This is a genomic window from Methylobacterium sp. JK268 (assembly GCF_054052225.1).
In genome coordinates this window covers 1-53,870 of record NZ_JBSVZN010000046.1, presented here as the reverse complement: position 1 = coordinate 53,870, position 53,870 = coordinate 1, and the positions used below count along the sequence as shown (strand labels likewise).

Sequence of the window (53,870 nt, the reverse complement as noted above, 5' to 3'; positions counted from 1 at the left end):
CTCGCCCTTCGGGCTCGCTGCGGACCCGACAAGGGGTCCGCAGCCCTCTCCCCGCACGCGGGGAGAGGGGAAACCCGCGCCTCATCCGGCGAAGTGTGAATGAGCAAGCTCGTGCGGGGGAGGCTTGCGCCGCTTCGCCCTTCCATCCCACCCCACGGATCCCACTTCCTGCGCGAAAGCGACGCTTGCGCCGAGGTGCCCGCCCCATGGCTCCCGTGATCCCCGCCGCGCGCCCGGATCGCCGATCGGCCCCGCCCGCGGGATTGTGGCGCGGCTCGCTCGCCCAGCGCCTGCGCCTCGCCTCGGGGCTGATCCTCCTCGCCTTCGCGGCGACGCACTTCCTCAACCACGCCCTCGGCCTCATCGGACTCGACGCGATGCTCGCCTTCGAGCGCGGGCGCGTCGCCGTCACCCGCTCGCTGCCGGGCACCGCACTCCTCGCGGGCGCGCTCCTGGTCCATGCCGGGCTCGCCCTCGCCAAGCTCGCGAGCCGGCGCAGCCTGCGGCTGCCGGCCTGGGAGGCGGCGCAGGTGGCGCTCGGCCTCGCCATCCCGATCCTGCTGCTGCCGCACGTCCTCGGCACGCGGGTCGCCAACCTGCGCGACGGCCTGCCGACGAGCTACGCGGAGGTCATCACCCATCTCTGGCCCGACGCCATCCCGCGGCAGACGCTGCTCCTCGTCCTGGTCTGGGTCCACGGCTGCATCGGCCTGCACCACTGGCTGCGCCTCTCGCCCGCCTATCGCCGGGCCGCGCCGGCCCTGGCCTTCGCGGCGCTGCTCCTCCCGCTCGCCGCCACGGCCGGGATCGTCCAGCAGGGGGAACTGATGGCGCGCGACCGGGCCGCCGCCGCGCGGTTCGCGGCGCCGGACCTCGCCGCCCGCTGGCCGCTGCGGCGGCCGCCCGACGACCTCGTGGCGCTGAGCTCGCCCCTCCTGCTCGGGTTCTACGCCGCCACCGGCCTGGCGCTGGCGGCGGGCGCAGTGAGGGCCGCCGCTGCCTGGCGGGCGCGCCGGATCACCGTGACCTATGTGGGCGGCCCCAGCGTGCGCGTCGCCGAGGGCGCCACCCTCCTCGACATCAGCCGGGCGAACCGGATCCCGCACGTCGCCGTCTGCGGCGGGCGCGGGCGCTGCTCCACCTGCCGCGTGCTCGTCACCAAGGGCGGCCACTCCCTCGACCCGCCGGGCCGGCAGGAGGCCGCCACCCTGGCGGCGATCGGAGCGCCGGACGGCGTGCGCCTCGCCTGCCAGGCCCGACCGACCGGCGACCTCACGGTGATGCGCATCCTGCGGCCCCGGGGGTCGGACGCCGACACCGCGCTGCTCGGCGATCCCGACCTCGCCGGGGTCGAGCGCGACGTGGCGATCCTGTTCGTGGACGTGCGCGGCTTCACGCCACTCGCGGAGCGGAAATTCGCCTTCGACGTGGTCTACATCCTCAACCGCTTCTTCGAGGCGGCGGGCGGACCGGTGGCCGCGGAGGGCGGCTGGATCGGCGGCTACGCGGGCGACGGGCTGTTGGCCCTGTTCACCCACCCGGAGGGGATCGACGCCGCCTGCCGGGCCGCATTCCGGGCGGCGGCGCAGATCGACCGCGCCGTCCAGGTGCTCAACCGGCAGATCGCCGCGGAGCTGCCCGCTCCGCTGCGCGTCGCCATGGGCCTGCATGCCGGGCCGCTGGTGCTCGGGCGCCTCGGGCATGGCAACGACCGCCCGATGTCGGCGATCGGGCCGGCCGTCAACATCGCCAGCCGGCTCGAAGCCCTGGCGAAGGGGGCCGAGGTGCAGCTCGCCGCCTCCGCGGAGGCCGCCCGGCGCGCCGGGCTCTCCCTCGACGGGCTCCGGACCGAGGTCACCGACATCCGGGGCAGCGGGCGCCCCCTCGACGTGCTCTACGCGGCGCGGGCCTCGGACCTGACCGTGCCGGCACCGGCCGGCTGATCCTTACGAAAAATCGTCGGTGGGACGCGGAACCGCCCGCCGCGCCGCGCATTCTCCAAGCGATGCCGCGTGCCTCATCGCCTCGCGGCACCCGGTCCCGTGAGGAAGCTTCGTCAGGGCCTCACGGCACCAGCATCACCTCCGGCGGGAGGGCGTCACCCGGACGGCGGGCGTCGATCCGGCTCGCCAGCGACGCCGCCGACTGGAACCGGTCGATGCGCTTGTCGATCATCAGGTCGAGCCGGCCGTAGACCTCGGCCACCGTGAGGCTGCGCGTCCGCTTGCCGCGACGCTCGTAGAAAAGGTTGCGGTTGGCGCGCGCCGCCGCGCGGAACGCGCGCTGGGCCGGCTGGTTCGGCTTCTCGGCCGTGAGCTTCATGAAGCGGCTGGCGCTCGACGCCCCGAGCAGGTGGGCGAAGTAGCATTCCGTGTGGTTGAGGTCGCGCCCGAGCCGCTGCTCGATGCGGGCGCGGTCGCGCTTCATCATCTCGCCGGCCATCAGGCTCGCCGCGTAGGGATCCCGCCGCAGGGCCAGGATCCGCCGCCGCGCCGCGGCATCCGCCACCGACAGCCCGCCGCCGCGCCGCTCGATCAGCGCCGCCTCCTCGGCGTAGCCGTGCTGCGCCCCGAAACTGCGCAGCAATTCGAGCCACGTCCCGTTCAGGAACTGGAACAGCCCCGCAGCCGACGACGTGGCCGCCTCCGCGTCGGGGCGGAAGCTCGATTCCTTGTCGGCCAGCGCCATCAGGTAGACCGGGTCCACGCCGGTCTCGCGGGCGGCGCGCACGATCGTCGCCACGAGGCTGCGGGAGACCTGCAGGTCGCCGAACGCCACGGTCTCCGCCTCGCCCGCGCCGGCGGCGAGCCGTTCCAGGTCGATCCGGATCAGTTCGGCCGTGCTCGGGAATTCCTGCGGCAGGGGGGCGCCGCGCCACTCGCCCGGCGCCGGGGCCACCGCCATCGCGGGCAGGACGGAGCGGCGCGGGGCCACCACGTCGACGCGGTCATGCGCCGAGGCGGCCGGCGCCACCGCGTCCGGGGGCAGCATTCCGGCGAGCGCCAGCCCGACGCCGAGCGCCTTGACGGCCCGGGCGGTGAACGAGCGCCCCGGGGCCCGCGCCGCGCGGCGCTTCTCGCTCAGGGGGACCAGCCACCGCACCCCCTCGTCGTCCAGCCCCTCGTTGACCAGGTCCTCGTCGACCCAGTCGACCGCGGGCACGAGTCGGTGCGCGTCGTCGGCGCAGAGCGCCGGCTCCGGGAAAACCCCCATGTCCTTGCCTTCATCACCGCCCGGCCGATTCGTCCCGGCCGCGCCTTGCTTCGTCAGGGCGCGAAGCTCTGGCGGCCCGAAGTGTTCAGAATGGGACAGCGTGGCGTTAACGGCCGGGGTCTTTTTGCGGCGCGGTAAGTCCCTGTCCGGCCACAGCTCCGGCGAAAATGCGGCGGCCGGCCCGACCGGCGGCCCGACGGGCGCGAGCAAAAATTGTCCTAATCTGTCGGGAACCAGCGATCGTCTGGTGCATTTCCCCCGGCCACGCAGAGCGGCGCGCGCCCCGTCTGGTCCTTCCTCCACCGCGCGGTCGTCTCAATTGAAGGAATTCCCTATCCGATGAGCATGCAGACCGGTCGCCGCGTCGGCGTCGCTTTCGTTGGCATGGGTGGGGCCGTCGCCACCACCGCCATCGCCGGCATCGAGATGATCAAGTCCGGGTCGAACCGTCTCGATGGGCTGCCCCTTGCGGGCAAAGCGGTCGCCGGGATGGCCGGCTACAAGGATCTGGTGTTCGGCGGCTGGGACCTGAACGGCGACGACCTCGGCGCCGCCGCGAGCAACCACGGGGTGCTCACGCGCCAGGACCTGGAGAACGGCGCCCAGGTGCTCAACACGATGCGGCCCTGGCCCGCCGTCGGCAGCGCCAAGTTCTGCAAGAACATCGACGGCCAGAACCGGATCGTCGCGAAGGACCACCGCGAGGCGGTCTCGGCCATCAGCGACGACCTCGCGCGGTTCCGCGCCGAGGCGGGCGTCGACGAGGTGGTGGTGGTCAACCTCGCCTCGACGGAGCGCTGGCCCGACCTCGACGACCCGACCCTGAACTCGCGCGAGGCGTTCGAGAAGGGCCTCGACGCGAGCGACGAATCGATCAGCCCGGCGATGCTCTACGCCTACGCGGCGATCACGAGCGGCATGCCCTACGCCAACTTCACGCCGAGCGTGGCGGCGGACGTGCCGGCCCTCATCGACCTCGCCCGCGAGAGGAACGTCCCGGTGGCCGGCAAGGACGGCAAGACCGGCCAGACGATGATGAAAACCGTGCTCGCCCCGGCGCTGAAGTCGCGGGCGCTGCACGTGGACGGATGGTTCTCCACCAACATCCTGGGCAACCGCGACGGCCTCGCCCTCAACGACCCGTCCTCGCTGCAGTCGAAGCTCAACACCAAGGGCACGGTGCTCGACTCGATCCTCGGCTACCCGGTCGAGGACCACCTGGTGCACATCCACTATTACCGGCCGCGCGGCGACGATAAGGAAGCCTGGGACAACATCGACATCACCGGCTTCCTCGGCCAGAAGATGCAGATCAAGGTCAATTTCCTCTGCAAGGATTCGATCCTGGCGGCGCCGCTCGTGATCGAGATCGCGCGCGTCCTCGACCTCGCCAAGAAGCGCGGCGACGGCGGGGTGCAGGAGCAGCTCTCGCTGTTCTTCAAGGCGCCGATGGTCAAGAACGGCCACGGGCCGGAGCATGCCTTCGGGGCGCAGGAGCGCATGCTGTTCGACTGGCTCGGCGTCCACTGAGCATGGCCGACCGCCCGATCCGCGACGCGGCGGCTCCGGCGCCGCTGCGCGCCCTGCTCGTGGAACTCAACGACCTCAAGCGGGTGCGCTCGGCCGGGCGGCGCGGCTCGATCGCCGAGCGGCTCTTCGCGCAGGCGTGGAGCGCGCTCTGCGGCGGCGCGGATCCCGAGCGGGTGGCCCTGCGGGTGACGGCGACCGCGCTGGCCGCCGCCCGCCTGGGCGACCTCGACGCGGCCTTCCTGGCGGCGGCGGGCGTGGGCGACGGGGAGGCGGCCGGGATCCTCGGCCGCGCCTTCGACGAGGTCGCGACCGAGCTGGACCCCTCCCTGCGCGACGCGCTGCGCCGCGCGCTGGTCGATCCGGAGGCGCTTCCGGCCGGGCCGGTGCCGGGCTTCGTGAGCCTGCTCGCGGCCCAGCCGCGGGCGGGGGCGACCTGTCCGGGCCGGCCCCGCATCGTGCTGGAGCCACCCGAGAACCACGCCGAGCACTGCCTGATGGTGGCCGTGTACGGGGTGGTGATGAGCCCGTTCTACCGGGCCGATCCGGCGACCGTCTTCCTGGCGGCGCTGGCCCACCACCTGCACAACGCCCTCATGCCGGATGCCGGCTTCACCGGGGAGGTGCTGCTCGGCGGGCATCTCGACGCGGTGATCGCCCGGACGACCGACATGGCCCTCGCCGAGCTGGAGCCGGCGCTGCATCGCGTCGTGGCGTCGGCGCGCCGCATCCTGCCGGACGACGCCAGTGCGGAGGGCCGCGCCTTCCACGCGGCGGACGTCGTGGACCGCGTCCTGCAGATCGCCCAGCACCTGCGGGCGGCGACGCTCACGATGGACACGGTGCTCGGCGAGATGGCGCTGGTGCACGAGGGGCCGGTCAAGGGCTTCCACGACCGCGTTCTCGCGGAGATGCGGCTGCCGTGACGGAGGGAACGGGCGGGTTGGCGCACCGGGTGAAGCATTGCGCCTCCGCGCGCCTCGACAGTCGCACATCGCCGGATGAGGTGCGGGTTTCTCCTCTCCCCGCGTGCGGGGAGAGGGCTGCGTCCCCCTGGTCGGGGACGCAGCGAGCCCGAAGGGCGAGGGTGAGGGGGCGGTTCCGAAGGAGCCTCATCCTGCGCCGCCCCCTCACCGTCGGGCCGATCGCTTCGCGATCGGTGCGCCGCCTCGTCTCACCCCCGACAAGGGGGGTTCGACCCTCTCCCCGCACGCGGGGAGAGGAGATGCGCACGCGCCGTCGTTCGAACCAGCGAGCAGGTGCGGTCAAGGGTTGCTGCCGCAGCCCCTCGCCCCCGCGCGCCGGAGCCGCCCCGTGATCCCCTTCGGCCTCCTGTCGCCCGAGACCGGCGAACCGCTCCATCCCGACACCCCGCACTCCTTGCGCGAGGGCCGCACCGGCCCGCGCTGGCCGGTGATCGACGGCATCCCCTACCTGCGGGTCGGCCGCCAGGACCTCGTCCGCGAGAGCCTCGGCCACCTCGACAAGGGCGCGCCGGGCCACGCCCTCGAACTCCTCCTCGCCGACCAGGACGCGTGGTGGACCGGACCGCGCCCCGACCCGGCGCAGCTGCGCGACCTCGTGCGCGACCTGAAATACATCTCGTTGCGCGAGGCGGTGGCCCGGCTCGGCTGGGGCCGGGTCGGCGACTACTTCGTGCACCGCTGGACGGATCCCACCTTCCTAGCCGGCCTCGCCCTGCTGGAGGCGCACTGGAACGCGCCCACCTGCGCGTTCGAGCTGGCCTGCGGGATCGGCCACTACCTGCGCGAGCTCCAGGGCCGCGGCGTGAAGGTCGCCGGCGGCGACGTCGTCTTCGCCAAGCTCTGGGTGGCGCGTCACTGGGTGGTCGGGCAGCGGGCGCAGCTCGTCTGCTTCGACGCCGGCTCCCCGCACTGGCCGATCCCGGGGGCGCCGGTCGATCTCGTCCTCTGCAACGACGCCTTCTACTTCCTGGCCGACAAGGGCGGCCTCCTCGGCGCCCTGCGCCGGACCGCCGGCGAGGAGGGCTGGCTCGCCCTCAGCCACATCCACAACAGCGCCCGCGCCGGCTTCTCGGCCGGGCACGCGGTCTCCGCGGCCGAGATCGAGGACCTGTTTCCCGACGGCCTCGTCTACGACGATGCGGAACTCGCCCGCGCCCTCGTCGCGGCGCGCGCGCCCGTGCCAGCGGCGCCTGCGGACCTCACCCACGTGGAGGCCTTCTCGGTGGTGTGCGGACCGGGGATGCGCCCTGCTCCCCGCGCCCTCGTGGACGGCCTGACGCTCCCGCCGGACGGGACGGTGCTGCGCCTCAACCCGCTCTACCGGCCCGCGCCCGAGGGCGACTACGCCATCGCCTGGCCCTCCGAGCGCTACGCGGCGGAGTACGGCCCGCTCGTCACCTACCCGCCCCGCTCCCCCGGGCCCGAGACGGTCACGGCAGGCCCCGAGATCGCCGAGCGGGTGCGGCGGCGCGAATTCGTGTCCCTGCCGGAGCGCTGGTGATGGCCGAACCCGCGCCCGTCGGCTGGGGCATCGTCGGCTACGGCTGGGTCGCCCGGGACTTCATGGCCCCGGCCATCGCGCGGGCGGGCCACCGGCTCGTCGCGGTCTGCGACCCGGGCGCCGAGGCGCGCAACGCCGCGGAATCGGTGGGGGCCCGGGCGCACGCGGATCTCGCCGGTCTCCTCGCCGAGCCGGCCGTCGAGGCGGTCTACGTGGCGACGCCCAACCACCTGCATCGCGGCGCCGTCGAGGCGCTCGCCGCCGCCGGCAAGGCCGTCCTGTGCGAGAAGCCGATGGCCGCGACGCTCGCCGACGCCGAGGCCATGGCGGCAGCGGTCGCCCGGGCCGGCATCCTCTACGGCACCGCCTTCGACCAGCGCCACCATCCCGGCCACCGGGCCATGCGCGCGGCGATCCGCGCCGGCCGCGTCGGCACCGTGACGGCTTTGCGGATCGTCTACGCCTGCTGGCTCGACCGGGACTGGGCCTCGCTGCCGGGCCTCGCGAACTGGCGGATCGATCCCGCCCAGGCCGGCGGCGGCGCGCTGATGGACCTCGCGCCCCACGGCCTCGACCTCGCGGAGTTCCTGCTCGGCGAGCCGATCGCGGCGATCGCCGCGCTGACCCAGGCGCGGGCCCAGGTCTACGCGGTGGATGACGGCGCGCTGCTGATCGGCCGCACGGCATCCGGGATCCTCGCGAGCCTGCACGTCGCCTACAATTACCCCGAGGCGCTGCCGCGGCGCCGGCTTGAGATCTCCGGCACCGCCGGCCTGCTCACGGCCGAGAACACGATGGGTCAGGATCCCGGGGGGCGGGTGACGCTCACGGACGGAGCCACCGGCCGCACCGAGCCCCTTGCCTTCGACGCGGAGGCCTCGCCCTTCCTGGAACAGGTCCGGGCCTTCGGCCGGGCGCTGCGCGACCCCGCCGGGCGGGACGCGTGGTCGGCCGCCCGCGACCTCGACACCATGCGCCTCATCGCGCGCGCCTACGCCTCCGCCGAGGCGGCGGCCTGACGACCGGAGCGACCGACACGTGACGAGCGACACGATCCGCCCGCGCCGCCCGCGCCCGTACCGCTTCGGGGGCCGACGCGTCATCGAGGGCCTGCCCGCCGATCTGCCGGACGCGGCGCGCGCCTATCTCGACGTGCTGCCGGAGGGCCGCATCGTCGGCTTTCCCCTCGCGCCCCTCGACCGCACCGGGGTGCCGACCTGGTTCGTGTCGCTCTTTCTCGACGACCCCACCTTCGTCGGCGCGATGCCGAGCGGCATCGGCTACGGCGCCACCGACGACGAGGCGATCATCGGCTCCATCGCGGAGATCGCCGAGAACCTGATGCCGAGCGTCGCGCTCATTCCCCGCAAGAAGGAGCGCGGCAGCTACCATGACCTCGTGCGGGTGTTCGGCGAGGGCTCCGTCGCCGACCCGCTCACCCTCGGCCTCCCGGCGGGCAGCCCCGTCGACCGCGACACGGTGCTGGAATGGACGCAGGTCGTGCGCGCCCGCACCGGCGAGCCGGTGCTGATGCCCCTCGACATCGCGGCGACGGACTATTTCGAACTCTCCGACGACTACGTCCCCTTCACGAACCTGATCACCAACGGGCTCGGCGCCGGGCCCGACCTGGACTTCGCCCTCGGGCACGGCCTGCTCGAATGCCTGCAGCGGGACGGCAACGGCCTGCTGTTCCGCGCCCTCGACCAGGGCGTGATGCTCAACCTCGACGGGATCGGGCCGGAGACCCGCGCCATGCTCGACCGGCTGGAGGCGCAGGGCATCCGGGCAATGCCGAAATTCGCCACCGACCAGTTCGGCTTCGCCAACCTCTACTGCGTCGGCTACGACCGCGACCCGGCCCGCGCGCCGGCGCCGATCGCGCTCTCGGCCTGCGGCGAGGCCTGCGATCCCGACCGCGAGCGGGCTTTGCGCAAGGCGCTCCTCGAATTCCAGGCCGCGCGGGTGCGCAAGGCCTTCGGACACGGGCCGCTCGACCTCGCCCGGCGCATCACCCCGCCCGGCTACGTCGACGCCTTCATCGAGACCGCCCTGCCGAGCCTCGACAAGGAGGAGGGCCGGGCGCTCTCCGCGATGCTGCACTGGATCGACAAGCCGGCCGAGACCCTGCGCGGCTTCCTGGCCGACAGCGTCTTCTCGGAGCGGAGCACCAAGCCCTTCGCGGAGCTGCCCTCGACGCCCGCGCCCGACGGGCAGGCCCGCGGCCGCCTCGCGCGCGAGCGCCTGGAGGCGGCGGGTTTCGACGTCCTCTACCTCGACGCCTCGCCGCCGGGCGGCGGCGTCGGAATCGTCAAGGCGATCGTGCCGGGGCTCGAGGTCGAGACCATGAGCTACTACCGGATCGGCGAGCGCAACACCGCAAAGCTCATCGCGCGCGACCACCCGCTGATCCGGTTCGGGCAGGAGAGCGAGACCCTGCGTCCCGTGCGCCTGACGCCCGAGGCCCTCGAGCGCTTCGGCGGCCAGCCGCTCTTCGACACCGCCCTGGCCGACCGGATCGTCGGCCCTCTCTATCCCCTCTACCGGGAGCCGGAATCGCATCACGCGCCGTTCCGGCTGGAGCATCGCGGGAGGGCCGCGTGAGCCTGCGCTTCGCCTACAACACCAACGGCGCGGCCAACCACCGCCTCGACGACGCCCTCACGCTGATCGCCGAGGCCGGCTACGACGGCGTCGCGCTCACCCTCGACATTCACCACCTCGATCCCTTCGCGGAGAACTGGGGGCACGAGGCCGAGCGCGTGCGCGGGCGCCTCTACGGGCTCGGGCTCGGCTCGGTGATCGAGACCGGGGCGCGCTTCCTCCTCGATCCGCGCGCCAAGCACGAGCCGACCCTGGTGACGGCCGACCCGGCGGGCCGGGCACGGCGCGTGGCCTTCCTGCAGCGGGCCGTCGACATCGCCCAGATCCTCGGCTCCGAGGCGGTCTCCTTCTGGGCGGGAGTGCCGAAACCCGGCGTCGATCCGGAGCGGGCGCGGGACTGGCTGCGGGCCGGGCTGGAGGAGGTGGTCGCCTATGCGCGCGAGCGCGGCGTCGTCCCGGCCCTCGAACCCGAACCCGGGATGCTGGTCGAGACCCTGGACGACTACGCGGTCTTGCGGATCGAGGGCCTGTCGCTCGCCCTCGACACCGGCCACTGCCTCGTCACCGGCGAGCGCGACCCGGCCGCCGCCGTGCGGGAGTTCGCCGGCCGCCTCGGCACCGTGGCGATCGAGGATATGGCGAAGGGCATCCACGTCCACCTGCCCTTCGGCGAGGGCGACATGGACGTGCCCGGCGTGCTCGACGCCCTGGAGGCGGTGGGCTTCCGCAGGCTCGTCTGCGTGGAACTGTCCCGGGAGAGCCACCGGGCGGACCGGATGATCCCCGACGCGCTCGCCTTCCTGAAGACCTGCCGGGAGGGCCGGGCGTGAGGATCTGCTTCGTCAGCCGCCGCTACTTCCCGGCCATTTCCGGCATGAGCGTCTACGCGCAGAACCTGCTGCGCGAACTCGTCCGAGCGGGCCACGACGTCACGATGGTGAGCCAGTACCGCGGCGACGCCTTCGGCACGGGGGTCTATGGCGGCGGCCCGCCGCCGCCGGTCGCGGGCGTGCGGGTGATCGGCCTGGAACAGACCGGGGAGCAGGAGGGCGGCGACTTCGAGCGCGACATCGACGCGATCGTGGCGGCGATCGCCGCCGAGCATCGTCGGCAGCCCTTCGACATCCTGCACGCGCAGTACGGCTACCCGACCGGCTGGGCGACGCTGCTCGCGTCGCAGGATCTCGGCGTCCCGAACGTGGTCTCGATCCAGGGCGGCGACGGCCACTGGGTCGGCTCCTGCTGCGAAACGCATCGCCTCGCCATGGTGCGGGTTCTCGCCCACGCCAACGCCCTGCTGATCGGCGGGCAATCCTTCGTGCGGGAGGTCTGCGATCGCCTCGGCGCGGATCCGGCGCGCTTCACCATCGTGCCGGGCGCGGTCGATACCGAGCGCTTCCGCCCGCCCGCGGGCTGGACCCCGGGCGACGCCGCCGACCCGGTGCGCCTGTTCTATCACGGCCGCGTCGACCGCCGGAAAGGCGTGCTCGACGTCCTCGACGCGCTGAGCCTCCTGCGCCTGCGCGGCACGCCCTTCGCGGCCACGATTTCGGGCATCGGCCCCGACGTCGATCCGGCGCGGGCGCTCGCGGCGGAACTCGGCTTCTCCGAGGACCAAGTCCGCTTCACCGGCTACGCCGATTACGACGCGGTGCCGGCCCTCTACGGCCAGGGCGACGTCTTCGTCTCGCCGACCTACGCGGAGGGGTTCTCGAACACCATCCTGGAGGCGATGGCGGCCGGGCTCGCGGTGGTCTCCACCCACGCGGTCGGTGTCTCCGACTGCCTGCGCGACGGCGAGAACGGCCTCCTGGTGCAGCCCGGCGACGTCCCGGCCCTGGCGGAGGCGCTTCACCGGGTGATCGTCGAGCGGGATCTCCGCGCCCGCCTCGCCGCCGCGGCGCTGGAGGAATGCCGCCGGGTCTATTCCTGGGCGGCGGTCGGCCGGCAGATCATGGAGGTCTACGCGTCGCTGCGCGGCCGGATGCCCAACCCGGTCGATCCGGCGCTGCCGCACGATCCCTCCTGCCGCTTCCGCGCCGAGCCGCATCTGCTCTGATGCCGGTCGCGCTCGCCCTCTCGCCGCATCTCGACGACGCGGCCTTCTCCTGCGGCGGGACGCTGGCGCAGCTCGCCCGCGGCGGCTGGCGCGTCGTCGTCGCCACCCTGTTCACCGCGAGCGTGCCGGAGCCGCGGGGTTTCGCGCTCGCCTGCCAGCTCGACAAGGGACTCGGTCCGGAGGTGGATTACATGGCCCTGCGGCGCGAGGAGGACGCGGCGGCCTGCGCTTCCCTGCGGGCGGAACCGCGCCACGTGGCGCTGCCGGAGGCGCCGCATCGCGGCTACGGCTCGGCCCCCGCCCTGTTCGCGGATCTCCTGGCCGGCGACGACGTGCGCTCCGCCCTGGGCGGTCACCTGCGGGTGCTGCTGGCCGAGTTCCGTCCCGACCTTCTGCTCGCGCCGCAGGCGGTGGGGGGCCACGTCGACCACGTCCAGGTGGTGCAGGCCCTGCGCGAGATCGCGCCCGGCGGGCCGATCCTGTGGTGGCGGGACTTCCCCTACACGGTGCGCCATCCCGACCCGAAGGAGCCGTTTCGGGCGATGGTCGGCGGGTTGCCGGAGGCGGTGGTGCGGCTCTCGGCGGAGGATGCGGCGGCCAAGCGCGCGGCCTGCGCGGCCTATGCGAGCCAGCTCGGCTTCCAGTTCGGCGGGCGCGCGGGGCTCGATGCCCGGCTCGCGGCGGAGGGGGACCGGGAGGTGTTCCGGGTGGGCGGACCGCTGCTGGGTGTGCTCGACCTTGCGCTCGACCCTCCCCCCTCTGCGGGGGAGGGTGCCCCGCGGAGCGGGGCGGGAGAGGGGAACCACGGTTTAGGATAGATCTGGACCGTGGTGACGAGCGCCACTTTTAGATAGTCGTCGCGCCGGCCCCTCTCCCGGCCTTCTTCGCAGGCCACCCTCCCCCGCAGAGGGGGGAGGGTTCTCTCGCGCACCACGAGCAGGCCCGATCTCACGCCGCCACGGTCGCCCCCGCCGGCGCGCCCGGGGGCCGGAGGGGCAGGGTCGGCAGCCAAGCGGCGCCGTCGCGCACCACGTAGTCCCACAATCCCCGCGCGGCCGGGCTCAGCACCTTGTCGGCGCGGCGCACCACGAACCACTCGCGCCGGATCGGCAGCCCCTCCACGTCGAGCAGCACGAGGCGGCGGCTCGCCACCTCGGCCGCCACCGTGTGGCCCGAGATCAGCGCGATGCCGAACCCCGCCATCACCGTCTGCTTGATCGTCTCGTTCGAGCCGCTGTCGATCCCGAGCCGGGCCCGCTTGATCATCAGGCCGGCCATGAACTCCTCGAACACCGTCCGGGTCCCCGACCCGTATTCCCGCACCAGGAACGGCTCCTCGGCCAGTTCCGCGCGGCTGATCCCCACCCGCCCGGCGAAGCGGTGGCCGGGTGCCGCGATCACCACGAGCGGATGCGCGCCGAAGGATTGCGCCGAGATCGGAAAATCCCGCGGCGGCCGGCCCATGATCGCGAGGTCGATCTTGTAGTCGCGCAGGGATTCGAGCGTCGCCCCGCGATTGCCGACCACGAGGTCGATCTCGATCGCCGGGTGCTGGTGCACGAACCCGCCGATGATCTGCGGCGCGAAGTACTTCGCCGTGGAGACCACACCCACCGACACCCGCCCGCCGCTGCCGCCGCGCAGCGCCTTCAGGCGCTCCGTGCAGGTCTCCAGCACCGTGCTGATGCTGTCGATCGCCCACAGCATCTCGCGGCCCGCATCCGTGGGCTTGAGCCCGGCGCTGGTGCGGTCGAACAGCAGCAGTCCCGCCTCGTCTTCCAGGGCCTTGATCCGCGCCGTGAGCGCCGCCGGCGTGACGTTCAGTTCCTGCGCCGCCCGGGTCATCGTCCCGAGCCGCGCGATCGCCGCGACGGCCTGGAGCTGCTTGAGGGAGAGGTTCCGCATCGCGTCCTGCCACGTCGTCCCATGCTCAGTTTTTCTGAACGCCCTGGCAAGATTTCCAGATTTGCCCATTGGGAGGGGGCGGCGCATAGTTGACCGACACGTGACCTCTCGGTGCCGGGGACTGCAGCCCCGCGCCGGGCCACCGGGCCGAGCCCGGATGCGCGACGGGTCGCCCGTGCACGGAAGGGACGACGATGGGGCTCGGGTCTGGTCTCGACGCCTGCCTCGCGCGCGAGGTGGCGGGCGGGGATCGGCCGATCTCGGCGGTGCTGGCGGCGATCGCCGGGGCGGCGGCCGAGACCGGCACCCGGCTACGCGAGGTCGCCGACGAGACCGACACCGAGGCGCTGGAGCGCGATGTCGCCGCGCGGTTCGCGGCGGCCCTGCGCGGGACGCCCACCGGCCTCCTCGCGGTGCCGAGGTGCGAGCATCCCGAGGCGATCGACCCGGCCGGCCCGCTGGCGGTCGCCCTCACGCCCCTGGAAGGGCTCGACAACCTGCCCGGCAACCGGCCGGCCGGGACGCTGTTCGCCGTGCGGCCGGCGGGGGATACGGCCTTCGCCGAGCCCGGCCGCGCGCAGATCGCCGCCGGAGCCGTCACCTACGGGCCCCGCACCGACCTCGCCCTGACCTGGCGAGTGGGCGGCGGGGTTTCGCGGGTGCGGGTGTTCACCCTGGACCCGGCCTCGGGGGCGTTCCGGCTCGCGCGCGAGGCCGTGACGATCCCGCCGACCAGCCCCCACTACGCCATCGACGCGGCCCAGGCCCGGTTCTGGGAGGCCCCGATCCGCGCCTTCGTGGACGATTGCCTGCGCGGCAGCGAGGGGCCGCGCGGCCAGGACTTCGCCATGGCCTGGTGCGCCTCCCTGGCCGCCGGGACCCACCGGGTGCTGGCGCGGGGCGGCGTCCATCTCCTCCCCGCCGAGGCCCGGCGCGGCCGCGCCAACGGCCGGACCCGGCTCGTCCACGAGGCGGCGCCCGTGGCGCTGCTGATCGAGGCGGCGGGCGGGGCCGCCACGGACGGGAGCGGCGCGCCGATCCTCGACCTGCCGGCCCTCGACCTGCAGCAGCGCACGCCCCTCGTGTTCGGCTCCACCGAGGAGGTGACCTGCGTCGGCAAGTACCACGACGGCCGCCGCCACACCGGCGCCCGCTCGCCGCTCTTCGGGCAGCGGGGTCTGCTGCGGGCCTGATTCCCCCTTCGCCTTATGGGCGGTCGCGTTTTGTCGGCCGAGGCGGCATTGAAGGGGCGGGGAACGCCAGAACGGGACCGGCCGCGCCACATGTCCGCCCTCCACCCGATCATCTCGGTGACCGGCTCCTCGGGCGCCGGCACCACCTCCGTGCGCAACACCTTCGAGCAGATCTTCCGGCGCGAGAGCGTCACGGCGGTCTATATCGAGGGCGACGCCTTCCACTCCATGGACCGCGCCACCATGCGCAAGGCGATGGCGGCGGAGCCGACGCTCAGCCATTTCGGCGAGCGGGCGAACCTCCTGCCCGAACTGGAGGCCGTGTTTCGCAGCTACGCCGAGACCGGCCGCGGCCGCAGCCGCCACTACATCCACGACCGCAGCGATTCCGAGCGCTGGGGCGGCGCGCCCGGCACCTTCTCGGCCTGGGAGGCGTTCGAGGAGGATTCCGACCTCCTCTTCTACGAGGGCCTCCACGGCGCCGTGCACAACGAGCGCATCAACATCGCGCAATACGCCGACCTCAAGATCGGCGTGGTGCCGGTGATCAACCTCGAATGGATCCAGAAGCTGCACCGGGACCGGGCCACGCGGGGCTATTCCACCGAGGCCGTGACCGACGTGATCCTGCGCCGGATGCCCGACTACGTGAACGTGATCTGCCCGCAATTCACCAACACGGACATCAACTTCCAGCGCATCCCGACGGTCGACACCTCGAACCCGTTCATCGCCCGCTGGATCCCGACGGCCGACGAATCCATGGTGGTGATCCGCTTCCGCGACCCGAAGGGGATCGACTTCCCCTACCTGATCTCGATGATCGCCGGCAGCTTCATGTCGCGGGCGAATTCCGTGGTGATCCCGGGCGGCAAGCTCGACCTCGCGATGCAGCTGATCCTGACGCCGATGATCCTGCAGCTCGTGGAGCGACGGCGGCGCCTGCTGTGAGGGAGCCGGTCCGAGCCGCGGGGCCACCTCCATGACGAAGCGCCCGCCCGCCCATCAGGCCCGCCCCTACCGGTCCGCCCTCCCGGGCGTCGAGGCCGTGTCGCTCACCTCCGAGCGCCATTTCCCGCGTCACGCGCACGACCATTTCGGGATCGGGGTGATCCGGGCGGGCGGCCACCGGTCGTGGAGCGGCGTCGGCTCCGTCGAGGCCGGACGAGGGGACGTCATCACGGTCAACCCGGGCGAGATGCACGACGGCGCGCCGGCGGACGATCGCGGCCGGAGCTGGACGATGCTCTACCTCGAGCCCAGCGTGGTCGCGTCGATGATGGCCGGCGAGATGCCGGACACCATCGAGATCGCCCGACCGGTGATTTCCGATGCCGCGTTGGCGCGAAGGGTCGCCGGGCTGTTCCGAAGCCTCACGGCGGGCGGAGCGGACACGATCGCCGCCGAGGAGCGGCTGGTCGGCCTCCTCGCCAGCCTCGGCCGCTACGTCGCCCGCGCGGCCGCCGTCACGCCGGCATCGCCCCGGGTCGCCCGCGCCGTCGCCCGCCTCGACGAGGCTCCCGCGGAACCGGTCACCCTGGGCGACCTTGCGGCCCTGGCGGGCGTCAGCCGCTTCCAGCTCCTGCGCGGCTTTTCCCGCGAGGTCGGCACCACGCCCCACGCCTACCTCATCCAGCGCCGCGTGCGGCTCGCGCGCCAGCTCCTCGCGGCGGGGTGCGGCCCCGCCGAGGCGGCCGCGGCGGCGGGGTTCGCCGATCAGAGCCACCTCACTCGCGCCTTCGTGCGCCAGCTCGGCGTGACCCCGGCCCGCTACAGGAGAGCGGTCACCTGAGGGGCCGCGCAATCCCGTTCAAGACGTCCGCGGCCGGGCACGGGAAGCTGCCAGCGTCGCAACGACGGGCAGATCCATGGAACGGCACTACGTACACGGTTACGACAGCAGCGAAGGAACGCGGCTCCTCGACCAAGCGCGGGTCCTCGACGATCTGATCCACGAGGGAATCACCTTTCCCAAAGGCAGTACCGTGCTGGAGGCGGGCTGCGGGGTAGGCGCCCAGACGGTGATCCTGTCCCAGCGTCACCCGGGCATCCGTCTGACCTGCATCGACCGGTCGGAGGCGTCCCTCGCTCAGGCGAGCGCCGCCATGGCATCGGCCGGTCTGAAACAACCCGTCTTCCGTCGCGCCGACCTGCTGCGCGACCTCCCCTTTCGGGACGCAGCCTTCGACCACGTCTTCGTCTGCTTCGTCCTCGAACACTTGGCCGACCCGGTCCGCGCTCTGAGAGAATTGCGCCGCGTCCTGAAGCCGGGGGGCACCATCACCGTGGTGGAGGGCGATCACGATTCCGCGCTCCTTCATCCGGACGACGTGGCGGCGGGCGACGTTGTCCGCTGCCTGATCGACCTGCAGCGCAGCGGGGGCGGCGACGCGCGGATCGGACGGCGCCTGCACCCACTCCTGAGGGAAGCCGGGTACGCGGAGATCCGCGTCGCCCCGCGCCCGGCCTACCACGATGCGAGCCGGCCGGAGGCCGCGGACGCGTTCGTTCGGCAGACCTTCACCGCGATGGTCGCCGGAACCCGGCTGGCCGCGACGCAGGCGGGCCTGATCGACGACGCACGCTTCGCCGCCGGCATCCAGGCACTCCTCCGGACGGCCGACGACGGCGGCACGTTCTGCTACACGTTCTTCAGAGCGTTCGGCCGGAAACCTTGATCCCGGTCCGGCCGGCCGGAGGCAGCGCCCGTTTGCCGGCTCCCCACCACGCGCCCACCGCCCTATCTTGCCAGGGTCACCGGAAGACCCCGTGGTGCTCAAGGCCCTGATCTTCGACGTCGACGGCACGCTGGCCGAGACCGAGCCCATGCATCGGGAGGCGTTCAACCGCGCCTTCGCGCAGTTCGACCTGCCCTTCACCTGGGACGAGGCGCTCTACGGCGACCTCCTCCAGGTCACCGGCGGGCGGGAACGGCTGCTGCACTACCTCGCGACCTACCGGCCAAGCGGCGCGAAGCGGGCCGCGGGGCAGCTGCCGGAGGTCTACGCGGCCAAGACCCGGGCCTACCTCGCCCTTCTGGCCGAGCAGCCGCTGCCGGCACGACCCGGCATCCGGCGCCTGGTCGCGGAAGCCAGGGCGGGGGGGCTGCGCCTCGCCATCGCCACGACGAGCCACGCGGACAACGTCGCGGCCCTCGTCGCCGCGTTGTTCGGCGGCGACACGTTCGACGCCGTGGCAGCCGGCGACGCGGTGGCGCGGAAGAAGCCCTCGCCCGCCATCTACGCCGTTGCCCTCGCGCGCCTGGGCGTCGCGCCCGGCGAGGCGGTGGCTTTCGAGGATTCGACCAACGGCGTGCGCGCTGCGCGGGCGGCGGGCCTCGCCGTCGTGGCGACGCCGAGCCGGTTCCTGCCGGCGGACGACCTGGGAGAGGCCGGCGCGGTGGTGTCGGACCTCGGCGAGCCGGGGCGGCCGCACCGGCGGCTCGCGGGTCCGCCCTGGCCGGACGGCGTGGTGACGCTCGACGCTCTGCGGCACTGGCACGCCCGGCAGCCCGCAGCTTGTCCTCCGGGGAGGATGGCGTAAGACTCAACGCCGGGCGCCCCGCCCGAGTGGGGCGATGCGGGCGGGTTCCTCTCGATGTCGGGTGAGTGGTCGAACCGGGACAGGCCGGAGAACGGGCGCGCGGATCCGTCCTACCGCCCCCGGCAGCAGGCTCTGCTCGGGTCTCTCCCCCGGACGCTGCTTCAGAGCCGCGATATCGACGCCTTCCTGCACCGCGCCGGGGAAGCGGCGGCGGCGGGTCTGGCGTCACCCTTCGCGCATATCCTGGAGTACCGCCCGCACGATCACGATCTGCTGATCCGCGCCGCCTGCGGCTGGCCGCAGGCGTGGGTCGGCACCGCCTGCCCGGCGTCCGACGAGGCCGCACCGGCCGCCCAGGCGTTCCGGACCGGGACCGGCATCCTGGCGAACGGCCTGCCCGGGACGGGGCGCTTCCGGCTGCCCGCTCCCTTCGACACCGGGCAGGTCCGTCACGCCGTGAGCGTGCCGATCCCGGCCGGAGAGGACGGGCGGCGCGCCTACGGCGTGCTGGAGGTCTGCGCCTGCGACGACGACGGCTTCGACCGCACCGACCAGGACTTCCTCACGGGCCTCGCCGCCCTGGTGGCGCTCGCCGTCGAGCGCCACCACGCCGATCACCGCCTGCGCGACGCCCTGGAGCACCAGGCGCTGCTCGCGCGCGAGATGAGCCACCGGGTCAAGAACAGCCTCGGGGTGGTGGCGGGGTTGCTGCGGCTCCAGTCGCGCGACGCCCATTCCGACGAGGTGCGCTACGCCCTGGAGGATGCCGGCGCGCGCATCGCCACCGTGGCGCAGGTCCACGACCACCTCTGGCGCGGCCTCCACGTGGGGACGGTGGAGGTCTCGGGCTTCGTGCGCGAACTCGTCGGCAAGCTGCAGGAGGCGGCGCCCGGCCACCCGCTCCACTGCGAGGCGGACCCGCAGGTGATCGCCGCCGACCAAGCCATCCCGATCGGGCTGATGGTCAACGAACTCGTCACCAACGCCGTGAAATACGCCTATCCGGGCGGCACCGGCCCGGTGCACGTCGCGGTGCGGGTGCGCGAGGACCTGCTGCGGGTCGACGTGTCGGACCAGGGCGTCGGCCTGCCCCCGGGCTTCGACGTGCACGCGCGCCAGCGCAGCCTCGGCATGAAGATCATCAACAACCTCACCCGCCAGCTCGACGGCCGCCTCTCCGCCGAGCCGAACAATCCGGGCGCGCGCTTCATCCTGGAGATGCCCCTGGGCTGATCCACAGCGCCGACGATCCGACCCTCGATCCGGCTCCCGCCGGGTCGTCCGGCGCGGGAGCCGGTCAGGTCTCCCGGTCCTCCCCCTGACCGGAGCGCCACCGCGTCTGCAGGGCGTGGCCGTAACGATCGTTCAGCGCCGCGAGATGCCCGGCGCTCTCCAGGGCGCGGGCGCGGTAGCGGCGGGCCAGGAGCCGGAAATCCGACGCCGCCTCCGCCGTCTCCCGATCGAACAGATGGGCGAGATGAGCATATTCGTTCGCGACCCGCTCCTCCATGGCGATGCTGCGGCCGATCGCATCGATCAGAGAACGCACGACCGCCGCAGATGGATCGTCTTTCATTGTATTGCCTCGAAACACCGCACGAGTGAGCGGGATATTTACGTTCCAACGGACCAATAAAGTCGGGCTTAACGCATATCAATAACCAATGATAAAGAAGGTCGGCCGGCCGGGTCCCGGGCGACCGCGCGGGACAGGCCGGCGGAGTGTCGACCGCGGCTCCGCGCACCACTACACCGTGAGGGCGCGGCGGGACGGCTCTCGGAGGGCGACATGAACGGCATCGTGGTGGTGGGCACCGGCCAGGGCGCGTTCCAGCTCGGCGCCTCCCTGCGCGAGGGCGGCTATCACGGCCCGGTGACGCTCATCGGCGACGAGCCCGGCCTGCCCTACGGCCGCCCGCCCCTGTCCAAGGCCTACCTGGCGGGCAAGACCGACGCGGAGGGCCTGAACCTGCGCCCGTCCGCCTATTTCGCCGAGCACGGCATCGCGGTGCGGTCGGGCGAGCGGGTGGCCGCGGTGGAGCGCGCGGAGCGGCGGGTCCTGCTCGCCTCGGGCGAGCGCCTGGCCTACGATCACCTCGTCCTGGCGACGGGCGCGCGCAACCGGCCCCTGCCCGTGCCAGGTGCGGACCTGCCGGGCGTCTTCCAGCTGCGCACGCGCGCCGATGCCGACGTGCTGAAGGCGGCGGTGGAGCGGGCCTCCCGGGTCGCCGTGGTCGGGGCGGGCTTCATCGGGCTCGAATTCGCCGCCGTCTGCGCCGCGCGCGGCCTCCCGGTGACGGTGATCGAGGGCCTCGACCGGGCGCTGGCCCGGGCGGTGTCGCCCCTGATGGCGGAGGCGGTCGTCGCCGCTCAGGCGGCCGAGGGCGTGCGCTTCCTGTTCGGGGCCGGCGTGGCGCGCCTCCTCGGCGAGGAGCAGGTGAGCGGCCTCGTCACCGCGGCCGGCGAGACGGTCGCGGCCGACCTCGTGCTCGTCGGCATCGGGGTGTTGCCGAACCAGGAACTGGCGGAAGCGGCGGGCCTCCCGACGGGGAACGGCATCCACGTCGACGCGATGCTCGCCACGGAGGATCCGGCGATCTCGGCGATCGGGGATTGCGCGGCCCATCCCTCGCCGCACGCGGAGGGCGCGCGGGTGCGCATCGAATCCGTGCAGAACGCGGTCGACGGGGGGCGATGCGTCGCGGCGCGGCTCACCGGCCGGCCTTCCGCCCACGCCGCCGTGCCCTGGTTCTGGAGCGACCAGGGCAGCCTGAAGCTCCAGATCGCCGGCCTGAGCCGGCCGGACGACGCGGAGGTCCGGCGCGGATCGGCCGGCGACGCCTTCTCGGTGTTCCGCTACCGGGGCGACCGGCTGGTCTGCGTCGAGTCGCTCAACCGGCCGGCGGACCACATGGTCGCCCGCCGGCTGATTCAGGCCGGAGCGAGCCCGACGCCCGCGCAGGCGGCCGATCCCGGCTTCGACCTCAAGCTCATGGCCCGCGGCGGGTGACCTTGGACCGAAGGCTCAGGCGATGCCGCCGTCGTTCTCCGTCGTGAGTTCGCGCGGGTGGATGCCGTCATTCGCCACCTCGCCCCGCAGGCGGGCGCCGGGCTCGCCGGCGGCGCCGAAATCGACCCCCGCTGCCACGAGCGCGCTGCGCAGGGCGTCGCGCTGGCCGCGCGAGGGCGGGTAGGTGCCCGATTCGAAGTTGCGGATGACCCCGGCATCGATGTTCGCGCGCAGCGCGAGGTCCGTCTCGGACCATCCGAGCAGGCCCCGCGCCTGCCGCACCTGTCCCCCGGTGATGTCGATCCCGCCGGCCACGTCGATCCCCTCTCCGTCGCGTCCCGGGGCCCCGCCGCCGCCGGGCTCCTGATCTGGGCTAACGATCCGGCGCCGCGATTGTTGCGATAAGGCCAAGCTTTGTCAGGAGGGCCGAACGTACAGCCAAGCTCGCTGCAAATCTGCAACAGTCTTCCGCCGAGATCGTCTTAGCAGCCTCGCGCGCGAATGCGGTGAGGCCGGAAGGGTTGCACGGGCACCTTGGCCTCACTAGAGTCCGCGCCCACAGAACACCTCGATGGGGCAACCAATGATGGCGATGCGGATGGCGGCTGCGGCCGGTGCCGTCGCGCTCGTGGCGTTTGCCACTCCGGCGTCGGCGCAGGCGATGCTCGGATACGGCCAGAAGAACCGCGACAAGGCGGAGCAGAAGCAGTACATCCCGCCCTCAAAGGCGCAGGAGAAGATCTTCCCGCTCGACTCCACCTGGACCGCGGTGAGCCTGAACGGCAAGCCGTTCTCGGGCGGCGACCGGCCGAGCTTCATCATCGACAAGCAGTACCGTGCGCGCGGCTTCGGCGGCTGCAACACCTTCGCGGCGACCGCCTTCCCGCTGAAGGAGCAGCACCTCGCGGTGGGCCCGCTCGCGATCACGAAGAAGCCCTGCGACAAGACCGTGGCGTCGGCCGAGACGCAGTTCTTCACCGCCTTCCGCACCTCGGGGCAGTGGGACATCGTCGGGTCGCAGCTCGTGATCAAGTCGCAGGCCGGAGAGCTGCGCTTCGACCGGGCGCTCTGACCGGGCACCGGGCCGGGCCGCTTCGCGTTTCCGCGCGGATCGGGCCTCTTCGGTGCCGGACGGCGATTGTCCGGCGCCCGCACCTGCTCTAAGGCAACGCCCATTGCCAAGAAGACCGGCGTCCACTCGCGGTGGCGGGGCCGGGGCTGCGATGGGAGGTGCGGATGCGGTCGCTGTGGAAGGGGTTGATGGCGGCGGCACTGGTGGCCGGCGCGGTCACGAGTGCCGGCGCGCAGGACAAGACACCCGTCAAGGTCGGGGCGATCGAGATCCTGACCGGACCCAACAGCCGCTACGGCATTGCCATCCAGCGCGGGTTCGACCTCGCCCTCGCGGAGATCAACCGCCGGGGCGGCGTGCTGGGCGGACGGCCGCTCGCGATCGCCTACGAGGATTCGGCCGGCGCCAAGGAGCAGGCGCTCAACGCCGCCCGCAAGCTGATCGGCCGCGACAAGGTCCCGCTGATCCTCGGCCCCACCCTGTCGAACGAGATGTTCGCGGCGGGCCCGGTGGCCAACGAGCGCAAGGTCCCGATCGTCGGCACCTCGACGACGGCAAACGGCATCACGGCGATCGGCCCCTACGTGTTCCGCACCTCCCTGCCGGAATCGGACGTGATCCCGGTCACGCTGCGGACCGCCAAGGAGAAGTTCGGCATCAAGCGCGTCGCCGTCATGTACGGCAATGACGACGCCTTCACGAAGTCGGCCTACGACGTGATGAAGGCCGGCCTCGAGAAGCTCGGCATCGAGACGCTGACGACCGAGACCTTCGGCGCCAAGGACACCGACTTCTCGGCGCAGCTCACCAAGATCAAGGGCCTGAACCCGGACGCGATCGTGCTCTCGGCGCTGGTCGAGGCGGCCTCCGGCATCGCGCTGCAGGCCCGGCAGCTCGGCATCGACCCGAAGGTGTTCTTCATCGGCGGCAACGGCCTGAACTCGCCCAAGCTCGGCGACATCGCCGGCACGGCGGCGGACGGCACCATCGTCGGCAGCCCCTGGTTCGTGGGCAAGAAGGACCCGGCGAACCAGGCCTTCGTCGAGGCCTTTCGCGCCAAGTACGGCGGCGACAGCCCCGACCAGTTCTCGGCCCAGGCCTACGACACGCTGTTCATCGTCGCCAAGGCCCTCGACGCGGCCGGCGCCCCCGAGCCCGAGAAGATCAAGGACGCGCTGATCAAGGTGAAGTACGAGGGCGTGATGGGACCCTTCTCCTTCTCGGAGAGCCGCGATCCGGCCGATACGTCGGGCGTGGTGGTGCTCACCATGAAGGGCGGCAAGTTCCAGCTCCTGGAGTGACGCGGGGTCGGATCGCGCGGCGCCCGCACGCCATCGGCCGTGCGGGCGAGGGTCAGGCGACCTCGCTCGGGCGACAGCGAGAGGCGTGGCGCTGTTCCCCCTCTCCCGAGGGGGCGAGCGTGTTCACACCTCGCCTATCGGCATGAAAACGCCCTTCTTTCGTAGTCGCTTGAACGGAACCAAGGAGACCCGCGGGATCCCCTCTCCCGTGCGGGAGAGGGGTAGGGGTGAGGGTCCCGGACCGTGCCGTCATCAAGCGAAGACGGTCGTGCTGGCAGCGGGACACGTCAGAATACTTCCTGAGCCACCTGCACCCTCACCCCTGCCCCTCTCCCGCACGAGAGAGGGGTTCCCCGCGCCACACCCGGGAACCTCGTATGTCGACTTAAGTATCTGCCCTGTTTGTATTTTTCGCGTTCTGTGAGTCCGCTAGCCCACGCGGGAGAGGGGATCCCGCGCCATCCCTCCGCCGCCCGCAACCGTGAAACACCCGCCCCATGCTTGAGCAGCAGCTCTTCAACGGTATCGTCCTCGGGGCGACCTACGCGCTCTTCGCCCTCGGCTTCACGCTGATGTTCGGGGTGATGGGCGTGATCAATCTCACCTACGGGGTCTACTTCGCCGTGGGCGCCTTCGCGGCCCTGTGGTCGACCCAGGCGCTGGGCCTCGGCATCGCCGCCGCCCTCCCGGCCGGGGCGCTGATCGCGGGCCTCATCGCCGTCGCCGTCGACACGCTGCTCCTCACCCGCCTGCGCCGCGCCAAGGCGCCGGAACTCGCCTCCCTGATGGTGACGCTCGGCGCGACGCTGTTCCTCTATGCCGGCATGGCCGCGTGGCTCGGCACCGAGATCCGGCGCTTCCCCGCCACCGTGTTCGACGGCGGCGCCTACAGCCTCGGCAGCGTGCGCGTGGGGGCGACCCAGCTCCTGATCGTCGCCGCCGCCCTAATCCTGGTCGCCGGCCTGATGGCGCTGGTGCGCGGCTCGCGGGTCGGGCTCGCCATCCGGGCGGTCGCCGAGAATCCCGAGGCCGCCGCCCTGATGGGCATCGACGGCGGGCTGATGGTGCGGATCGTCTCCTTCCTGTCGGGGGCGATCGGCGGCGCCGCGGGCGTGCTCGTGGGCCTCAACTTCAACGCCATCCAGCCCTTCATGGGCGAGAACATGATGCTGCGCGGCTTCGCGGTGATCATCGTGGGCGGGCTCGGGGACCTGCGCGGCGCGCTCCTCGCCGGGCTGCTGCTCGGATTCGCGGAGGTGCTCACCGCCGCCTATCTCTCCTCCACCTTCAAGGACCTCACGGCCTTCGCGCTCCTCGTCGCCACCCTGTGGTTCCGGCCGATGGGCCTGTTCGGCCGCGCGGCCGCCAAGCGCGCGTGACCGCCATGTGGGAGGCCCTCGACGATCTCTACTGGACCTACCAGAGCCTGATCCACGCCGTGGGCGTGAATGGCATCCTGGCCCTGTCCATCTACGTGGTGCTGGCGGTGGGCCAGCTCTCGCTCGGCCAGGCCGCCTTCATGGGGGTGGGCGCCTATACGGGGGCGCTGCTCACCGTGAAGGCGGGCGCGCCCTTCGGGGTGGCGATGGCCGGCGCCGCCCTGGTCCCGGCCCTGATCGCGCTCGTGGTCGGGGGGCCGACCCTGCGGCTCACCGGCGTCTACCTCGCCATCGCGACGATCGGGCTCGGGGAGATCACCCGCATCGTGTTCCTGAACTGGGACTACGCGGGCGGGGCGCTCGGCCTCTCGAACATCCCCGAGACGGGCGGCATCGGGGCGATCTACGGCACGCTGGCGGTGACGCTGCTGGCGCTGATCCTCGTCGCCCGGTCTCGGATCGGGCGGGCCATGGAGGCGATGCGCGAGGACGAAGCCGCGGCCGGCGTGATGGGCGTGAACCTGCCGCGCTACCGCATGACCGCTCTGGTGGTGTCCTCGGCGCTGGCGGGCCTCGCGGGCTGCCTGTCCGCCCACGTCTCCTCCTTCATCGGACCGAACGAGTACGGGTTCGAGACCGCGGTGACGATCCTCAGCTACGCGCTCCTCGGGGGCATCGGCTCGCCGGTGGCGCCGGTGCTGGGCGCCGCGATCCTCACCCTGCTGCCGGAGGTGCTGCGCCCGCTCGCGGATTTCCGCCTGATGGTGAACGGGCTGATCATCGTGCTGGCGGTCCTGTTCATGCCGCGGGGCATCCTGCCCTGGCGTATCGCCCGGACGGGGGCCCGATGAGCGATCCCCTCCTCGCCGCCGAGGGCCTGACCCGGCGCTTCCAGGGCCTGGTCGCGGTCGATTCCGTCGACGTCGCGGTGCGGGCCGGGACGGTGCACGGGCTGATCGGCCCGAACGGGGCCGGCAAGACCACCCTGTTCAACCTGCTCTCGGGCGTGCTCGCCCCCACCTCCGGGCACATCCGCCTCGGCGGCACGCCGCTCGACGGGCTGCCGCCCTACCGGCGCACGGCGCTCGGCCTCGCCCGCACCTTCCAGAACATCCGCATCTTCTCGGAGATGACGGTGCTGGAGAACGTGATGACGGGCATGCACGCACGGCTGACGGCCGGGCTCGGCATCCTGTGGCGCAGCCCCGGCTTCCGGGCGGAGGAGCGCGCCGCCAAGGCCCGCGCCCGCGACTTCCTGGCCTTCGTGGGCCTCGCCGAGGCGGCCGAGCGCCGGGCCGGCAGCCTCGCCTATGGCGACCAGCGGCGCCTGGAGATCGCCCGGGCGCTCGCCAGCGAGCCGCGCCTCCTCCTCCTCGACGAGCCCGCCGCCGGCATGAACCCGGCCGAGACCCACGCGCTCCTCGACCTGCTGCGGCGCCTGCGCGACGCGCTCGGCCTCACCCTGCTCCTCGTCGAGCACGACATGCCCCTCGTCATGAGCCTGTGCGACCGCCTCACCGTGCTGAATTTCGGCCGCCGCATCGCCGACGGCACTCCGGCCGAGGTCCGCGCCCATCCGGCGGTGATCGAGGCCTATCTCGGCACCAAGGCCGCGGAGACCGCGCCGTGACCGTGCTTCTCGGCGTGCAGGGCCTGCGCCTCGGCTATGGGCGGGCGGATGTCGTCCACGGGATCGACCTCACGGTCGGCGAGGGGCGGATCGTGTCGCTGATCGGCTCGAACGGAGCCGGCAAGACCACGATCCTGCGCGGCCTGTCCGGCCTCACCAAGCCGCGGGCCGGAGCGATCCGCTGGGGCGCGGACGGGACCGACATCGCGGGCGAGCCCGCCTACCGCATCGCGCGGCGGGGCATCGTGCAGGTGCCCGAGGGCCGCCAGGTCTTCGCCAACATGACCGTGGCCGAGAACCTGCGGCTCGGCGGCTACCGGGTCGACCGGGCGGAGGCGGCGCGGCGGCAGGAGGCGGTGGTGGCCCGCTTCCCGCGTCTCGGCGAGCGCCTCACCCAGCAGGCGGGCTACCTCTCGGGGGGCGAGCAGCAGATGCTCGCCATGGGCCGCGCCCTGATGGCGGACCCGAAGCTCCTCCTCCTCGACGAGCCCTCAATGGGCCTCGCCCCCCTGATCGTGGAGGAGATCTTCGCGATCATCGCGGCGCTCCGCGCGGAGGGGCGCACGATCCTGCTCGTCGAGCAGAATGCCGGCGCGGCGCTCGCCATCGCGGACGACGCCTATGTGCTGGAGACCGGCCGGATCCGTCTCCAGGGACCCGCCGCCGCCATCGCCCGCGATCCAGCCGTCACGGCGGCCTATCTGGGACTCTGATCCTGCGCATCGCCGTCTTCCGCTGCGGTGCGGGAGGCCGTGCACAGACTTTGTCGCCGGCCGGACGAAGACGGGCGGCGCGAAGCCGCGCCTGATCGACGTCGATCGCCGCACAGATCTCGAATCGGCACGATCGGCAAGGCCGCATTTACGACGTCTCGAATGCGACGGATCGGATTCACCCCCTCTTCATCGGCGCGGCGTCTGATGGGTGCATCAGAAACGCGGATCCGCGGCGGCCGCCGGGCGGCCCCACGCGGACGGGGATGGCATCATGCGACAGGGTCGGACGCCGGGAGCGGCGGTGCGCGGTGACGCGCCGCCGCTCCTCGGGACGCGGGCATCCGGGCACCAGCGCTACGCGGCCGCGCCGGCCTTCGACCGGGCGGCCCTGATCGCGGCCTCGCTCGGGCCGCTCCTGGGCGCCGGCCTGCTGGCGCTGATCGCTTTGGTCGCGCGCACGGCCTTATGAGGACGCAGCGGAACCTCGCGCTGCACGCCTGATCGCGCCTGAGGCCCTCATCCCGAAGGCATGAAGCGAGGAAGGCCTGCTTCACGCCACGCGTTCCCCTTGTCCGGACGACCGCAGCGACAGCGGGATGCGACCCGGGAAAGGAGGCGTCCGATGCAAACCCGCCAGCCATCTGACGGCCCCGCGCGCCCGGGTTCCATCCAGGCGGCCGATCCGATGTCGCACAACCCTGCCGCTTGTCAGAGGGGGGACCGCGCCGCACCTTGATCGGTGATGATGCGTCGTCACATCCCGATCGCGGTCGCCGCGCTGCTCGCCCTGCTGGCGGCGGGCCTGCTGGCCTACCAGTGGATGGGGCAGGCCACGACGCTGCGCGTCGCGGTCGGTCCCGCGGGCAGCGAGAATGCCCGGATGATTGCGGCCCTGGCCCAATCCCTCGCCCGCGGCCACGAGGATGTGCGGCTGCGCATCGTCCCGACCGGCGGTGTCGCCGAGAGCGCGGCGGTCGCGGAGCGCGGCAAGGCCGACCTCGCGGTAGTGCGCTCCGACGTCGGCATCCCGGCCACGACCCAGACCGTCGCGATCCTGCACCGGGACGCGGCGCTGCTGATCACCACGGAGGGCGGTCCCGCGGACGTGGCGGGTCTCAAGGACCGGCGCGTCGGGGTGGTGCGTCAGCAGACCGGCAACGCCAAGCTCCTCGACGCGATCCTCCAGCATCACGACCTCGCCCCGGGCAGCATCACCCCGGTGCTCCTCGACCGCGCGGAGGAGGTCGGGCCCGCCCTCCGCGAGGGCCGCATCGACGTCGCCTTCCTGGTGGCGCCGCTCGTCGGACCGACGACGAACGCGGCGGTGACGGGCATGGTGCGGGCGGGCCTGCGTCCGGCCTTCATCCCGGTCGGGGACGCGGCCGCGATGGCCCGGCGCTCGTCGGCCTTCGAGTCCGTCGAGGTCGGGCGCGGCACCTTCGGGGGCACGCCGCCCCGCCCCGCCGACGCCTTCACGACGCTCGGCGTCACCCACCGCCTCGTCGCCCAGGCCACGCTCGCGGATGCCACCGTCTCGGAACTGGCGCGCCTCCTCTTCGTGACCCGGCCGGCGGTGGTCGGCGAAGTGCCGCTCGCCAACCAGATCGAGGCGCCGGACACCGCCAAGGGCCAGATGCTGCCCCTTCATCCGGGCGCCGAGGCCTATTACGACGGGGAGGTGGAGAGCTTCTTCGAGCGCTACGGCGACTGGTTCTACCTCATCGTGATGGCGCTCTCGATCCTCGGCTCGGTGGGCGCGACGCTGGTGTCGCGGGCGGCGGACCGCTCGCGCGCCCGGGACATGGAGCTCCTGCGCGAACTCCTCGCGATCGTGCGGGCGGCGCGGGACGTGGAGGACGAGGAAGCCCTGGCGGCCCTGGAGCACGAGGCCGACGAGATCCTGGCCGCGGCCCTGGCGCGGGCGGGAACGGGCGCCATCGACAATGCGGGCGTCGCCGCCTTCACGCTCGGCCTCGACCAGGCCCGCCGGGCCATCGCCGAACGGCGGGCGGTGCTGCGCAGCGCCCCGGCGCCGGACGCGGCGGGCTGGGCGGCGGAGTAGGGGGCGGGGCTGGGAGAACGGGCCTCCTCGCCAGGGATCGATGCAATCCTGGCCGCCGTGAGAGGGCGACGCCGAAGCCGCGAGCGCAGAGCCGTGATCCGCGAGTTTCAATCCGCGCCCCCGTGAGGGGGCGACCGGGGCGGACAAGGAGCGCGCCGTCGCGCTCACGCAGGTTTCAATCCGCGCCCCCGTGAGGGGGCGACGGCACCACCGTAACCCACGGATCCCGCGAGCAAAACAGAGCCGTTCGCGCGAACCCCACGTTTCGCTGGGCCGATCGGATCGATCCGAAACGAGGTCCGCCGAAATTCGCAAGCCTCGCAAGGCGCTGCGGCTGCGCGAACCTCCGAGGCAGCGCCCGGACGCTTCAGGTTCGCGCATCGCCACGCCCCACCGCGCCGGAACTCCCCTCCCCGGCCGGACCGCGCCGCGGACGGGGCAACGCGCCAGCCGCCTATTGCGGTCGGGCGGCGCATCTTATATTGCGACGCAACAGCATGCCCCCGCCCGTCCCTGCCGGCTGCCGATTCGCGGCCCGCGTCAGGCCGGGCGCTTTTTGCTTCGGACCCCCATGAAGCTGCGCAACATCGCCATCATCGCCCACGTCGACCACGGGAAAACCACCCTGGTCGACAAGCTCCTGCAGCAATCGGGGTCGTTCCGCGAGAACCAGCGCGTCGAGGAACGCGTGATGGACTCGAACGACCTGGAGAAGGAGCGGGGCATCACCATCCTGGCCAAGGTGACCTCCGTCGTCTGGAATGACACCCGGGTCAATATCGTGGACACCCCCGGCCACGCCGATTTCGGCGGCGAGGTCGAGCGCATCCTCTCGATGGTCGACGGCGTGATCGTGCTCGTGGACGCGGCCGAGGGGCCGATGCCGCAGACCAAGTTCGTGGTGTCGAAGGCGCTCAAGATCGGGCTGCGTCCGATCGTCGCCATCAACAAGGTCGACCGGCCCGACGCCCGCATCGACGAGGTCGTCAACGAGGTCTTCGACCTGTTCGCGGCGCTCGATGCCACCGACGAGCAGCTCGACTTCCCGATCCTGTACGGCTCGGGCCGCAACGGCTGGATGGCGAACTCGCCCGAGGGCCCGCAGGACGGCATGGCGCCGCTCTTCGACCTCGTGCTCGCCCACGTGCCGGAGCCGGCCGTCGAGGAGGGCGCGTTCCGCATGCTCGGCACGCTGCTCGAAGCCAACCCGTTCCTCGGGCGCATCGTGACGGGGCGCATCGCGTCCGGCACCGTGAAGCCGAACCAAGCCGTCAAGGTCCTCGACCGCACCGGCAAGGTGGTGGAGACGGGCCGGATCTCGAAGATCCTGGCCTTCCGCGGCCTGGAGCGCCAGCCGATCGAGCTCGGCGAGGCGGGCGACATCGTGTCGATCGCGGGCCTGACCAAGGGCACCGTGGCGGACACCTTCTGCGATCCGCAGGTCGAGACCCCGATCCAGGCTCAGCCGATCGACCCGCCGACCGTCACCATGTCCTTCATCGTCAACGACTCGCCGCTCGCCGGCACCGAGGGCGACAAGGTCACGAGCCGCATGATCCGCGACCGCCTGTTCAAGGAGGCCGAGGGCAACATCACGCTCAAGATCGAGGAGGCGGCCGACAAGGACTCCTTCTACGTCTCGGGCCGCGGTGAATTGCAGCTCTCGATCCTGATCGAGACCATGCGCCGCGAGGGCTTCGAGATCGCCGTGTCGCGTCCGCGCGTGGTGTTCGAGAAGGACGAGGACGGCAACCTGCTCGAGCCGATCGAGGAGGTGGTGATCGACGTGGACGAGGAGCACTCGGGCGTCGTCGTGCAGAAGATGTCCGAGCGCAAGGGCGACATGCTGGAGATGCGCCCGTCGGGCGGCAACCGGCTGCGCCTCGTCTTCCACGCCCCGACCCGCGGCCTGATCGGCTACCAGAGCGAGCTGCTCACCGACACCCGCGGCACCGCGATCATGAACCGGCTGTTCAAGGCCTACGAGCCCTTCAAGGGCGAGATCCCGGGCCGGCGCAACGGCGTGCTGATCTCCAACGACCAGGGCGAGGCGGTGGCCTACGCGCTCTGGAACCTGGAGGATCGCGGCCCGATGATGATCGAGCCCGGCTGGAAGGTCTACCAGGGCATGATCGTCGGCGAGCACAACCGCGAGAACGATCTCGAGGTGAACGTGCTCAAGGGCAAGAAGCTCACCAACATCCGCACGACCTCCAAGGACGAGGCGGTGCGCCTGACCCCGCCGATCCGCATGACGCTGGAGCGCTCGCTGGCCTGGATCCAGGACGACGAGCTCGTCGAGGTCACGCCGAAGTCGATCCGCCTGCGCAAGACGGTGCTCGATCCGAACGACCGCAAGCGGGCGGAGCGGACGAAGGAAGCGCTGAGCGCCTAGGGCCCTGTCCGCTGGAGCGGATGCCGGTTCGGCGTAGACAAGTGGGTCAAGGCCGACAACTGAGAGCGGCGCCCAATCGGGCGCTGCTTCAAGTCTCGCGCGCGATCTTCAGAAGACCGCCGACAACCACGCGAAGGCTCGGCAGAGCCTTCGTTGCCACCTGCCAGATGATCAGGTCATCGACGCGATTGTATTCGTGACGGAGCTTGTTGCCGATGGCGGCGATCTCCCGCCACGGCACGTTGCTCAGGCGATTCTTGTCCGCCTCGGGCCATGCCGGGTCGCTTCGGAGACGATCTCGACGCAGCGCTCGACGGCGAGCCGCAGCTTCAGATCGGACCGGTCGGCGGCGAAGTCGGTGTCGGCCGTCATCTCCACGGCGGCATCGATCATCGCCAGCATGTCTTCGAGGCGCGCGATGACGGACCGCTTCATCACAGAACGTGGATCGCCTCTCGCTCGATCGCAGGGCGCAGCACGGGATGCAGGCCCTCGCGCGTCGTCAGGTCCACCGGACACCCGAGTTGCTCGGCCAGCCACTCTTCCAGCCGGATGAGAGCGACGAAGTCGAACTGCTCGTAATCCGGATCGACGAAGACATCGACGTCGCTCGCCCCGGTCGCCTCGTTCCGCGCGACCGAGCCGAAGAGATACAACGACGGGACGCCGAAGCCGTGCACACGCTCGGCAGAGGCGCGCAGGCGCGCGATGGCTTCGTCCCGTCCCATGTGCAATCGATATCATGGTCTCGGCGCACGATGAATGCTGCCGCGCTGCCCGAGACGATACCTCGCGCGGCCCCGGCGCTCAGAACCCGGCCAGCGTCGCGAAGCGCTCCGCGGGCTCGCGCTCCGGGACCAGCCGGTTCTCCGGCGCGTTCGGATCCGCGTAGCCGAGCGCCATGCCGCAGACCACGCTCTCGTCCGGGCCGACCGGCAGGTGCTGCCGAATCGCGGCGTGATAGGGCGCGAAGGCCGCCTGTGGGCAGGTGTCGAGGCCCCGCGCCCGCGCGGCGATCATCAGCGTCTGCAGGAAACCGCCGTAATCGAGCCAGCTCCCGATCTCGAGCCGCCGGTCGATCGTGAAGATCAGCCCCACCGGCGCGTCGAAGAAGCGGAAATTGCGCGCGTGCTGCGCCCGCATCCGCGCCGAATCGCCCTTCGGGATGCCCGCGAGGGCGTAGAGACCGAAACCGACCGCCCGGCGCCGGCCGAGATAGGGCTCGAAGAACGCCTCCGGGTAGTAGCGGTAGGCGGGCTCCCCCTCCTCGCCCGCGAGGTAGGCAGCGACGACCGCCTCGCAGAGTCGGTCCCGGGCCGGGCCGGCCACCGCGTAGACGCGCCAGGGCTGCATGTTGCTGCCGCTCGGCGCCTGGGCGGCGAGATCGAGGAGGTCACCCACGACGCCGGCCGGCACCGGATCCGGCCGGAAGGCCCGCACGGCCCGCCGGGAGCGGATCGCCTCCGCCACGGAATCGTAAGAATTGGCGTCCATCACCGGAATCCATCCCGCGCGAACCGCCCGCGCCACAACGACGCGTCGACCGCCGCCATTCGCACACAGGACGGCGCTGATTCCGTCTGTCAATCCGCTCCGGTTCGTGAGAGAGTGCTCCCGTCGTCGCCACGCCGGGCAGATCCGCCTTGCGGTACGGTCTGAGTTGCGTCAGGACTGTGGCGGACGTCTTGGTCACCGCAACCGGGAATGGAGTCGTGTCACGGGTCCGACTGGAAGATGCAGCGGCGCGGGATGCGAATGGGTCGGCGGGTTACGTTTTGGCGAGCTTCTAAATGGGACGTGGTCGTGATTTTAGGGAGCCGCGTCGTCGCGGCTTCGATGATGGTGCGCCTGAGCCGCGGTGGCCGGATCAGGTCCCGTCGGGAGGATACGGTGGCGGTGGCTACGGTGGTGGCGGCGGCTTCGGCGGCGGCTTCGACCGGGGTCCGTCCCGCAGCGCCGCCCCCTCGGGACCGGAGCGGGATGCGACGGTCAAGTGGTTCAACAAGGAGAAGGGCTTCGGGTTCGTCGAACTGGGCGACGGTTCGGGCGATGCCTTCCTCCACATCCGCGCCGTCGAGGCGGCCGGTCACACCGATCTCCTGCCCGGCACGCGCCTGACCGTTCAGACGGCCCAGGGGCAGAAGGGGCCGCAGGTCACCAACATCACGAGCGTCGACACCAGCACGGCCGAGGCGCCTGCGGCGCGCGGCCCGCGTCCGCCCCGCGCGGGCGGCGGCTTCGGCGGCGGTGGCGGCTTCGGCGGTGGTGGCGGCGGCGGCGGTGGTCGCTTCGCGAGCGGCCCCTCCACCGAGATGAGCGGCACCGTGAAGTGGTACGACCCCGCCAAGGGCTTCGGCTTCGTGTCGGTCAAGGACGGCGGCAAGGACGTGTTCGTCCACCGCTCGGCCCTGGCCCGCGCCGGCCTCGACTCCCTGGCCGAGGGTCAGCAGGTGACGATGGGCGTCGTCGAGGGCCAGAAGGGCCGCGAGGCGCAGAGCATCACCGTCGCGGAGTGATCCGGACGGTCTCAGCGAGACGGGCGAAGCGGCGGCTCCTGCGAGCCGCCGCTTCGTGCGTTCTGGGCCTCGTCGCCGGAGCGGCGCGGGCCGAGGATTTCACGGGATTCTACGCCGGGGTGAATGCCGGATACGCCCGCGGACACGAGCGGGACGAGGGCGGGCCGACCATCGGCGGCGCCCTCCCCTCCTCCGGCGCGGCGCAGGAGCGGGGTCTCCCGCCGAGCGCGACTCGGGCGACGGGCGGGTTGATTCCCCCTGCGGATGGAGGCGGGCGGCCCGACCGCCGGTGAGTCGGCAGGTCGGGGCGGGCAAGGTCCACGCCGCCCTATGCGCACATCTCTCCGTGAATACGGCCTGACGCTTCTCCCCTCTCCCGCTTGGGCTTGCCTGTTCACACAATCCGGTTTTCGGCGCGTCGGCTGGACGTTGCCGGATGTCGTAACCTTCCTCATGCTGAGGTGCCGCGGTGATCGAAGATCGCGCGCGGCCTCGAAGCACCCCGGAACGGTCGATCTCAAGCGGCCTTGGCTTGGATCTGTGGTCAGGGGTGCTTCGAGGCCGCTCCCGCGGCACCTCAGCATGAGGAAGGGTGCGGCTTCCAGGGGCGTTCCACGAAGCCACGACTGGGACGTCTGACTCTGCAAACGGCCTGCGAGGAGCAGGCATGCGCACGACCCGACGTGTGAATCCGCAAGCTCACACGGGAGAGGGGATCCCGCGCCATTCTCAAGTGGCCATAAAGCACTGCGGATCCGCACATTCTCTGGGAGAGACGCGCGCAACGAAGCGCCGCATTGCTGTCGGACGTCCGTACGGCGGGGCGCGGGTCAGGCGCCAGTCCTGTTTATGGCTTCTGCTGCTTCTTCTGCAGGGCGTCCTTCACCTGCAGCACCTGGTCGAACAGGCTGCTCGGGGTCTGGCCGAAGAAGGCCAGCGTGGTCGTGAAGGCCCAGTAGCCGGCGAGCACGATCAGCGGGACCAGGATCCAGCCCACGATCTCCTCGCCGATGATCCGCCGCCGCCGCCGCAGGCGGCGCCGCTCGCGGCCGGTGAGCTTGGGCGGCGGCGCGACCGTCGTCGCCGGAGCGAGGGGTCCCTCGTTGAGGTCGCCGGTCATGTGTCAGCTCTCGTCGCTGGCGGCGCGCGCCCCGCAAGCGGAGCCGCGGCTCTCTCTCGAAACAGGGCATCCCGGCGAGGGTGTCGCCGGGATGCCCTGGTGCGTGCGGTGATAGACGATCCCGTCCCCGCGGGCGAGCCCCGCGGACGGGGTGCGATCAGGCCCGGACGAGCGGGACCTTCGGGACCGTGCGGACGCCGCCGCTGCCGCCCGAGCCGCCGTTGTCCTTCGGCTTCCGCGGCGCCGCCCGCGGGCGCGGACGCTTCTTCTTCGCCGCGGTGGCCACGTCCTTCTCGGGCTTGGGCGTCACCGGGCCGGCCGGGAAGTCGAAGGCCAGGGCCGGCTTGCCGCCCTCCGGCCGGTTCACGACCACGCGCACCGCGCCGCCGTCCTTGAGCTTGCCGAACAGCACCTCGTCGGCGAGCGGGGTCTTGATGGTGGACTGGATCAGGCGGGCCATCGGGCGGGCGCCCATGGTCTCGTCGTAGCCGTGCTCCACCAGCCAGTCGCGCGCCTCGTCCGAGAGCTCGATCGTGACGTTCCGGTCGGCGAGCTGCGCCTCGAGCTGGAGGACGAACTTGTCGACGACCTTGGACACCACCTCCTTGGGCAGGTGGCCGAAGGACACGATCGCGTCGAGCCGGTTGCGGAATTCCGGCGCGAACAGGCGGTTGATCGCCTCGTGGTCGTCCCCGGTGCGCCTGCTCTGGGTGAAGCCGAAGGCCGCCCGGGCGAGGTCGGCCGCGCCCGCATTCGACGTCATGATGATGATGACGTTGCGGAAATCAACCTGCTTGCCGTTATGGTCCGTGAGCTTCCCGTGATCCATGACCTGCAGCAGGATGTTGAACAGGTCCGGATGCGCCTTCTCGATCTCGTCGAGGAGGAGGACGCAGTGCGGGTGCTGGTCGACGCCGTCGGTGAGCAGGCCGCCCTGGTCGAAGCCGACATAGCCCGGAGGCGCGCCGATCAGCCGCGAGACCGTGTGGCGCTCCATGTATTCCGACATGTCGAAGCGCAGCATCTCCACCCCGAGGGACGAGGCGAGCTGCTTGGCGACCTCGGTCTTGCCGACGCCGGTCGGGCCGGCGAACAGGTAGGAGCCGATCGGCTTGTCGGGATCGCGCAGGCCGGCGCGGGCGAGCTTGATCGAGGCGGTGAGCGCCTCGATTGCGTTGTCCTGGCCGTAGACCACCCGCTTGAGGCTGTCGGTGAGGTTCGCCAGCACCACCGCGTCGTCCTTCGACACGGTCTTGGGCGGGATGCGCGCCATGGTGGCGATGGTCGCTTCGACCTCCTTCACGCCGATCGTGCGCTTGCGCCGCCCCTCCGGGACCAGCATCTGCGAGGCGCCGGTCTCGTCGATCACGTCGATCGCCTTGTCGGGCAGCTTGCGGTCGCTGATGTAGCGCGCCGACAGCTCCACCGCCGCCTTCACGGCCTCGGTCGTGTACTTGAGCTTGTGGAACTCCTCGAAATAGGGCCGCAGGCCCTTGAGGATCTCGATCGCGTCCGGGATCGAGGGCTCGTTCACGTCGATCTTCTGGAAGCGGCGGACGAGGGCCCGGTCCTTCTCGAAGTACTGGCGGTACTCCTTGTAGGTCGTGGAGCCGATGCAGCGCAGGGTGCCGGAGGCGAGCGCCGGCTTGAGCAGGTTCGAGGCATCCATCGCGCCGCCCGAGGTCGCACCGGCGCCGATCACCGTGTGGATCTCGTCGATGAACATGATGGCGTTCGGATGCGCCTCGATCTCCTTCATCACCTGCTTGAGGCGCTCCTCGAAGTCGCCCCGGTAGCGGGTGCCGGCGAGCAGCGTGCCCATGTCGAGGGAGAAGACCGTGGCGTCGGCGAGCACCTCCGGCACCTCGTGCTGGATGATCTTGCGCGCCAAGCCCTCCGCGATGGCGGTCTTGCCGACGCCCGGATCGCCCACCAGGAGCGGGTTGTTCTTCTGGCGGCGGCAGAGCACCTGGATCGTGCGCTGGACCTCGGTCTCGCGGCCGATCAGCGGGTCGATCTTGCCCTCGCGCGCCTTCTTGTTGAGGTTCACGCAGTAGGCGTCGAGCGCGTCGCCCTTCTTCTTCGGGCCGCGCTCGTCCTCGCCCCCGGTCGGCCGCTCGGAGGCGCCCTCCTCGTCGGACCCGCGCACGGGCTTGGAATCCGAGAGGCCGGGCCGCTTGGCGATGCCGTGGCTGATGTAGTTGACCGCGTCGTAGCGAGTCATGTCCTGCTCTTGCAGGAAGTAGGCGGCGTGGCTCTCGCGCTCGGCGAAGATCGCCACGAGCACGTTGGCGCCCGTCACCTCCTCGCGGCCCGAGGACTGGACGTGGATCACCGCCCGCTGGATCACCCGCTGGAAGCCGGCGGTGGGCTTGGCGTCCTGGCGGCCGTCGCCGGTCAGGTTGGCGAGTTCGGTATCGATGTATTCGACGAGATTGCGCTTGAGCACGTCGACGTCGACGTTGCAGGCCCGCATGACCGCAGCCGCGTCCTGGTCGTCCACCAGGGCCAGCAGGAGATGCTCGAGCGTGGCGTATTCGTGGCGACGCTCGCCAGCGAGCGCCAGGGCGCGATGAAGAGCTTGTTCAAGGCTGCGTGAGAAGCTGGGCAAAGCGGGCCTCTGAGCTGGTGCCTATTTCTTTTCCATGACGCATTGCAGAGGGTGCTGGTGTTTGCGGGCAAAGTCCATCACCTGCGTCACCTTGGTTTCCGCCACCTCGTACGTGAAGATGCCGCACTCGCCGACGCCGTTCTGATGGACGTGCAGCATGATGCGGGTCGCGTCCTCGCGCGACTTGTTGAAGAAGCGCTCCACCACGTGGACGACGAACTCCATCGGCGTGTAGTCGTCGTTGAGGAGCAGCACGCGGTAGAGGTTGGGCCGTTTCGTGACCGGGCGGGTGCGCGTGATGACGGCGGTTCCCGACCGGCCGTCTCCTCCGTTCCCGTTGCCGGGCGCGCGGGGCGTCGCCGCGACGATCCTGGCCGCAGCGGCCCCTGTGATGACGATGTCCTGCCGCGGGACGTGATGCATGGGGACCGTACGACCTCACCCTCTCGGTCGCGCCCGGGACCGGGCGTGACCCGCGGGCGCTGCAGACCGGCACAACGTAGCACGCCCTGTGCCGGATCCGACCTTAATCTATAGGGCGAGAGCGGGCGGCGCCAGACGGCTGCGGTCTCTTGTCATGGTCGAGGCTTGCGCGGGGCCTCCGCCCCAACGCGAAGCGGCGCGGACCCGCTGGCCCGCGCCGCCGACAACCGATCATCGAGAGGCGGGCGCGAGGCCCGCTCCGCTCAGGGCAGCGCGGGACCGGAACCCGCGCCCGGGGGCCGTCAGGCCGCGGCCGGAACCTTGGCGGCCAGCGCCTCGTAGGGCTTCACCAGCTCCTTGGCGAGATTGCCGTAGAGCTCGGCCATCTTGGTCGACTGGGCGACGAAGCGCTCGTAGGAGGTCTTCAGGTACTCGGTCTGGATCTCCAGCGCCTTGTCGAGCGAGCGCACACCGGCGAGCTTCTCGAAGGTGGCCGAGGTCTGCTCCAGGGACTGCTTGGCGAAGTCGGCCGCCTCGACGGCGATCGCCTGGCTGCTCTTCGACAGGGTGCCGAAGCTGCGCAGGAAGGTGTCCATGCTCTCCTTGCTGAACTTCTGGGCGGTGTCGAACTGCTGGTTCATCACGATCAACGGCGCACTCGGCGCCGCCCCTCTGGCGCGGATGTCGTCGGATCGCGGAGGCGGCACCCGCGCGTCCGCGCCGTCCCCCAGGCCGCTATATGTGCGGTGCACAACGAGCCGTCAAGCGCTGATTGTGCACTGCACAATGCCCTAGGCCGAATCCATTAACCCGGGCGTAACCTCAGCAACCCTAGGCTGATTGACAGTGATGCCGCGGCGACGGGGGTCCCCTGAGTCGTCCCGGGTGCGTCGGGTTGTTCCCCGGCCGCACCCGTGTCTCCCGTCGCGGCGAGGCGTGGGAATGAGTTCGTGATGCGTGGCGTGCGCGGCACTTCCGGTCGATCCCTTCCGGCCCTGATCGCCGCCGCGGCGGTCCTCGCGGCGATGACGCACCCGGCGGATGCCCGCCGGCGCGGGCATCACCACGGCGGCGGGGGCGGCTACAACCCGCCTTTCGCCGCGATGGTGGTCGACGTGAAGAGCGGGCGCGTGCTGCACGCGGTCAACGAGGACGCCCTGCGCCATCCGGCCTCGATCACCAAGGTGATGACCCTCTACCTGCTGTTCGAGCAGCTCGACCGGGGCAAGCTCACCCTCGACAGCCCCCTCGAGATCTCGGCGAACGCCGCCCGGCAGGCCCCCTCGAAGCTCGGCGTGCGGCCGGGCACGACCATCACGGTCGAGGAGGCGATCAAGGCCCTGGTGACCAAGTCGGCGAACGACGTCGCCTGCGCGATCGGCGAGAACATCGCCGGGTCCGAGGGCGCCTTCGCCGAGATGATGACCCGCAAGGCGCACGCGCTGGGGATGTCGCGGACGCACTACGTGAACGCGTCGGGCCTGCCGGACACGGACCAGATCACCACGGCGCGCGACCTCACGATCCTGGCCCGGGCGATCCAGGACCGCTTCCCGCGCTACTACCGCTTCTTCCAGACCCGCTCCTTCGCGTTCCACGGCCGGGTGATCGGCAACCACAACCACCTGCTCGGGCGGGTCGAGGGCGTCGATGGCATCAAGACCGGCTACACGCGGGATTCCGGCTTCAACCTGATGACCTCGGCCCGGCTGAACGACCGCCACATCGTGGCGGTCGTGCTGGGCGGCAAGTCGGTGGCGACCCGCGACGCGATCATGACGCGCCTCGTCGAGGGCAACCTCGTCAAGGCCTATGCGGGCGCCCGGACGAGCCCGCCGGTCACCGAGCTGGCCGAGCGCTCCCGGCCGGCCGTGGTCGCCGAGCGGAGCGCGACGACGCGCACCCTCGTGGCCGCGGCGGACGACGACGAGGGCGTCGAGACGACGAATTCCACCGGCCGCGTCGGCCAGCCCCTGGACCTCGCGCCGGGGCGGGACACCGCGACGCCGGGCTCGGCCAAGTGGCGGAGCGGCAATGCCGGGCTGCCGGGCGCCGCCCAGGCCTACGCGGCGACGCCCGAGGCCTCCTTCCCCGCGCCGGGCGGCAAGTACGGCGCGCGCCTCCCCGCGGCGGGGGCCGAGGCCCGCGCGCCGCAGCCGCCCGCGCGCCCGGATGCCCGGCCGGAGGCGCCGGCCGCGAAGGCCGTCTCCGTCACCCCCTGGGTGATCCAGCTCGGCGCGATGGACGACGAGGGCAAGGCGAAGTCGATGCTCTCCGAGGCCCGCCAGCGCAGCGGCGGCGCCCTCGCCAAGGCCGCCCCCTTCACCGAGCGGGTGACCCATGGCGGCACCACCCTGTTCCGCGCCCGCTTCTCCGGCTTCTCGGAGGCGGAGAGCGCCCAGGACGCCTGCAAGGCCCTGAAGCGCAACGGCTTCACCTGCTTCGCGACCCGCAGCTGAGGCCCGTCGTCCCGCCGCGGGACCGCCGGCCGAAGCCTGATTCTTGAGATCGCGCGGGCCGTTCGCCCGCGCCGCATGTCGACACGCGCGTGGAGTATCAGCGATGTCGGTTGAGAAGTCGGTCCTTGGCCGCGTTGACGCGCGCCGCGAGGTAGCCCGATCCGCCCTGGTCCGGGTGAAGCCGCTTCATGAGGAGCCGGTGCGCCCGTCGCACCTCCTCCAGGGACGCCCCGGGCTCAAGCCCCAGGATCTGATAGGCCTCATCCTCCGGCATCGCCCCTGGCTGCGCCGCTCCGCCCGTCCGCGGGTCGCCATCGCGATCAGCGTCTACACGCCAGCCGGCAAACCGGCGGTCCAGATACGCCTCTAGGAGCGCCACGCCCTGCGGGTCCTGCGCGCGGCAGGCGCCGAGGAGCGCGCGCAGGGCGGGGAGCGGCATCGCGTCGAGGTCCTGGCCGGCGTGGGGCCCCGCGACCACCCGGCCGCGCATGGCGCCGCTGGCGTGATCGATCTCCACGACGAGGGTGGCCGAGCGCATCCGCGACACGCCGGCCGAGCCGCGCGGCGTCCCGCCGAGGCCGAAGGGCAGCGCCGGCATCTGCCGCCAGCCGAGCAGGGCGGCCCCGGCGAGGCCGAGGAACACCGCCATGTCGAAGCGGCCGCGCAGGAACAGCAGCGCGGCGACCGCCAGGGCCAGCCCGCCGCCCAGGCGCTTGAGCGCCCGGGCGAGGAGCGCCGGGTTCGCCTGCGTGCCCTGGCGGCCGAGCCACCACAGGCCGGCGACGACGAGGATGCCGAGACCGAGCGCGATCATGCGGGCCGCATCGCGCGTCGCCGCGACGGCGGGGCGCCCGCCGCCGGGCGGACGCGGTTCCCCGTCAGTGCCGCCGGATCGAACTCGCGCGCAGCAGGTGCACGGAGAACAGACCCTCGGGATCGATCCACACCGCCCTCCCCTCCCAGCCGGCGCCCCGCGCCAGCGCCCGGAAGCCGTCGGGCGTGTACTTGTAGCTGTTCTCGGTGTGAATCGTCTCGTCGGCCGAGAATCGGATCGGCCGGCCCGCCACCGTGACGGTCTGCGCCCGGCGGGAGACGAGGTGCATCTCGATCCGCGAGCGCTCCGGGTCGAAGAAGGCGCGGTGCGCGAAGGCGTCGCGGTCGAAATCCGCCCCGACCTCGCGGTTGATCCGCGTGAGCAGGTTGAGGTTGAAGGCCGCCGTCACCCCGGCCGCGTCGTCGTAGGCGGCGTTGAGGATGGCCGCCTCCTTCACGAGGTCGACCCCGACCACCAGCATGGAATCCTGGCCGAGCGTGGCCGCGAAGTGGCGGAGCAGGGACGCGGCGGCGCCGGGCTCGAAATTGCCGATCGTCGAGCCCGGGAAGAAGCCGGCGCGGGGCGCCGGCGCGGCCTCTCCGGGCAGGGCGAAGACCTGCGTGAAGTCGGCCGCCACCGGCCGCACCCGCAGGTGCGGGAAGTCGCGGCCGAGTTCCTCCGCCTCGCTGCGCAGGAACTCCTCCGACACGTCGACCGGGACGTAGGCGGCGAGGTCGGGAAGGTGCGGCAGCAGGCAGCGGATCTTCTGGGTCGAGCCGCTGCCGAACTCGACGAGCGCCGCCCCGCGCGGCAGGGCGGCGGCGATCTCGGCGCCGCTCGCGCGCAGGATGCCGAGTTCGGTCCGGGTGGGGTAGTACTCGGGCAGGCGGGTGATCGCCTCGAACAGGGCGGAGCCTTCGCGGTCGTAGAAATACTTCGCCGCCAAGGTCTTGCGGGGTGCCGTGAGGCCCGCCAGCACATCCTCGGCGAAGCGGCGGCTGTCCGGCCCGGCGAGGGGGGCCGCCGGGGGACGTTGGGCAAGCGGTGCGTTCACGGGCAACTCCGAGCGGGTCGAGGCCACCGCCTCAGCCTGCCGCCTGAGATAGTCGGACCCCGGTGAACTGCCAGCGCTGGTGCGGATAGAAGAAGTTCCGGTAGGTCGGCCGGCTGTGACCGCGGGGCGTCGCCACCGAGGCGCCGCGCAGCACGAACTGGTTGACCATGAACTTGCCATTGTACTCGCCGAGCGCGCCCGGGACCGGCCGGTAGCCCGGATAGGCCGCGTAGCTGCTGCGGGTCCATTGCCAGACATGCCCGAAGGCGCCGTCGAGACCGGCCCGCGCGGCGCATTCCCACTCGGCCTCCGTGGGCAGGTCGCGTCCCCGCCAGCGGGCGAAGGCGTCGGCCTCGTAGTAGCTGACATGCGTGACCGGCAGGGCCGGATCGACGGGCTGGAGGCCGGCGAGCGTCATGCTCGACCAGACCCCGTCCTCGCCCCGCCGCCAGTAGCCCGGCGCCTCCCAGCCCTCCGTCTGGGCGGCGACCCAGCCGTCCGAGAGCCAGAGTTCGGGCTTGGCGTAGCCGCCGTCCTGCATGAAGTCGAGCCACTCGCCGTTGGTGACGAGCGCCCGGTCGAGGGCACTCCGCGGCAGCAGCACGTCGTGGCGGGGATGCTCGTTGTCGAAGCTGAAGCCGCCGCCCTCGTGACCGATCGCCGCGATCCCGCCCGCGAGCGGCAGCACGCCCTCGGCGGGCGCCGGTGCCGGGAAGCGCCAGGTCGGGTCGTAGGCCGGCAGGAGCGGGTTCTGCGCGAAGGCGTGCAGGATGTCGGTGAGCATCAGTTCCTGGTGCTGCTGCTCGTGGAAGAGGCCGATCTCCAGGATCGCGACGAGGCCGGGCAGGGCCGCCTCCGCCGCCGTCTCGATCAGCCGGCCCAGCGCCCGATCGACATGGGCGCGGTAGCCCGCGACCTCGGCGCAGGTCGGCCGCGTGACGAGGCCGCGGCTGATCCGCGGCGCGCGCGGCCCGGCCGCCACGTAGTAGGAGTTGAACAGGTAGAGGAAGCGCTCGTCGAAGATCCGGTAGCCCGGGGCGTGCTCCTTCAGCAGGAACTGCTCGAAGAACCAGGTCGTATGGGCGCGGTGCCACTTGGTCGGGCTCGCGTCGGGCATCGACTGGATCTGCTGGTCCTCCGGGGAGAGCGGCGCGGCCCGGGCCTCGGTCTCGTCGCGGACGTGCCGGAAGGCGGCGATCCAGGCCTCCCGGTCGATCGGCCGGGCCTTCACGTCCGGCGGCGGAAAGGCCGCCCGCGTCTGCGGAACCCGCGCGGTCGCAGTGGCTGCCATCTCGAATTCCCCGTGCGCGTGGAGTTTTTGTCCTGCATTAACGCGACGCATGGGGTTTCGTTTCTCGCACGCCCGGGCGCGGTGGCTTCCCGGGACAAGGCGGCCATTCTGCCGCCCCATTGACCGAGCGTTAAGGAGGCGACCGGAGATTCTGCGCGTGGCGCAGGAAGCCTCGACGAGCGGACGGGCATGCGATTCGATCTTATGGCCGGCACCGGGGCGGTGCCGCTCGCGCCGGTGACCCGGGCGCCGGCGGTGCTGGTGTTCGATTCCGGGCTCGGCGGCCTGACCGTGCTGGCCGAGGTGCGGCGGGCGCGGCCGGACGCGCGGGTGGTCTACGCGGCGGACGACGCCGCCTTCCCGTACGGGGACCTCACCGAGGCGGTTCTGGTCGCCCGGGCGCTGGCCGTGATGGAGCGGCTGGTCGCCGCGCACGCGCCGGACCTCGTGGTGATCGCCTGCAACACGCTCACCACCCTGGCCCTGCCGGCCATGCGGGCGCAGTTCCCGATTCCCTTCGTCGGCACCGTGCCGGCGATCAAGCCGGCCGCCGCCGCCACCCGCTCCGGGCGGATCAGCGTGCTCGCCACGCCCGGCACGGTGCGCCGCGACTACACCCGCGACCTGATCGAGACCTACGCGAGCGCCTGCACCGTCACGCTGGTCGGCGCGACCCGGCTCGCGGCCCTGGCGGAGGCGGCCCTGGCCGGTCTGCCGGTCGGCGACGATGCCCTGCGGGAGGAAATCGCGCCGTGCTTCGTGGGCAGCGGCCGCGACCGCACCGACGTCGTCGTGCTCGGCTGCACCCATTACCCGCTGCTGCTGCCCCGCCTGGAGCGGATCGCGCCCTGGCCGGTGACCTGGATCGACCCGGCGCCCGCCGTCGCACGGCGCATGGCGGCCCTGCTCGGGCCGGCGCCCCGGCGCGACGCGGCGGAGGCGGACGGCGCCGCGACGGCGGTCTTCACGGGCGGGCAGCGGGTCACCCCCGCTCTGCGCGACGCCCTGGCGGCGCGGGGGCTCGGCCGGATCACCGTGACGCCGATGCCTCTCGTCCGGCAATGAGGCGGCGGCGGGTGGCGCTCGGCCTCCTCGTCGCCTCCCTCCTCGTCGTCCTGGCGGTCGCGGGCGCGGTGCTGGCGTTCCAGCGGATGCTGATCTACCCGGGCGCCTTCTTCACCTATCACGCCCCGCGCGATCCGCCCGCCGGCACGGAGGCGATCCGGGTGGCGACGGCGGACGGCGAGACGCTCCACGCCCTCTGGCGCGCGCCGGCCCCGGGCTGCGGGGTGGTGGTGAGCTTCCACGGCAACGCCTCCGAGGCGGAGTTCCACGCCGAGCGCTTCGCCGGCGAGCCGTGGCGGTCGCGGGGCTGGGGCCTGCTCGCTCCCACCTACCGGGGCTATCCGGGCGCGACCGGGCGCCCGAGCGAGGCGGGCCTCGTCCTCGACGGGCTCGCGGCCCTCGACGAGGCGCGGCGGCGCGCCCCGGACGCCGCCATCCTGCTCCACGGCCACTCCCTCGGCACCGCGGTGGCGGTCGCGGTGGCGGCCGAGCGCCCGCATCTCGGCCTCTACCTGGAGGCGCCGTTCGACTCGATGGTCGCGATGGCGAAGCTCCACTTTCCGTACCTGCCCGCGCTCCTGCTGCGCGATTCCTGGCGCTCGGACGCCCGCATCGCCGCCGTCTCGGGCCCCATCCTGATCGTGCATGGGGACGCGGACCCGGTCATTCCCCTCGCCTTCGCCCGCCGCCTCGCCGAGGCGGCCCCGCCGGGCGCGCGCTTCGAGGCGGTCGCGGGCGACCACGTCTCGCTCCTCGGCACGCGCGACGGCGAGGCCGAGCCCCTGTTCCGGGCACGGATCCCGGCGGGATGCGTCGCCGGCTGAACACGCGCTTGACCTTCGCGCCGTTCCCCGGTAACAGCGCCCGGCTTGCGGGGTCCTTCGGGGCCCCGCGGCTTTTTCAGCGCACCCGTGAGCGGCCTCTCGGCCGGTCTGTCGTCCCGGAAGGGAAGAGGAGGGCGCGTTCCTCGCTTCTCGTATCGTTCCCTGAGGACACGCGATGTCAAAACGTATTCAGGCGAAGCACAAGCTCGATCGCCGTCTGGGCCAGAACATCTGGGGCCGCCCCAAGAGCCCCGTCAACCGCCGCGAGTACGGCCCCGGCCAGCACGGACAGCGCCGCAAGGGCAAGATGTCCGACTTCGGCACGCAGCTGCGCGCCAAGCAGAAGCTCAAGGGCTACTACGGCAACATCACCGAGAAGCAGTTCCGCCGCTACTACGCCGAGGCGGTCCGCCTGCGCGGCGACTCGGGCGAGAACCTGGTCGGCCTGCTGGAGCGCCGCCTCGACGCCGTCGTCTATCGCTGCAAGTTCGTGGCGACGCCCTTCGCGGCCCGCCAGTTCGTGAACCACGGCCACATCCGGGTGAACGGCCAGCGCGTCAACATCCCGAGCTACCTCGTGAAGCCGGGCGACGTGATCGAGGTCAAGGAAGCCTCCAAGCAGCTCGAGATCGTGGTCGTCGCCTCCCAGCTCGCCGAGCGGGACGTGCCCGACTACATCGAGGTCGATCACGGCAAGATGGTCGCGCGCTTCGCCCGTGTGCCCACTCTCTCCGAGGTGCCCTATCCGGTGCACATGGAGCCGAACCAGGTCATCGAGTTCTACTCGCGCTGATCCTCGGCGCAGGATCACGAGACGATCGGGGGTGGGTGCCGCAAGGCGCCCGCCCTCTTGTTTTGTCAGGTCCGATGGAAGCGGGCTGACCGAAACCAGATGCTGGGGCTGGCACACCATTGCCCCCCTTTTCCGGACGAGAGCAGCGACAGCGGAAGGAGATTCGGAAACAGCGCACGACTCCGCGAAGCGACCGTATGTTGCAACGGTCCTGGAAGGCGGAGCCGCTTCGCGGCGATTCTCGTGCTGGTTTCCGGATCTCCTTCCGCTCGCGCTGCAGTCGTCCGGAAAAGGGGCTATGCGATCAGTACAGCCTATCGCAAGCCCACCATCATCGAACGAATCCCGCTCAGCGCATCGCCGCCAGCACCGCGTCCCGCAGGGCGGTCGGCGCGGCGACGAGTTCGCCGTGGATCGGCTCGCGGCGGTTGTAGATCGGTGGGCGCCCGGCGAGGTCGAGCACGGCGCCGCCGGCCTCGCGCAGGATCAGGTCCGCCCCGGCGAGGTCCCAGTCGCGGGCATCGGACGAGATCAGCCCGACATCGACCAGCCCCTCCGCCACCCGCACGAGGCGCAGCGCCAGGGAGGGGATGCGCCGCAGGCGCACCAGCGCGTCCGGCGTCGCGGCGATCCCGAGATTGCGCTCCAGGTGGTCGACCATCGGCTTGGGGCCGGCGACCCGGGCCCCGGCGAGGCGCTCCTGCGCGGTGACCCGGATCGGCTCGCCGTTGCGCCGGGCCCCCTCCCCCACCAGCGCCTCGTAGACGAGGCCGGTCACGGGCGCCGCCACCATCCCGAGCACCGGCTCGCCCTTCGCGAGGAGCGCGATGGCGATCGACCAGTCGGGATCCCCCGACAGGAAAGCGCGGGTGCCGTCGATCGGATCGACGATCCAGACGAGGTCGTGCTCCAGGCGGACCGGATCGTCGCGGGTCTCCTCGGAGAGCCACGCGGCCTTCGGCGCGAGTTCGCTGAGGCGGATCTTCAGGAAGGTGTCCACCGCCACGTCCGCCTCGGTGACGGGCGATCCGCCGGACTTGCTCCAGACGCGGGCGGTGGTGCGCTCGCCCGCGCGGAAGAAGGGGAGCGCCAGCAGGGCCGCCTCCCGGACGCTCGCCCGAACCTGGGGGAGGAGGGCGCGCAGGTCGACGGGAAGGGCCATGGGGAGGGGACCGTTCGGTTGGACAGGGCGGCCCGCGCCGGCCGGACCGGGTGGGACGCCTCCGGAACGCGGCTCCCGTTTTAGGCGTGGCGCCGCGCCGCCACAAGGACGCGGGCGTCACAGGCCGCCGCATCCACGAGCGGTCCCGGCCGCCGGGTCGCCCGCCCCGACCTCCCCTCGACCGTATCCGGATCCGTAACCATCGATTTTCGGAGAATGCTGACCAAATCACCCCTGTCCGGGGAAGAAATTGTTGAGCATCGGCGCGGGAAGTCGCCGCGAACCAACGCTTAACGCTGCGCTTTAAGGCGTTCTGAGCCTCCAACGGGCAGTCTGACCTCAAGCGCGGACGGTCCGGAGAGACCGCCGCTCCACGCAGACAGGGCGTCGAGCAGAACCATGGTCACGAGATTTCCCAGCACGAACCGGCACGCCGTCTCGCGCAAGGTCGTCGGGCCGCTCCCCACCATCCACCGCGGCCCGATCCAGGCCGAGCCTTCCCCGCTCCCGATCGTCGGCGCCATCCCGGGATCGATCGGCCGCGCGGCGAGCGTGGCGCTCTGCCTGGACGCCGACGCGAGCGACGCGGCGGGCGAGGACCGCTTCTCCGTGCTGCTGCTCGACCGGGCGGGCGATCCGCTGATGCGGCTCGGGACCTACGGCGACGCGGACGTGGTCGCGGTCTGGCGCCGCCTCGGGGCCGAGACCGGGCTGCCGCTCCTGGTGATCCAGGAGGACGGCGCGGTGACCGCGATGGGCGCGCAGATCGGCCGGCTGAAGCTCGGCGCGGTCCGCATCCGCCGCCGCCACGGGCTGCTCAACCACCGCCGCCCGCGCTTCCTGTGCCGCCGCAAGACCAGCCGCCTGCCCCTGCGCCCGGCCGTGCATCGGGAGGAGATCCGGCTCACCGACGGGCGGGTGTGACCTCAGGCCAGCCCCTGCCAGATCGCATCGAGTGCCAGGCCGGCGAACAGGATCAGGCCGGCGTCGCGGTTCGAGCGGAACAGCCGCAGCGCCCGCGCGCCGTCCCGGGGATCGAGCCCGCGGACCTGCCAGGCGAGATGCGCCCCGAACAGGGCGAGGCCCGCGAGGCCGAGGAGCCCGCATCCGGCGAGCCGGAGCGCCGCGGCGACGCACCCGAAGGCGACGAGGAAGCAGAGGGCGACGGCCCCGCGCACGTGGCTGCCGAAGAACCGCGCCGAGGACTTGATGCCGGCGATCTCGTCGTCCTCGATGTCCTGGACCGCGTAGATCGTGTCGTAGCCGATCACCCAGGCGATGGCGCCCGCGTAGAGCCACAGCGGCGCCGGATCGAGCCGGCCGAGCAGCCCCGCCCAGCCCATCAGCGCGCCCCAGGCGAAGGCGAGGCCCAGGACCAGCTGGGGCACCGGCATCACCCGCTTCATGAACGGGTAGATCGCCACCGGCACCAGCGAGCACACCCCGACCACGATCGCGAAGCCGTCGAACTGCAGCAGCACGGCGAGCCCGACCAGGGCCTGGGCGACCAGGAAGGCCAGCGCCTGGCGCACGCGGATGCGGCCGGAGGGGAGCGGACGCAGGCGCGTGCGCTCGACGCGCGCGTCGAGGTCGCGGTCGGCGATGTCGTTGTAGGTCGAGCCCGCGCCCCGCATGGCGACGGCGCCGACGAGGAACAGGGCGAGGTGCCAGAGATTCGGCCCGACCCGCCCCGAGGCGGTGGCGGCGAGCGCGGCCGACCACCAGCAGGGCAGCAGCAGCAGCCACCAGCCGATGGGGCGCTCGATCCGCGCCAGGCGCAAGTAGGGCCGCCAGGACGCGGGCGCGTGCCGGTCGACCCAGTGGCCGCTCACCGCGTCCGCGACCGGCCGGTCGGCGGCCCCCGGGAGGCCCGTCGAATCATCCCTCGCCTGCGGCGCCGCCCTCACAGGGCTCCCTGCGGGAGCTTGAAGCTGCCGGTCAGGCCGGGCCCGCCGAGAAGCCCGCCGCCGCCGCCGCCGTTCTGCGCCTGCTCGCGGGCGCGCTTCTCCATCACGGCCTGCTTCTGGGCCGCGCCGCAGACCTGGCCGCGCAGGGAGGCCACGCGGGTGTGGTCGGCCTTGAAGCCCTCGAGGAACGAATCCGGGATCGAGCACCAATCCTTGTTGGCGGTGATCCACTTCAGGCCCTCGTTGCCGTTGGCCTGGAGGCGGGTGAAGAGCGTGCAGGCCTGGGCCGCCGTGAGCTTGTTCTTGCTCTTCTGAGCGGCGTTGACGCGCGCCACGATGTCCTTGCGCTCCGTGAGCGTCTTCTGGATCGTGGTGCAATCGGTGCCCTGCGCGCGGGCGGCCCCGCCGATCAGCACCGTCCCGACCAAGCCGGCGACCACAGCCGCCACGGCGCGCTTGTCCATCCGAACCATCCCTCAACCCCCTGCCGGCTCTATCACCGCCGCCCGGGCAGCGCGAGACGCGGCGGCCGGGTCCGTCCCGGCCGTCCCCAAACAGAATCTTGCCGCGCACGGCGAATGATCTGTCTCAACACAGGATTGTGGCGGCTTTGGTTCGGTCGCCGCGGGGGCGCGGGGCCGCGCGCGGGCATTGACAGGAACGGCCCCGCTCGGCGAGCAGGAGGGCATGGCGGCCTATGATTTCGATGCACCGCGGCTGTTCCTCGACGTGCCGATGGCGGAGGGTGTGGTCCACAGCCTCGATCGCGCCCAGGCGAACTACCTCCTGGGCGTCCTGCGCCGGGGTGCGGGCGACGGGGTGCTGGTGTTCAACGGGCGCGACGGCGAGTGGCGCGCGGAGATCCGCCCGACCGGCCGCAAGGCCGGCGACCTGATCCTGCGCGAGCGGACCCGGCCGCAGGCGGCGCCGGGCGACCTCCACTACCTGTTCGCCCCGCTCAAGGCGGCCCGGCTCGACTACGTGGCGCAGAAGGCGGTGGAGATGGGCGCGAGCCTGATCCGGCCGGTCGTCACCCGCCGCACGCAGGGGGACCGGATCAAGCTCGACCGCCTGCACGCGAACGCCATCGAGGCGGCCGAGCAGTGCGGCATCCTGGCGATCCCGGAGATCCGCGACGCCGCGCCGCTGGAGAGCGCCCTGGCGGAGCTCTCGCCCGGGCGTCTGCTCGTGTTCTGCGACGAGGACGCGCCGGTCGCGGATCCGGTCGAGGCGCTCCGGCGCGGCGCGGCCGCGGCGGGGGCGGGCGCCGCTCCGCCCGGGAACGTCCCGCTCCCGCTCGCCGTTGTGATCGGGCCGGAGGGGGGGTTCACGCCGGAGGAGCGCGCCCTCATTTTGGATCGTCCCAACACCGTCCGCCTCTCGCTGGGGCCCCGGATCCTGCGTGCCGACACCGCGGCCGTGGCCGTCCTGGCCCTGGTGCAGGCCGTCCTGGGCGATGCCCGGGCGAGATCCGGACCGCCGCCCGCCTGAGGGCGGGCCAGCCTTCATCGATGGAATCACGCAGTGCCGGGCGCCCCGCGGGCCCGCACCGGGAGAGATCGTGCATGTCCGAGGACTTCGCGCTCCGCATCGAGGAAGATGTCTTCCTGAACGACGCCGTGCGGCGGGACGCCGCGCGGGCCAGGATCCGGGACTTCCTGGCGGCCTGCCGGCGCGACTTCCCGGCGGCGCGCCACGACATCGTCGAGCCGCGCCTGATCTGGGCGACGCGCGGCTATGCCGGGCTCGCCGAGACGCGGCGCGACCTGCAGGCCCTGCGCAGCGGGATCGGCGCGCTGGCGGCGGAGCGCGGGCTCGCCGTGATGGCGGCCGGCACGCACCCGATCGCCCTGTGGAGCCGGGTGCGCCCGCGGGATCCCGGCACGCGCGACCGGGTCCAGCGCGACCTTCAGATGGTGGGGAGCCGCACGGTCGTCTGCGGGCTGTCGATCTGCATCGCGCTGCCGGACGGCGTTCCGCGGATCGACGTGATGAACCGGATTCAGCCCTTCCTGCCCCTGATCCTGGCCCTGTCGACCTCCTCGCCCTTCTGGCAGGCGCAGCGCACCGGGCTCCTCGGCTACCGGCTCGCGGCCGCCCGCGAGATGCCCCGCAGCGGGCTGCCGCCCTACTTCGCGGACGAGGTCGACCATGCGCGCTACCTCGACGCCTTGGTGCGGGCGGGAGCGATCGACGATGTCGCCCATGTCTGGTGGGTGATCCGGCCGGCGCCATTGGGCAACGCCCTCGACCTGCGCATCGCTGACAGCTGCACGCGCCTCGACGACACGCTGGCGCTCGCGGCCCTCGCCCGCTGCCTCGTGCGGCGGCTCGCGCGGGATCCCGATCTCGGCCGCGACCTCACGGGTGCCGCCCACGCGATCACGGCGGAGAATTGCTGGCGGGCGCAGCGCTACGGCATCCACGGCAGCTTCCTGACGCTCGCTGGTGAGGCGGAGCCTGTCACGGCGGTGCTCGCCCGCACGCTCGCCCTGGTGAGCGAGGACGCGGCGGCGCTCGGCTGCGCGGCGGATCTCGACCTCGCCCGCTGGATCGTCGCCCGCGGCACCAGCGCCGACCGGCAGCTCGCCCTGTTCACGGAGGCGCAGGGCCGCGGCCTCTCGGCGCGGGACGCCCTCGCCTGCGTGGTCGACTGGCTCTCGGCCGAGACGGTGGGGGCGGCGCCCACCCGGCATTGAGGGGGCGCGCCATGGCCCTTCCTCGCAGAGGCGGCCGTGTGTGCACACGTCTCGCGTGGGACCAAGTGAGCGATCTACCGCAGTCGATGACAGGTGATCGCAGGGTGGATCGCGGGATCCCCTCTCCCGCACGGGTTTGCGGAAGCACAGTTCGGGTCGTCGGCGCGGCGAGGCGGCAGCCGAAGGTGAGCGACTGTCTGGCGTGTCAAGTCTGGGCGGCGAGTTGGGCGCGGACATCACGGGCCTTGGCGTTGAGGCGCACGAGCAGCTTGTGGGCGAGAGCGATGCGGATGACCTTTGGGGGCTTTCCGGCTTGGCGCAACCGTTGGTCGAAGGCGATGAAGTCGGGATCGAAGCGCCGCACGCAGCTGGTGACCACGAACAGGATGGCGCGCACGTCGGCCCGTCCGCCGCGCACGGGGCGTCGGCCGCTGCTCTGGCCGCTGTCGCGGGCGATGGGTGCCAAGCCGGCCAGCTTGGCGATGGCTTTGCCCGAGAGGGTGCCGATCTCCGGCAGGTCGGCCATCAGGCGGGCGATCGTGCGGTCGGCCACGCCCTTGATCGTGCGGAAGGTCGCATCGAGGGCAACCCAGAGCGGATCGGCCTTGAGCTGGGCGGTGATCGCCTCCTCCAACGCGGCGATCTGGCGGTTGATCAGCTCGACCATCTCGGCGACCGAGGTGCGCACCTGCGGCTCGGTGACGAGGCGGCCCTGGTTGGTCTGGACGGTGCGCGCCTCGACCAGTTGATGCAGGCGCGTGACCAGGGCGCTGAGCCGCTCCTGAGCCGGGCTGGCCGGCGGCCGGGGTTTGATCCGGCGCACCTCGGCGAAGCGCGCGATGACGCCGGCATCGATCTGGTCGGTCTTCTCGAGGATGCCCATGGCCTCGGCGAAGCGCCGCACCTGGCGGGGGTTGAGGAGGGCGCAGGGCAGGCCGTCCGCCCAGAGCAGGCGGAAGGGCTGCTGTTCGTAGCCGCCGGTGGCCTCCAGGGCGACGAGGGTGACGTGGTTGTCCCGGCAGAAGCGGGCGAGCGT

52 protein-coding genes are annotated in these 53,870 nt (G+C 72.2%); 33 read left to right on the top strand and 19 right to left on the bottom strand.

Features of this window, described 5'->3' with window-relative positions; all coding sequences use genetic code 11:
* Positions 1-206 precede the first annotated feature (206 nt).
* Entirely contained in the window at positions 207-1,943 is a 1,737-nt protein-coding gene (locus tag ACW9J6_RS32205; RefSeq protein ID WP_457120403.1) for an adenylate/guanylate cyclase domain-containing protein, read from the top strand.
* A 121-nt stretch (positions 1,944-2,064) separates the two neighbouring features.
* Here the strand turns inward: ACW9J6_RS32205 and ACW9J6_RS32200 are convergent, their stop codons facing one another.
* Positions 2,065-3,213: a transglycosylase SLT domain-containing protein gene (locus tag ACW9J6_RS32200; protein WP_457120402.1), complete on the bottom strand. Its 1,149-nt coding sequence runs from the start codon at positions 3,211-3,213 to the stop codon at positions 2,065-2,067.
* Between the two features lie 339 nt (positions 3,214-3,552).
* Between ACW9J6_RS32200 and ACW9J6_RS32195 the strand changes: the two genes are divergently transcribed.
* The 8 genes from ACW9J6_RS32195 to ACW9J6_RS32160 all read left to right on the top strand — a co-directional run bounded on the left by ACW9J6_RS32195 (position 3,553) and on the right by ACW9J6_RS32160 (position 12,708).
* Positions 3,553-4,743 (top strand): inositol-3-phosphate synthase, encoded by a 1,191-nt coding sequence (locus ACW9J6_RS32195; RefSeq protein ID WP_457120401.1) that lies wholly within the window; start codon positions 3,553-3,555, stop codon positions 4,741-4,743.
* A gap of 2 nt (positions 4,744-4,745) precedes the next feature.
* A complete protein-coding gene (locus tag ACW9J6_RS32190; protein WP_457120400.1) occupies positions 4,746-5,666 on the top strand; it encodes a hypothetical protein in 921 nt (306 codons plus the stop codon).
* 388 nt (positions 5,667-6,054) lie between these two features.
* The gene (locus ACW9J6_RS32185; protein ID WP_457120399.1) at positions 6,055-7,227 is read left to right on the top strand and encodes a class I SAM-dependent methyltransferase; all 1,173 of its coding nucleotides are present in this window, start codon (positions 6,055-6,057) and stop codon (positions 7,225-7,227) included.
* Positions 7,227-8,246, top strand: coding sequence for a Gfo/Idh/MocA family protein (locus ACW9J6_RS32180; protein ID WP_457120398.1), 1,020 nt, complete (start codon positions 7,227-7,229; stop codon positions 8,244-8,246). Before ACW9J6_RS32185 ends, ACW9J6_RS32180 begins: the two co-directional genes overlap by 1 nt.
* Before the next feature lie 19 nt (positions 8,247-8,265).
* A complete protein-coding gene (locus ACW9J6_RS32175) occupies positions 8,266-9,831 on the top strand; it encodes a YcaO-like family protein (RefSeq protein ID WP_457120397.1) in 1,566 nt (521 codons plus the stop codon).
* Positions 9,828-10,661 (top strand): sugar phosphate isomerase/epimerase family protein, encoded by an 834-nt coding sequence (locus tag ACW9J6_RS32170; RefSeq protein WP_457120396.1) that lies wholly within the window; start codon positions 9,828-9,830, stop codon positions 10,659-10,661. Before ACW9J6_RS32175 ends, ACW9J6_RS32170 begins: the two co-directional genes overlap by 4 nt.
* A complete protein-coding gene (locus ACW9J6_RS32165) occupies positions 10,658-11,890 on the top strand; it encodes a glycosyltransferase family 4 protein (RefSeq protein WP_457120395.1) in 1,233 nt (410 codons plus the stop codon). The genes ACW9J6_RS32170 and ACW9J6_RS32165 overlap by 4 nt, the downstream gene beginning before the upstream one ends.
* The gene (locus tag ACW9J6_RS32160) at positions 11,890-12,708 is read left to right on the top strand and encodes a PIG-L deacetylase family protein (protein WP_457120394.1); all 819 of its coding nucleotides are present in this window, start codon (positions 11,890-11,892) and stop codon (positions 12,706-12,708) included. The genes ACW9J6_RS32165 and ACW9J6_RS32160 overlap by 1 nt, the downstream gene beginning before the upstream one ends.
* Positions 12,709-12,838: 130 nt before the next feature.
* On the opposite strand, the gene ACW9J6_RS32155 is transcribed toward ACW9J6_RS32160, so the two are convergent.
* Positions 12,839-13,795 carry a LysR family transcriptional regulator gene (locus tag ACW9J6_RS32155; protein ID WP_457120393.1) on the bottom strand — a complete coding sequence of 319 codons (957 nt, stop codon included), beginning with the start codon at positions 13,793-13,795 and terminating at the stop codon, positions 12,839-12,841.
* A gap of 194 nt (positions 13,796-13,989) precedes the next feature.
* Between ACW9J6_RS32155 and ACW9J6_RS32150 the strand changes: the two genes are divergently transcribed.
* The 6 genes from ACW9J6_RS32150 (at position 13,990) to ACW9J6_RS32125 (ending at position 19,764) form a co-directional block, all read left to right on the top strand.
* A complete protein-coding gene (locus ACW9J6_RS32150; RefSeq protein WP_457120392.1) occupies positions 13,990-14,988 on the top strand; it encodes a fructose-bisphosphatase in 999 nt (332 codons plus the stop codon).
* Positions 14,989-15,078: 90 nt separating this feature from the next.
* Positions 15,079-15,939 (top strand): phosphoribulokinase, encoded by an 861-nt coding sequence (locus ACW9J6_RS32145; protein ID WP_457120391.1) that lies wholly within the window; start codon positions 15,079-15,081, stop codon positions 15,937-15,939.
* Positions 15,940-15,970: 31 nt separating this feature from the next.
* A complete protein-coding gene (locus tag ACW9J6_RS32140) occupies positions 15,971-16,780 on the top strand; it encodes a helix-turn-helix domain-containing protein (protein ID WP_457120390.1) in 810 nt (269 codons plus the stop codon).
* 76 nt (positions 16,781-16,856) lie between these two features.
* Entirely contained in the window at positions 16,857-17,666 is an 810-nt protein-coding gene (locus ACW9J6_RS32135) for a methyltransferase domain-containing protein (RefSeq protein ID WP_457120389.1), read from the top strand.
* Between the two features lie 94 nt (positions 17,667-17,760).
* Positions 17,761-18,531, top strand: coding sequence for an HAD-IA family hydrolase (locus tag ACW9J6_RS32130; RefSeq protein ID WP_457120407.1), 771 nt, complete (start codon positions 17,761-17,763; stop codon positions 18,529-18,531).
* A 54-nt stretch (positions 18,532-18,585) separates the two neighbouring features.
* Positions 18,586-19,764 (top strand): sensor histidine kinase, encoded by a 1,179-nt coding sequence (locus tag ACW9J6_RS32125; RefSeq protein WP_457120388.1) that lies wholly within the window; start codon positions 18,586-18,588, stop codon positions 19,762-19,764.
* A gap of 64 nt (positions 19,765-19,828) precedes the next feature.
* Here the strand turns inward: ACW9J6_RS32125 and ACW9J6_RS32120 are convergent, their stop codons facing one another.
* Positions 19,829-20,080 carry a hypothetical protein gene (locus ACW9J6_RS32120; protein WP_457120387.1) on the bottom strand — a complete coding sequence of 84 codons (252 nt, stop codon included), beginning with the start codon at positions 20,078-20,080 and terminating at the stop codon, positions 19,829-19,831.
* A 240-nt stretch (positions 20,081-20,320) separates the two neighbouring features.
* On the opposite strand from ACW9J6_RS32120, the gene ACW9J6_RS32115 reads away from it, so the two are divergent.
* Positions 20,321-21,541, top strand: coding sequence for an NAD(P)/FAD-dependent oxidoreductase (locus ACW9J6_RS32115; RefSeq protein WP_457120386.1), 1,221 nt, complete (start codon positions 20,321-20,323; stop codon positions 21,539-21,541).
* 15 nt (positions 21,542-21,556) lie between these two features.
* Here ACW9J6_RS32115 and ACW9J6_RS32110 read toward each other — a convergent pair whose 3' ends face one another.
* Entirely contained in the window at positions 21,557-21,856 is a 300-nt protein-coding gene (locus ACW9J6_RS32110; protein ID WP_457120385.1) for a helix-turn-helix domain-containing protein, read from the bottom strand.
* A gap of 283 nt (positions 21,857-22,139) precedes the next feature.
* Here ACW9J6_RS32110 and ACW9J6_RS32105 point away from each other — a divergent pair, with 283 nt between their 5' ends.
* The 9 genes from ACW9J6_RS32105 to typA all read left to right on the top strand — a co-directional run bounded on the left by ACW9J6_RS32105 (position 22,140) and on the right by typA (position 32,096).
* Positions 22,140-22,613 (top strand): META domain-containing protein, encoded by a 474-nt coding sequence (locus tag ACW9J6_RS32105; RefSeq protein ID WP_457120384.1) that lies wholly within the window; start codon positions 22,140-22,142, stop codon positions 22,611-22,613.
* Positions 22,614-22,777: 164 nt separating this feature from the next.
* Entirely contained in the window at positions 22,778-23,914 is a 1,137-nt protein-coding gene (locus ACW9J6_RS32100; protein WP_457120383.1) for an ABC transporter substrate-binding protein, read from the top strand.
* A gap of 497 nt (positions 23,915-24,411) precedes the next feature.
* The gene (locus tag ACW9J6_RS32095; RefSeq protein ID WP_457120382.1) at positions 24,412-25,293 is read left to right on the top strand and encodes a branched-chain amino acid ABC transporter permease; all 882 of its coding nucleotides are present in this window, start codon (positions 24,412-24,414) and stop codon (positions 25,291-25,293) included.
* 5 nt (positions 25,294-25,298) lie between these two features.
* Complete coding sequence (locus ACW9J6_RS32090) at positions 25,299-26,144, top strand: branched-chain amino acid ABC transporter permease (protein WP_457120406.1); 846 nt, start codon at positions 25,299-25,301, stop codon at positions 26,142-26,144.
* On the top strand, positions 26,141-26,923 hold the full coding sequence (locus ACW9J6_RS32085; RefSeq protein WP_457120381.1) for an ABC transporter ATP-binding protein: 783 nt from the start codon (positions 26,141-26,143) through the stop codon (positions 26,921-26,923). The genes ACW9J6_RS32090 and ACW9J6_RS32085 overlap by 4 nt, the downstream gene beginning before the upstream one ends.
* Positions 26,920-27,636, top strand: a complete 717-nt coding sequence (locus tag ACW9J6_RS32080) for an ABC transporter ATP-binding protein (RefSeq protein ID WP_457120380.1) — start codon at positions 26,920-26,922, stop codon at positions 27,634-27,636. The genes ACW9J6_RS32085 and ACW9J6_RS32080 overlap by 4 nt, the downstream gene beginning before the upstream one ends.
* 274 nt (positions 27,637-27,910) lie before the next feature.
* Positions 27,911-28,108, top strand: coding sequence for a hypothetical protein (locus tag ACW9J6_RS32075; RefSeq protein WP_457120379.1), 198 nt, complete (start codon positions 27,911-27,913; stop codon positions 28,106-28,108).
* 273 nt (positions 28,109-28,381) lie between these two features.
* Positions 28,382-29,701, top strand: a complete 1,320-nt coding sequence (locus ACW9J6_RS32070) for a TAXI family TRAP transporter solute-binding subunit (protein WP_457120378.1) — start codon at positions 28,382-28,384, stop codon at positions 29,699-29,701.
* A 571-nt stretch (positions 29,702-30,272) separates the two neighbouring features.
* The gene (typA, locus tag ACW9J6_RS32065; protein ID WP_457120377.1) at positions 30,273-32,096 is read left to right on the top strand and encodes a translational GTPase TypA; all 1,824 of its coding nucleotides are present in this window, start codon (positions 30,273-30,275) and stop codon (positions 32,094-32,096) included.
* Between the two features lie 88 nt (positions 32,097-32,184).
* Here typA and ACW9J6_RS32060 read toward each other — a convergent pair whose 3' ends face one another.
* From ACW9J6_RS32060 to ACW9J6_RS32045, 4 genes are all read right to left on the bottom strand, one after another.
* Positions 32,185-32,337, bottom strand: coding sequence for a HepT-like ribonuclease domain-containing protein (locus ACW9J6_RS32060; RefSeq protein WP_457120376.1), 153 nt, complete (start codon positions 32,335-32,337; stop codon positions 32,185-32,187).
* Positions 32,338-32,342: 5 nt separating this feature from the next.
* Positions 32,343-32,498, bottom strand: coding sequence for a hypothetical protein (locus ACW9J6_RS32055; protein ID WP_457120375.1), 156 nt, complete (start codon positions 32,496-32,498; stop codon positions 32,343-32,345).
* Between the two features lie 32 nt (positions 32,499-32,530).
* Positions 32,531-32,824, bottom strand: a complete 294-nt coding sequence (locus ACW9J6_RS32050; protein WP_457120374.1) for a nucleotidyltransferase family protein — start codon at positions 32,822-32,824, stop codon at positions 32,531-32,533.
* Between the two features lie 79 nt (positions 32,825-32,903).
* Positions 32,904-33,590 carry a nitroreductase gene (locus tag ACW9J6_RS32045; protein WP_457120373.1) on the bottom strand — a complete coding sequence of 229 codons (687 nt, stop codon included), beginning with the start codon at positions 33,588-33,590 and terminating at the stop codon, positions 32,904-32,906.
* Positions 33,591-33,886: 296 nt separating this feature from the next.
* Between ACW9J6_RS32045 and ACW9J6_RS32040 the strand changes: the two genes are divergently transcribed.
* Complete coding sequence (locus ACW9J6_RS32040) at positions 33,887-34,612, top strand: cold-shock protein (RefSeq protein WP_457120372.1); 726 nt, start codon at positions 33,887-33,889, stop codon at positions 34,610-34,612.
* 847 nt (positions 34,613-35,459) lie between these two features.
* Here ACW9J6_RS32040 and ACW9J6_RS32035 read toward each other — a convergent pair.
* The 4 genes from ACW9J6_RS32035 to ACW9J6_RS32020 form a co-directional block, all read right to left on the bottom strand.
* A complete protein-coding gene (locus ACW9J6_RS32035; protein ID WP_457120371.1) occupies positions 35,460-35,732 on the bottom strand; it encodes a hypothetical protein in 273 nt (90 codons plus the stop codon).
* A gap of 157 nt (positions 35,733-35,889) precedes the next feature.
* Positions 35,890-38,343: an ATP-dependent Clp protease ATP-binding subunit ClpA gene (gene clpA / locus ACW9J6_RS32030; protein ID WP_457120370.1), complete on the bottom strand. Its 2,454-nt coding sequence runs from the start codon at positions 38,341-38,343 to the stop codon at positions 35,890-35,892.
* Positions 38,344-38,364: 21 nt separating this feature from the next.
* Positions 38,365-38,766, bottom strand: a complete 402-nt coding sequence (gene clpS / locus ACW9J6_RS32025; protein WP_457120369.1) for an ATP-dependent Clp protease adapter ClpS — start codon at positions 38,764-38,766, stop codon at positions 38,365-38,367.
* A gap of 302 nt (positions 38,767-39,068) precedes the next feature.
* Entirely contained in the window at positions 39,069-39,407 is a 339-nt protein-coding gene (locus ACW9J6_RS32020) for a phasin family protein (protein WP_457120405.1), read from the bottom strand.
* Between the two features lie 312 nt (positions 39,408-39,719).
* On the opposite strand from ACW9J6_RS32020, the gene ACW9J6_RS32015 reads away from it, so the two are divergent.
* Positions 39,720-41,225 carry a serine hydrolase gene (locus tag ACW9J6_RS32015; RefSeq protein WP_457120368.1) on the top strand — a complete coding sequence of 502 codons (1,506 nt, stop codon included), beginning with the start codon at positions 39,720-39,722 and terminating at the stop codon, positions 41,223-41,225.
* A gap of 97 nt (positions 41,226-41,322) precedes the next feature.
* Here the strand turns inward: ACW9J6_RS32015 and ACW9J6_RS32010 are convergent, their stop codons facing one another.
* The 3 genes from ACW9J6_RS32010 to egtB all read right to left on the bottom strand — a co-directional run bounded on the left by ACW9J6_RS32010 (position 41,323) and on the right by egtB (position 44,384).
* Positions 41,323-42,039: a DnaJ domain-containing protein gene (locus tag ACW9J6_RS32010; RefSeq protein WP_457120367.1), complete on the bottom strand. Its 717-nt coding sequence runs from the start codon at positions 42,037-42,039 to the stop codon at positions 41,323-41,325.
* A gap of 64 nt (positions 42,040-42,103) precedes the next feature.
* On the bottom strand, positions 42,104-43,099 hold the full coding sequence (egtD, locus tag ACW9J6_RS32005) for an L-histidine N(alpha)-methyltransferase (protein WP_457120404.1): 996 nt from the start codon (positions 43,097-43,099) through the stop codon (positions 42,104-42,106).
* A gap of 25 nt (positions 43,100-43,124) precedes the next feature.
* Positions 43,125-44,384: an ergothioneine biosynthesis protein EgtB gene (gene egtB / locus ACW9J6_RS32000; protein ID WP_457120366.1), complete on the bottom strand. Its 1,260-nt coding sequence runs from the start codon at positions 44,382-44,384 to the stop codon at positions 43,125-43,127.
* A 189-nt stretch (positions 44,385-44,573) separates the two neighbouring features.
* On the opposite strand from egtB, the gene murI reads away from it, so the two are divergent.
* The 3 genes from murI to rpsD all read left to right on the top strand — a co-directional run bounded on the left by murI (position 44,574) and on the right by rpsD (position 47,066).
* Positions 44,574-45,449, top strand: coding sequence for a glutamate racemase (murI, locus tag ACW9J6_RS31995; protein ID WP_457120365.1), 876 nt, complete (start codon positions 44,574-44,576; stop codon positions 45,447-45,449).
* An 11-nt stretch (positions 45,450-45,460) separates the two neighbouring features.
* The gene (locus tag ACW9J6_RS31990) at positions 45,461-46,273 is read left to right on the top strand and encodes an alpha/beta hydrolase (protein WP_457120364.1); all 813 of its coding nucleotides are present in this window, start codon (positions 45,461-45,463) and stop codon (positions 46,271-46,273) included.
* 175 nt (positions 46,274-46,448) lie between these two features.
* Entirely contained in the window at positions 46,449-47,066 is a 618-nt protein-coding gene (gene rpsD / locus ACW9J6_RS31985; protein WP_457120363.1) for a 30S ribosomal protein S4, read from the top strand.
* Between the two features lie 349 nt (positions 47,067-47,415).
* Here rpsD and ACW9J6_RS31980 read toward each other — a convergent pair whose 3' ends face one another.
* A complete protein-coding gene (locus ACW9J6_RS31980) occupies positions 47,416-48,228 on the bottom strand; it encodes an inositol monophosphatase family protein (RefSeq protein ID WP_457120362.1) in 813 nt (270 codons plus the stop codon).
* A gap of 399 nt (positions 48,229-48,627) precedes the next feature.
* Between ACW9J6_RS31980 and ACW9J6_RS31975 the strand changes: the two genes are divergently transcribed.
* The gene (locus ACW9J6_RS31975; RefSeq protein WP_457120361.1) at positions 48,628-49,152 is read left to right on the top strand and encodes a DUF6101 family protein; all 525 of its coding nucleotides are present in this window, start codon (positions 48,628-48,630) and stop codon (positions 49,150-49,152) included.
* Positions 49,153-49,154: 2 nt separating this feature from the next.
* Here ACW9J6_RS31975 and ubiA read toward each other — a convergent pair whose 3' ends face one another.
* Together ubiA and ACW9J6_RS31965 are read right to left on the bottom strand one after the other, a co-directional pair.
* Positions 49,155-50,060, bottom strand: coding sequence for a 4-hydroxybenzoate octaprenyltransferase (gene ubiA / locus ACW9J6_RS31970; protein WP_457120360.1), 906 nt, complete (start codon positions 50,058-50,060; stop codon positions 49,155-49,157).
* A 71-nt stretch (positions 50,061-50,131) separates the two neighbouring features.
* Entirely contained in the window at positions 50,132-50,599 is a 468-nt protein-coding gene (locus ACW9J6_RS31965; protein WP_457120359.1) for a hypothetical protein, read from the bottom strand.
* Between the two features lie 223 nt (positions 50,600-50,822).
* Here ACW9J6_RS31965 and ACW9J6_RS31960 point away from each other — a divergent pair, with 223 nt between their 5' ends.
* Together ACW9J6_RS31960 and ACW9J6_RS31955 are read left to right on the top strand one after the other, a co-directional pair.
* Positions 50,823-51,626 carry a 16S rRNA (uracil(1498)-N(3))-methyltransferase gene (locus ACW9J6_RS31960; protein WP_457120358.1) on the top strand — a complete coding sequence of 268 codons (804 nt, stop codon included), beginning with the start codon at positions 50,823-50,825 and terminating at the stop codon, positions 51,624-51,626.
* Between the two features lie 74 nt (positions 51,627-51,700).
* Complete coding sequence (locus tag ACW9J6_RS31955) at positions 51,701-52,834, top strand: YbdK family carboxylate-amine ligase (RefSeq protein WP_457120357.1); 1,134 nt, start codon at positions 51,701-51,703, stop codon at positions 52,832-52,834.
* A 205-nt stretch (positions 52,835-53,039) separates the two neighbouring features.
* Here ACW9J6_RS31955 and ACW9J6_RS31950 read toward each other — a convergent pair.
* Positions 53,040-53,870, bottom strand: an 831-nt coding sequence (locus ACW9J6_RS31950) for an IS110 family RNA-guided transposase (protein WP_457115101.1), incomplete at its 5' end; no start/stop codon positions are given.

Coding starts and splice junctions, on each gene's coding strand:
- ACW9J6_RS32205 (WP_457120403.1), top strand. CDS start 207: ATGGCTCCCGTGATCCCCGCCGCGCGCCCGGATCGCCGATCGGCCCCG.
- ACW9J6_RS32200 (WP_457120402.1), bottom strand. CDS start 3,213: ATGGGGGTTTTCCCGGAGCCGGCGCTCTGCGCCGACGACGCGCACCGA.
- ACW9J6_RS32195 (WP_457120401.1), top strand. CDS start 3,553: ATGAGCATGCAGACCGGTCGCCGCGTCGGCGTCGCTTTCGTTGGCATG.
- ACW9J6_RS32190 (WP_457120400.1), top strand. CDS start 4,746: ATGGCCGACCGCCCGATCCGCGACGCGGCGGCTCCGGCGCCGCTGCGC.
- ACW9J6_RS32180 (WP_457120398.1), top strand. CDS start 7,227: ATGGCCGAACCCGCGCCCGTCGGCTGGGGCATCGTCGGCTACGGCTGG.
- ACW9J6_RS32160 (WP_457120394.1), top strand. CDS start 11,890: ATGCCGGTCGCGCTCGCCCTCTCGCCGCATCTCGACGACGCGGCCTTC.
- ACW9J6_RS32155 (WP_457120393.1), bottom strand. CDS start 13,795: ATGCGGAACCTCTCCCTCAAGCAGCTCCAGGCCGTCGCGGCGATCGCG.
- ACW9J6_RS32150 (WP_457120392.1), top strand. CDS start 13,990: ATGGGGCTCGGGTCTGGTCTCGACGCCTGCCTCGCGCGCGAGGTGGCG.
- ACW9J6_RS32145 (WP_457120391.1), top strand. CDS start 15,079: ATGTCCGCCCTCCACCCGATCATCTCGGTGACCGGCTCCTCGGGCGCC.
- ACW9J6_RS32140 (WP_457120390.1), top strand. CDS start 15,971: ATGACGAAGCGCCCGCCCGCCCATCAGGCCCGCCCCTACCGGTCCGCC.
- ACW9J6_RS32135 (WP_457120389.1), top strand. CDS start 16,857: ATGGAACGGCACTACGTACACGGTTACGACAGCAGCGAAGGAACGCGG.
- ACW9J6_RS32125 (WP_457120388.1), top strand. CDS start 18,586: ATGTCGGGTGAGTGGTCGAACCGGGACAGGCCGGAGAACGGGCGCGCG.
- ACW9J6_RS32115 (WP_457120386.1), top strand. CDS start 20,321: ATGAACGGCATCGTGGTGGTGGGCACCGGCCAGGGCGCGTTCCAGCTC.
- ACW9J6_RS32105 (WP_457120384.1), top strand. CDS start 22,140: ATGGCGGCTGCGGCCGGTGCCGTCGCGCTCGTGGCGTTTGCCACTCCG.
- ACW9J6_RS32100 (WP_457120383.1), top strand. CDS start 22,778: ATGCGGTCGCTGTGGAAGGGGTTGATGGCGGCGGCACTGGTGGCCGGC.
- ACW9J6_RS32095 (WP_457120382.1), top strand. CDS start 24,412: ATGCTTGAGCAGCAGCTCTTCAACGGTATCGTCCTCGGGGCGACCTAC.
- ACW9J6_RS32090 (WP_457120406.1), top strand. CDS start 25,299: ATGTGGGAGGCCCTCGACGATCTCTACTGGACCTACCAGAGCCTGATC.
- ACW9J6_RS32085 (WP_457120381.1), top strand. CDS start 26,141: ATGAGCGATCCCCTCCTCGCCGCCGAGGGCCTGACCCGGCGCTTCCAG.
- ACW9J6_RS32075 (WP_457120379.1), top strand. CDS start 27,911: ATGCGACAGGGTCGGACGCCGGGAGCGGCGGTGCGCGGTGACGCGCCG.
- ACW9J6_RS32070 (WP_457120378.1), top strand. CDS start 28,382: ATGATGCGTCGTCACATCCCGATCGCGGTCGCCGCGCTGCTCGCCCTG.
- typA (WP_457120377.1), top strand. CDS start 30,273: ATGAAGCTGCGCAACATCGCCATCATCGCCCACGTCGACCACGGGAAA.
- ACW9J6_RS32055 (WP_457120375.1), bottom strand. CDS start 32,498: ATGCTGGCGATGATCGATGCCGCCGTGGAGATGACGGCCGACACCGAC.
- ACW9J6_RS32050 (WP_457120374.1), bottom strand. CDS start 32,824: ATGGGACGGGACGAAGCCATCGCGCGCCTGCGCGCCTCTGCCGAGCGT.
- ACW9J6_RS32045 (WP_457120373.1), bottom strand. CDS start 33,590: ATGGACGCCAATTCTTACGATTCCGTGGCGGAGGCGATCCGCTCCCGG.
- ACW9J6_RS32040 (WP_457120372.1), top strand. CDS start 33,887: ATGGGACGTGGTCGTGATTTTAGGGAGCCGCGTCGTCGCGGCTTCGAT.
- ACW9J6_RS32035 (WP_457120371.1), bottom strand. CDS start 35,732: ATGACCGGCGACCTCAACGAGGGACCCCTCGCTCCGGCGACGACGGTC.
- clpS (WP_457120369.1), bottom strand. CDS start 38,766: ATGCATCACGTCCCGCGGCAGGACATCGTCATCACAGGGGCCGCTGCG.
- ACW9J6_RS32020 (WP_457120405.1), bottom strand. CDS start 39,407: ATGAACCAGCAGTTCGACACCGCCCAGAAGTTCAGCAAGGAGAGCATG.
- ACW9J6_RS32015 (WP_457120368.1), top strand. CDS start 39,720: ATGCGTGGCGTGCGCGGCACTTCCGGTCGATCCCTTCCGGCCCTGATC.
- ACW9J6_RS32010 (WP_457120367.1), bottom strand. CDS start 42,039: ATGATCGCGCTCGGTCTCGGCATCCTCGTCGTCGCCGGCCTGTGGTGG.
- egtB (WP_457120366.1), bottom strand. CDS start 44,384: ATGGCAGCCACTGCGACCGCGCGGGTTCCGCAGACGCGGGCGGCCTTT.
- murI (WP_457120365.1), top strand. CDS start 44,574: ATGCGATTCGATCTTATGGCCGGCACCGGGGCGGTGCCGCTCGCGCCG.
- rpsD (WP_457120363.1), top strand. CDS start 46,449: ATGTCAAAACGTATTCAGGCGAAGCACAAGCTCGATCGCCGTCTGGGC.
- ACW9J6_RS31980 (WP_457120362.1), bottom strand. CDS start 48,228: ATGGCCCTTCCCGTCGACCTGCGCGCCCTCCTCCCCCAGGTTCGGGCG.
- ACW9J6_RS31975 (WP_457120361.1), top strand. CDS start 48,628: ATGGTCACGAGATTTCCCAGCACGAACCGGCACGCCGTCTCGCGCAAG.
- ACW9J6_RS31965 (WP_457120359.1), bottom strand. CDS start 50,599: ATGGACAAGCGCGCCGTGGCGGCTGTGGTCGCCGGCTTGGTCGGGACG.
- ACW9J6_RS31960 (WP_457120358.1), top strand. CDS start 50,823: ATGGCGGCCTATGATTTCGATGCACCGCGGCTGTTCCTCGACGTGCCG.
- ACW9J6_RS31955 (WP_457120357.1), top strand. CDS start 51,701: ATGTCCGAGGACTTCGCGCTCCGCATCGAGGAAGATGTCTTCCTGAAC.